Genomic DNA, 56,732 nt, shown 5'->3' with positions numbered 1-56,732 from the left:
GCAGGGCGTTGGCGCTCTGGCGCTCCATGCGCACATCGAGGGTCTTCAGCCCGCGCAATGCCAGGTAGCAGTCGAACGGCCCCTGGATCGCGCCGACCGCCATGCTGATCTTGCGCAAACGGCCCAGCAGCTCGTGATTGGCCGCCACCACCACGCCACCGGTCAGGTCGGAGTGGCCGCCGATGTACTTGCTCGCCGAATGCATCACCAGATCCACGCCCAGGGTGATCGGCTGCTGGTTCCACGGCGAGCAGAAGGTGTTGTCGATGCAGGTCATCACCCCACGGGCACGGGCCAGGTCGCAGACCGCCTTGATGTCCACCAGGTGCAGCAGCGGGTTGGTCGGCGACTCGATCCAGATCAGTTGCGTGTCCGGGCGGATCGCCGCGGCCACGGCCTCGACGTCGTTGAGGTCGACATAGGTGGTGGTCAGGCCCGAGGTGCGCCCACGGTAGTCTTCCAGCAGGCGGAAGGTGCCGCCATAGACACCGTTCATCACCACCACATGGGCGTCCTTGGACAGCAGTTCGAGCACCGTGGCGGTGGCGCTGACGCCCGAAGCGCAGGCGACCGCGCCGACGCCCTCCTCCAGTGCGGCCACGCAGGTCTCGTAGGCATGCCGGGTCGGGTTGCTGACCCGGCTGTAGGCGTATTCGGGGTTGTCGTCCAGGCCGCGCTTGATGAACGAGCTGGAAGTGACGATGGCCGGGAAGATGGCGTTGTCGGCGACGCTGGACTGCTCGCCGGCGTGGATGGTGCGGGTGGCGAAATTGCGCGGTTTGTCGGACATGGTCGGGTCCATTGCCTGAGGGTGGAAAACCGCCACTATCTCATATCCACCGCCCCCGAGCGCCAGCGGAACATTTCTGTCAGCACACGACCAAGAACAGTTTCAACGTTCGCCTTGAGCGGCTAATCTCGGAAAACTTTTCCCGCAATTGGCCAAACGACGTCATGGACAGTTTCGACCAGCACATCCTCACCCTGCTCCAGCGCGACGCGTCGCTGTCCCTCAAGGACCTTGCCGAAGCGGTCAACCTGTCCACCACGCCGTGCTGGAAGCGGGTCAAGCGCCTGGAAGAGGAAGGCTACATTCGCGGCCGCGTCGCCCTGCTCGACCCCGAGCGCCTGGGCCTGGGCCTGACGGTGTTCGTCCAGCTCAAGACCCAGCGCCACGACAGTGCCTGGCTGGCGCAGTTCGCCGCCACGGTGACGGCGTTCGAGGAAGTGATGGAGGTGTATCGCATGTCCGGCGACTGGGACTACATGCTGCGGGTGGTGGTAGGCGACATCGCCGCCTACGACCGCTTCTACAAGAAGCTGATCACCAGCACCGACGGGCTGTCGAACATCACCTCGAGCTTTGCCATGGAGCAGATGAAGTACACCACGGCGTATCCGGTGGGGCGTTGAGAACGGGCGTGGGCAAGCCCGCTCCCACACTGCGCTACTGTCAGTCGGTTGTGAGTGTCGCCTCGATCCGGTTCCCCGCCCTGGCCTTCTCCAGCCTGATCGCCACGAACTTCGAGGTTGGCGTGTAGGTCCCCTCGCCGTAGCTCTCCAGCGGTACCAACGGATTGGTCTCCGGGTAATACGCCGCCGCCTGTCCTTCAGGCACGTCATAGGCCACCAGGCGGAAACCCGACACCCGCCGCTCGCGCCCGTCCTCCCACAACGACACGATATCCACCTGCTCGCCCGGCTCGAAGCCCAGGCGGCGGATATCGGCCTCGTTGACGAACACCACCTCACGCAGCCCGAACACGCCACGGTAACGGTCATCCAGCCCATACAGCGTGGTGTTGTACTGGTCGTGGGAACGCAGGGTCTGCAGGATCAGGTCCGGCTTGTCACCGCGCGCCAGCACCGCCGCGTTGACCAATTGCTCGGGCAACGGGCTTGGGGTAAAACGCGCCTTGCCGGTGGCCGTGCGGAAGTTGCGGTCCGCAGCGTGGTTGCCCAGGTGGAAGCCGCCCGGATGCTGCAGGCGTTCGTTGAATTTGCTGAAGCCCGGGATGACGTCGGCGATCATGCTGCGAATGCGACCGTAGTCGGCAATCGCGTAGTCCCAGTCGATCGGCTTGCTGCCCAAAGTGGCCTTGGCCATGCCGGCGACGATGGCCGGCTCCGAGCGCAGCAGCGGCGAACGCGGTTTCAGCTGGCCATGGGAGATGTGCACCATGCTGAAGGTGTCCTCCACGGTGACGCCCTGCGGCCCTTCGGCCTGGATATCGATCTCGGTGCGGCCCAGGCACGGCAGGATCAACGCATCGCGCCCGGTGACCAGGTGCGAACGGTTGAGCTTGGTGGAGATCTGCACGGTCAGCTCACAGTTGCGCAGCGCCGCGTGGGTACGCGGGGTGTCCGGAGTCGCCTGGGCGAAGTTGCCGCCCAGGGCGACGAACACCTTGGCCCGCCCTTGCTCCATTGCCTGGATCGCCAGCACGGCGTTATGGCCATGCTCGCGGGGCACCTTGAACTGGAAGCGTTTCTCGATGGCGTCGAGCAGCGCCGCCTTGGGTTTCTCGTCGATGCCCATGGTGCGGTCGCCCTGCACGTTGCTGTGGCCGCGCACCGGCGACAGGCCAGCGCCGGGTTTGCCGACGTTGCCGCGCAACAGCTGCAGGTTGACGATTTCCTGCACGGTCGGCACCGAATGGCGGTGCTGGGTGACGCCCATGGCCCAGCACATGATGACCCGCTCGGCCTTGCGGTACATGCGCGCGGCCAGCTCGATCTCGGCCTTGTTCAGGCCCGACTGCTCGACGATATGTTCCCAGGGCGTGGCGTCCACCACGGCCAGGTAGGCCTCAACGCCACTGGTGTGCTCGGCGATGAAGGCATGGTCGAACACCGGCGGCTCGTCGTTCAGCTGCGCCTCGCGCTCCCACTGCAGGAGGAACTTGGCGATGCCGCGCATGGCCGCCATGTCGCCACCCAGCGCCGGGCGGAAGTACGCGGTATTGGTCGGCTCGGAGCCATTGCTGAGCATCTCGAACGGGTGCTGCGGGTGCTGGAAGCGCTCCAGGCCACGTTCTTTCAGCGGATTGAAGCAGACCACCTGGGCGCCGCGCTTGACCGCCTCGCGCAGCGGTTCGAGCATGCGCGGGTGATTGGTGCCAGGGTTCTGGCCAATCACGAAGATCGCATCGGCCAGCTCCAGGTCATGGAACACCACGGTGCCCTTGCCCACGCCGAGGGTTTCGGCCATGCCCACGCCGCTGGCCTCGTGGCACATGTTCGAGCAGTCGGGGAAGTTATTGGTGCCATAGGCCCGCACGAACAACTGGTAGAGGAACGCCGCCTCGTTGCTGGCCCGGCCCGAGGTGTAGAACTCGGCCTGGTCGGGTGAAGCGAGGCCGCTCAGGTGCCGGGCGATCAAGGCGAACGCCTCGTCCCAGCTGGTCTCGACGTAATGGTCAGTGGCCGCGTCATAGCGCATCGGGTGGGTGATGCGGCCCTGATACTCGAGCCAGTAGTCGGTCTGTTCGAGCAAGGCGCTAACGCTATAGCGGGCGAAGAACGCCGGATCCACCGAGCGCCCGGTGGCTTCCCAGTTGACCGCCTTGGCGCCGTTCTCGCAGAACTTGACCATGTCGCTTTCCGGCGACTCGCCCCAGGCGCACCCCGGGCAGTCGAAACCACCGTTCTGGTTGGTCTTGAGCATGGCCCGCAGGTTCTTGAAGGCATTCTCGCTGCCCAGCCAGCTCTTGGTCACGCTCTTGAGCGCGCCCCAGCCGGCGGCCGGCCCCTTGTAGTCCCTGATGTGTTCGTCCTGGCTCATGCTGCGCTTCTCCGCACGGTGTTTTTTCCAGCCTAAGAAGCGCCCCCCTGCTGCGTCCAATCGAAATAAATGACGGCGTGATAAAGCGTTTCGATCACCGGGCCCAGCCCTTGGCCGGCGCGGCCTGCAGCCGTGATAGATGAGACTGATCGAATGGTCGGGCAAAGCAATTTGACGCCAATGGGCGCAGGTTATAGCTTGGACCTTATCCGCGGCCTTTCGCCGCCCCAGCCACTTCAATGTCGAGCGCGAACGTGGAAAAGAACCCCCAGGCCCTGATCGACGGTTTCAACCGCAAAGTCGATTACCTGCGGATGTCGGTCACCGACCGCTGCGACTTTCGCTGCGTCTATTGCATGGCCGAAGACATGCAGTTCCTGCCGCGCCAGCAGATTCTCAGCCTCGAAGAGCTGTATCAGGTCGCCGAGCGCTTCGTCGCCCTGGGCACCCGCAAGATCCGCCTGACCGGCGGCGAGCCGCTGGTACGCCAAGGCATCGTCGGGCTGTGCGCGCGCATCGCCGCCCTGCCCGGCCTGCGCGAACTGTGCCTGACCAGCAATGGCTCGCAGCTCGGCCGCCTGGCCCAGCCGCTGTTCGATGCCGGGGTGTCGCGCCTGAACATCAGCCTCGACAGCCTCGACCCCGAGCGCTTCCGTGCCCTGACCCGCACCGGCGACCTCAAGCAGGTGATCGCCGGCATCGACGCCGCGCACGCCGCGGGCTTTCGCCGTACCAAGCTCAACGCGGTGGTGCTCAAGGGCCGCAACGATCACGAGATCGTCGACCTGGTGCGTTTCGCCATCGACCGCGAGCTGGACATCTCCTTCATCGAAGAAATGCCCCTGGGCGTGATCAGCGAGCACGAGCGCGGCGAGTCGTTCTGCTCCAGCGATGACGTGCGCGCCCGTCTGGCCGAGCATTTCACCCTGGTCGAGTCGGCCGAGTCGTCCCAAGGCCCGGCGCGCTACTGGCGCCTGGCCGAGGCCCCCAACACCCGGGTCGGCTTCATCTCACCCCACAGCCACAATTTCTGCGCCACCTGCAACCGCGTGCGCCTGACCGTCGAGGGCCGTCTGTTGCTATGCCTGGGCAACGAACACTCGGTGGACCTCAAGCAGGTCATGCGCCAGCACCCCGGCGACAGCGCCCGCCTGGAAAAAGCCATTCGCGACGCCATGCAGCTCAAGCCCTACCGTCACCACTTCGAAGTGGGCGGCGAGGTACAGATCCTGCGCTTCATGAACATGACCGGCGGCTGATCGGCCGCCTCTGGAACCGCCTTGATCGTCCACTCACGCCCCGACCTGCTGCGCGTGCTGTTCACCCTCAAAGGCTCGATCGTCCAGCGCATCGCCCTGCGCTGCCTGGCGGTGACCTTGCTCGCGGCGCTGATCGTGCTGGTCGAGCGGCACTATCCGGCGCTGTTCTACCCGGTCAGCGCCACGCCCTTCACCCTGTTGGGGCTGTCGCTGTCGATCTTCATGAGCTTTCGCAACAACGCCTGCTACGACCGCTGGTGGGAGGGCCGCAAGACCTGGGGACGGATGATCATCGAGGTGCGCTCGTTCGTGCGCGAAAGCGTGGTGATCAAGGACGAAGCGCTGCGCAAGGAACTGCTGCGCAGCCTCTGTGCCTTCGCCCATGCCCTCAATGCCCGGCTGCGCAACGAAGACGAACTGGGCGCCGCCCGTCCCTGGCTGGGCGAGCAGGCGCAGATCGTGACGCACAATGTCTGCGACGGCATTCTGCGCGAGGTGGGCGAACATTGTTCACGGCTGGCGGAGCGTGGAGCGATCAGCGAGTTCCGCTACACCCTACTGGCGCAGCGCCTGGCTGGCCTGTCGGATGTGCAGGCCACCTGCGAGCGGATCAAGGGCACGCCGCTACCGTTCCCCTATACCCTGCTGCTGCACCGCACCATCTACATCTTCTGCCTGCTGCTGCCGTTCGCCCTGGCCGAACCGCTGGGCTGGCTGGCGCCGCTGTTCACCACCATCGTCAGCTACACCTTCTTCGGCCTGGATGCGATCGGCAACGAGCTGGAGGACCCCTTCGGGCGCGACGAGAACGACCTGCCGACCGATGCGCTGGTGCGCACCATAGAGCGCGATGTGCTGTCGGCGCTGGGGCAAGAGCCACTGCCACCGGCGTTGGTGCCGGTGGATCATGTGTTGAGCTGAATGGTCGGTACAGGAAAACCCTAGCCGCGGCTTTCGCAGGCCCCGATTGGTTTCAGGTGCGCGACGAAGTTGCACGGCCGGTGCCGCGCATCCAGCTGCTCGACCAAGATCCCCTCCCACGCCGTGCGGCAGGCGCCGGTCGAGCCCGGCAGGCAGCACACCAGGGTGCCGTTGGCCATGCCAGCCAGGGCCCGGCTCTGCACGGTCGAGGTACCGATATCGAGAATCGACAGGGCGCGGAACAACTCGCCGAACCCGTCGATGCGCTTGTCCAGCAGACAGTCCACCGCTTCGGGCGTGCTGTCGCGGCCAGTGAAGCCCGTGCCACCGGTGATCAGCACCACCTGCACCTGTTCGTCGGCGATCCAGGTGGCGACCTGGGCGCGGATCTTGTACAGGTCATCCTTGAGCAGCTCGCGCGCCACTAGGCGGTGGCCCACGCCGACGGCGCGGCTGGCCAGCAGCTCGCCGGACGTGTCGGTCTCGAAGGTGCGGGTGTCGCTGACGGTCAGCACCGCGATGTTCAGCGGTACGAACACCGCGTCCGGTTTCACGCTCATGGCCTTTGCTCCAGGATTGGCTTGGCGGCCACGTTAGAGAGAAGCCCCGGTAGCGTCCAATCGATAGCGCGTACCGGGTGATCGACGGTTTCTATCGCCTGCCCACGACAGGCCAGCGATTTTTTCAGCAATGATTAGCCAGGTGCTTCACGCTTGGTTAAGGTCTACCCACCCCGCAACCCAGGCCGCACCATGGACATCAAACAGCTCAAGTTCCTCATCGCCCTCGACCAGACCCGCCACTTCGGCCAGGCCGCAGCGCTGTGCCACATCACCCAGCCGACGTTGTCCATGCGCCTGCGCAACCTCGAGGACGAACTGGACCTGGTGCTGGTCAAGCGCGGCCAGCGCTTCGAAGGCTTCACCGAAGCCGGCGAACGCATCCTGGCCTGGGCCCGCACCCTGCTCGCCGCCCACGACGGCCTGCAGGCCGAGGCCGCCAGCTGCCGCGGCCAGGTGGTCGGCAGCCTGCGCCTGGGCACCGTGCCGCTGGCCAGCTTCAACCCCATGCAGCTGCTGATGCCCTTGCGCGCGAAGTACCCCGAGCTGCACTTCCAGCTGTCGTCGCTGAGCTCCGAGCAGGTGATCGACGGCCTGAGCCGCAACCAGCTCGACCTGGGCATCTGCTACCTCGACCAGGTCAACACCAGCTTCTTCGAAGTGATCGAACTGAGCATCACCACCATGGGCCTGCTGCACGATACCCGGCACTTCCAGTTCGAGGCCGACAGCCTGCACTGGGAAGACCTGGGCGACCTGCCGCTGGGCCTGCTGAGCAAAGGCATGCACTACCGCCAGTCCCTCGACCTGAGCTTCCGCAGCCGCGGCCTCACGGCCAATGCCGTACTCGAGAGCGACTCGACCTTCCAGCTGATCCAGGCGATCAACACCGGCGTGTGCTGCGCGATCATGCCGCTGGACTGCGGCCTGGAAGATCTCAACCAGCACATGCGCATCATCCCGGTGCAGGAGGCCAGCATCCACAGCCCGGTCGGCCTGCTGCTGCGCCGCAGCGAGCCACGCTCGGCCATCGCCGAGCAGTGTTTCGACGAGGCCCGCGCCCTGTTTCAAACCTCCTGAGCCGTCGCCTGGCGGTACTGGCGCGGGGTAAACCCGGTCAGTTGCCGGAACTGCCGGCTGAACGCGCTGTGGTCGGTGTAGCCGCAGCGCAGCGCCACCTCGATGATCGGCAGGTCGCTGTGCAGCAGGTGGTGCGCATGTTCCAGGCGGGCCTTGTGGATCATCTGCCGGGGCGTGAGGTGGAACACCCGCTTGCAGTAGCGCTCCAGTTGCGCCACCGAGATGCCGGCGATGCGCGTCAGTTCGCCCATGCTGATCGGCTGGTGGAAATGCGTGCGGATATGCGCGTCCACGGCGGCCAGGCGCTGGTAGGCGGGGTGGGTGTCGGCGGCTGACTGCAGGTCGACCGAAATGCCCACCAGGCCGATGATCGCCCCCGCCGCGTCGTACAGCGGGCGCTTGTGGGTCAGGCACCAGCCCGGTTCGCGGCTGCCGTACAGATGCAGCTCGAGCTGGTCCTCCAGCACCTGACCCTGCTCCAGCACCCGCCGGTCCTGCTCGGTGTAGCCGGGGCCCAGGCGCGCCGGGAACACCTCGGCGCTGGTCTTGCCCAGCAGCGGTTGCAGGTGCTTCAAACCGCAGCGCTGGACCAGCGTGCGGTTGGCCAGCACATAACGGGCCTGGTCGTCCTTGATGAAGATCGCCGCATTGGCGATGACGTCGAGCATCGGCAGCAGCCAGACCACGCCAGTGAGCAAGGCCTCTAGGGATTCGGGGCGGTGCTGGTCGAGGTGCTGGTACAGGGCTGTCAGCGGGATCCGGGACATGCGAGCTTCTCTTTTGGGTTTACCCTATCGCGGGGCAAGCCCGCTCCCACGCAGGCGACAGCACACTTGTGGGAGCGGGCTTGCCCCGCGATAGGGCCGGCATCGCCAGCCTAATCATCGCCCTGCCCGCCACGCCAGCACTTCTGCCCGACTATGCCGATTTCGTCACCCACCTTGCAGAAAACCATCAAGAACCGAGCTCCCGATCGGTCCACTCTATGCCCCACGCAAGCCGCCCCATGACCTACAAGAACGCGGCGCATGCCGCCGCATCGTGACATCAGACCTGCCTATCCAAAACCTACAAGAAGGCGCACCCATGTCAGGCAAATTCAAGAAACAGCTGTCACTGCTGGACCTCACCTTCATCGGCCTCGGTGCCATCTTCGGCTCCGGCTGGCTGTTCGCCGCCAGCCACGTCTCGGCCATCGCCGGGCCGGCCGGCATCCTCTCCTGGTTCCTCGGCGGTTTCGCCGTGCTGTTGCTGGGCATCGTCTACTGCGAGCTCGGCGCCGCCCTCCCACGCGCTGGTGGCGTGGTGCGCTACCCGGTGTATTCCCATGGCCCGCTGCTGGGCTACCTGATGGGCTTCATCACCCTGATCGCCTTCTCCAGCCTGATCGCCATCGAGGTGGTCGCCTCGCGCCAGTACGCCGCGGCCTGGTTTCCGAGCTTGACCAAGACCGGCTCCAGCGACCCGACGGTGCTCGGCTGGCTGGTGCAGTTCGCCCTGCTCGGGCTGTTCTTCGTGCTCAACTACCGCAGCGTGAAGACCTTCGCCAAGGCCAACAACTTGGTCAGCGTGTTCAAGTTCATCGTACCGCTGCTGGTGATCGGCGTGCTGTTCACCTTCTTCAAACCGGAGAACTTCGAGGTCCAGGGCTTCGCCCCGTTCGGCCTGTCCGGCGTGGAGATGGCGGTGTCGGCCGGCGGCATCATCTTCGCCTACCTGGGCCTGACCCCGATCATCTCGGTGGCCAGCGAGGTGAAGAACCCCCAGCGCACCATCCCCATCGCGCTGATTCTCTCGGTGCTGCTGTCCACCGCGATCTACGCCTTGCTGCAACTGGCGTTCCTCGGCAGCGTGCCGACCGAGATGATTGCCAATGGCTGGGCCGGGGTGACCAAGGAACTGGCCCTGCCCTACCGTGACATCGCCCTGGCCCTGGGCGTCGGCTGGCTGGCCTACCTGGTGGTGGCCGACGCGGTGATCTCGCCCAGCGGCTGCGGCAACATCTACATGAACGCCACCCCGCGAGTGATCTACGGCTGGGCGCAGACCGGCACCTTCTTCAAGTACTTCACCCGCATCGACGAGCAGTCCGGCATCCCGCGCCCGGCGCTGTGGCTGACCTTCGCCCTGGCGGTGTTCTGGACCCTGCCGTTCCCGTCGTGGGAGGCGCTGATCAACGTGGTCTCCGCCGCCCTGGTGCTGAGCTACGCGGTGGCCCCGGTGTCGGTCGCCGCCCTGCGCCGCAGCGCCCCGGACATGGCGCGGCCGTTCCGGGTCAAGGGCATGGCCGTACTCGGTCCGCTGTCGTTCATCATCGCCGCGCTGATCGTCTACTGGTCGGGCTGGAACACCGTGTCCTGGCTGCTGGCGCTGCAGATCGTGATGTTCGCGCTGTACCTGCTGTGCCGCCGCTTCGTGCCCACCGAACACCTGTCGCTGGGCCAGCAGGTGCGCTCGTCGGCCTGGCTGATCGGCTTCTACGCCGTGACCATTTTCCTCTCCTGGCTGGGCAGTTTCGGTGGCCTGGGCGTGATCGGCCACCCGCTGGATACCGTGGTCGTGGCTGCCAGTGCCCTGGGCATCTACTACTGGGGCGCCGCCACCGGCGTGCCGGCACGGCTGGTGCGCCTCGATGGCGACGATGAAAGCGAAGCGGGTGCCGAAGCGCATCGCGGCCACGAGCCGGCTGCACTGGCCTCCTGAACACTGACGGGAACTCGTGGGAGCGGGCTTGCCCCGCGATTCAGGGCAAGCGGCCTCATCGCGGGGCAAGCCCGCTCCCACGATTCCCCCACACGTTGGAACGAACTGACCTATGAAAGAGATCCACGTCATCGACTCCCACACCGGCGGCGAACCGACCCGCCTGGTGATGAAGGGCTTCCCGCCGCTGCACGGCCGCAGCATGGCCGAGCAGCGCGACGAGCTGCGCGAGCTGCACGACCACTGGCGCCGCGCCTGCCTGCTGGAGCCGCGCGGAAACGATGTGCTGGTGGGCGCGCTGTACTGCCCCCCGGTGTCTGCGGATGCAACCTGCGGGGTGATCTTCTTCAACAATGCCGGCTATCTGAACATGTGCGGCCACGGCACCATAGGCCTGGTCGCTTCGCTGCGCCACCTCGGCCTGATCGAACCTGGCATGCACAAGATCGACACACCGGTCGGCCAGGTCAGCGCCACCCTGCATGACGACGGCTCCGTCACGGTCGGCAACGTGCCGTCCTACCGCTACCGCAGGCAAGTGGCGGTGGAGTTGCCTGGGCATGGCTTGGTGCGCGGCGACATCGCCTGGGGCGGCAACTGGTTCTTCCTGGTCTCCGACCACGGCCAGCGTATCGAGCTGGACAACCGCGAGGCCCTCACCGACTACACCTGGGCCCTGCTCAAGGCCCTGGAAGCACAAGGCATCACCGGCGAGGACGGCGCCCCGATCGACCATGTCGAGCTGTTCGCCGACGACGCCAATGCCGACAGCCGCAACTTCGTCATGTGCCCCGGCAAGGCCTACGACCGCTCGCCCTGCGGCACCGGCACCAGCGCCAAGCTGGCGTGCCTGGCCGCCGACGGCAAGCTCGCCGAAGGCCAGACCTGGGTCCAGGCCAGCATCACCGGCAGCCGCTTCCAGGGCCACTACGAACGCGACGGCGAGCGCATTCGCCCGTTCATCACCGGCCGCGCCCACATGACCGCCGACAGCACCTTGCTGATCGACGAACAGGATCCGTTCGCCTGGGGCATCTGACCCCGTTCATTTCCCACTGAATACCGCCAGGAGTGACAACAATGACCGACAACATCTTCACCGGCACCATGCCCGCCCTGATGACCCCCTGCACCGCCGAGCGCAAGCCGGACTTCGACGCCCTGGTGCGCAAGGGCCGCGAACTGATCGACGCCGGCATGAGCGCGGTGGTGTACTGCGGCTCGATGGGCGACTGGCCGCTGCTGACCGAGGCCGAGCGCCAGGAGGGCGTGGCCCGCCTGGTGGCCGCCGGCATCCCGACCATCGTCGGCACCGGCGCGGTGAACACCCGCGAAGCCGTATCCCATGCCGCCCACGCCGCCAAGGTCGGCGCCGCCGGCCTGATGGTCATCCCCCGCGTGCTGTCCCGCGGCGCCTCGCTGATCGCCCAGAAGCACCACTTCTCGGCGATCCTCGCCGCCGCGCCGAAGCTGCCGGCGGTGATCTACAACAGCCCCTACTACGGCTTCGCCACCCGCGCCGACCTGTTCTTCGAACTGCGTCGCGAATACCCGAACCTGATCGGCTTCAAGGAGTTCGGCGGCGGCGCCGACCTGCGCTACGCCGCCGAGCACATCACCTCCCAGGACGACGACGTGACCCTGATGGTGGGCGTAGACACGCAAGTGGTGCACGGCTTCGTCAACTGCAACGCCACCGGCGCCATCACCGGCATCGGCAATGCGCTGCCCCGCGAAGTGCTGCAACTGGTCAGCCTGAGCAAGCGTGCCGCCAAGGGCGACGCCAAGGCCCGACGCCAGGCCCGGGAGCTGGAGGCGGCGCTGGCGGTGCTGTCGTCGTTCGATGAAGGCTGCGACCTGGTGCTGTACTACAAGCACCTGATGGTGCTCAACGGCGACACCGAGTACCGCCTGCACTTCAACGAAACCGATGCCCTCAGCGACGCCCAGCGCAACTATGCCGAGCAGCAGTACGCGCTGTTCCGCAGCTGGTACGCCAGTTGGTCGGCCGAGCAGAACATCGCCTGATAACGAGGACTCTGGTGGGAGCGGGCTTGCCCCGCGAAGCAGGCGATGCCGTACCTGGCACCGGCTTCGCCGGTGTTCGCGGGGCAAGCCCGCTCCCACGCCCTCAGCTTCCATACTTGATTCCAAAGGACGCCCCATGACCCTGACAGGCAACCTGCTGATCGGCCAGCGTGCCGTGCCCGGCAACCGCGAAGCGATCCGCGCCATCGACCCGAGCAGCAACCAGGCCCTGGAACCCGCCTATGCCGGCGCCAGCGGCGAACAGGTGGCCCAGGCCTGCGCCCTGGCCTGGGCGGCATTCGATGCCTACCGCGAAACGCCCCTCGAACAACGCGCCCGTTTTCTCGAAACCATCGCCGAACAGATCGAAGCCCTGGGCGATGCGCTGATTGACCGCGCCCACGCCGAGACCGGCCTGCCCAAGGCCCGCCTGCTGGGTGAGCGTGGCCGCACCTGCGCCCAGCTGCGCACCTTCGCCCGGGTGGTACGCGCCGGTGAGTGGCTGGATGTGCGCGTGGACAATGCCCTGCCCGAGCGCCAGCCGCTGGCCCGCCCGGACCTGCGCCAACGCCAGGTGGCCCTGGGCCCGGTGGCGGTGTTCGGCGCCAGCAACTTCCCGCTGGCCTTCTCGGTGGCCGGCGGCGACACCGCCTCGGCACTGGCCGCGGGCTGCCCGGTGGTGGTCAAGGCCCACGGCGCCCACCCCGGCACCAGCGAGCTGGTTGGCCAGGCCGTGGCCCGGGCGGTCGCGCAGTGCGAACTGCCCGAGGGCGTGTTTTCCCTGTTATACGGCGCGGGCCGTGAAGTGGGCATCGGCCTGGTCACTGATCCATGCATCAAGGCGGTCGGTTTCACCGGTTCACGCACCGGTGGCCTCGCCCTTTGCCAGGCGGCCCACGCGCGCCCGGAGCCGATACCGGTCTATGCCGAGATGAGCTCGATCAATCCGGTGTTCCTCTTCGATGCCGCCCTGCAGGCCCGAGCGGAACCTCTGGCCCAAGCCTTCGTCGCTTCGCTGACTCAGGGTGCCGGGCAGTTCTGTACCAATCCCGGGTTGGTCATTGCCCGCCAGGGGCCCGCCCTCGAATGCTTCATCAATGCCGCCGCTGAGCATGTCCGGCAAGCCGCATCACAGACCATGCTTACTCCCGGTATTGCCAGCGCCTACGCCAATGGCGTTGCCGCACTGGGCGAGAACCGCAATGCCAGCCAGATCGCCAGCGGTCAGCCCCAGCAAGGCCCGAGCCAGTGCCAGGCGCACCTATTCGTCACCTCGGCCCAAGCATTTCTCGCCGACCCTACGCTGCAAGCCGAAGTGTTCGGCGCCGCCTCGCTGGTGGTGGCATGCGACAACGATGAGCAAATCCGCCAGATGGCCGAGCATCTGGAAGGCCAACTGACCGCCACCCTGCACCTGGACGAAGCCGATCTGGACAGCGCCCGCCGTTTGCTGCCGACCCTCGAACGCAAGGCCGGGCGTATCCTGGTCAATGGCTGGCCGACCGGGGTCGAGGTCTGCGACGCCATGGTCCATGGCGGCCCGTTCCCGGCCACCTCGGACGCCCGCAGTACCTCGGTGGGCACTGCGGCGATCCTGCGCTTCCTGCGCCCGGTGTGCTACCAGGACTTCCCCGACGCCCTGCTGCCCGCCGCATTGCAGCAGGCCAATCCGCTGCACCTGCGGCGGCTGCTCGATGGCCAGCGGGAAGCCTGAACCATGACCGCCACTGACACGGACATCGCCGTGGTCGGCGCCGGCATTGTCGGCGTCGCCTGCGCCCTGCAGCTGGCCCGCCAGGGCCGCCGGGTGCTGCTGATCGATCGCCAGGCGCCGGGCCACGGCGCGTCGTTTGGTAATGCCGGGCACTTGGCCACCGAGCAGGTGTTTCCCATCGCCGACCTGTCGATTCTCAAGCGCCTGCCGGCGATGTTGCTTGACCCCATGGGCCCGCTGCGGCTGGACTGGAAGTACCTGCCACGGGCCCTGCCCTGGTTCACCCGGCTGCTGCTGAACCTGCGACCGGCGCCGTTCCAGCGCAGCGTGGCAGGCATTAGGGCGTTGAATGAAAACAGCCTTGGCGCCTGGCAAAGACTGCTCGCATCCATCGACCGCAGCCACCTGCTCAAGGAGGATGGCTCGCTGCTGGTGTTCGAGCGCCACGAGTCGCGCCAGACGCTCGCGACGTTGCGCAGCCGCATGCAGGCACAGGGCGTACCCGTGGACCTGTGGTCTGCTGAGGCGGTAAGCGAAGCGGTGCCGCAGTTGAACCCGTCGATCCTGGGCGGCCTGTTCTTTCCGCGCACCGGTCACTTCCTCGATCCCTACCAGGTGGTCTGCGAACTGTTCAACGCCGCCAGGGCCAGTGGTGTGCGCTTTCTGCGCGCCGAGGTCAGTGGCGGCCGGGTGCATGGCCAGGGCATCAGCCTTGCCAGCGACCAGGGCAACCTCGAGGCCCGCCAGGTGTTGATCAGCGCTGGCGCACATTCGGCCAGGCTCACGGCCGCCCTGACCGGTCGGCAGGTACCGCTGGATACCGAGCGCGGCTACCACCTGATGCTGCCGGCGGAGCACCAGCGCCTGCCGTTTGCCGTCACCGCGCTGGAGCGCAAGTTCATCATGACGCCCATGGCCGACGGCCTGCGCCTGGCCGGCACGGTGGAGTTCGCCGGGCTCGAGGCGCCGCCGAGCATGCAGCGGGCGTGGCAGCTGCATAAGTTGAGCAAGGGTTTGTTCCGGCGGGAGCTGGATGCCGAGGGGGCGACGCCGTGGATGGGGTTCCGGCCTTCGTTACCGGATTCGCTGCCGGTGATCGACCGGGTGGCCGATGGCAAGGTGTTGCTGGCGTTCGGGCACCAGCATTTGGGGTTGACCCAGGCGGCGGTGACGGCGCAATGGGTGGGGCGGTTGGTAAATGGCGAAGATTGCCCGCAAATCAGCGCCTACCGGTTGAGCCGGTTTTGAAACGGGGGCCGCGTCGCGGCCCCTGCCTCACTCAGCGATAACGCTCAAGCCAGTGCGCATAAGGCGCCGGCAGCGTCCACGCCGCCTTGTCCACGCCCAGTGCCTTGGCAGCGGCATACGGCCAGTGCGGGTCAGCCAGGTGCGCACGCCCCACCGACACCAGATCGAGCTGGTTGGCCTGCAACGCGCCTTCGGCCAGCTCCGGGGTACCGAAGCCCCAGGCCGAGGTCACCGGCAGTTTCGCTTCGCGGCGCACCCGTTCGGCGATCGGGCCCATGAACGCCGGCCCCCACGGGATGTTGGTCTGGGGAATGGTGAAACCGACGCTGACGCTCAGCAGGTCCAGGCCACCAGCCTTGAACCGGCGCGCCAGTTCAATGGATTCCTGCAAGGTCTGCTCGTCACGGCCGTCATACTCCAGCACGCCGAAACGAGCGGTCAGCGGCAGGTTCTCCGGCCACACCTCACGCACGGCGGCCAGGGTTTCCAGGAGGAAGCGCGTGCGGTTGTCGAAGCTACCGCCATAGGCGTCGGTACGCTGGTTGGAGTGCTCGGAGAAGAAGCTCTGGCCGAGGTAGCCGTGGGCGAAGTGCAGCTCGATCCATTCGAAACCGGCATCGCGGGCACGACGCGCGGCATCGACGAAGTCCTGCTTGACCCGGGCGATATCGTCCAGGGTCATGGCCTTCGGCACTTTCGGCAGGTGGGCGCCGAAGGCGATGGCGGACGGGGCGATGGTGTCCCAGCCGCGGGCATCGTCGGCGGCGATGTGGTCGTCACCTTCCCAAGGACGGTTGGCGCTGGCCTTGCGCCCGGCATGGGCGATCTGGATGCCCGGCACGGAACCAGCGGCCTTGATCGCCTTCACAACTGGCACGAAAGCCTGGGCCTGGGCGTCGCTCCAGATACCGGCGCAGCCAGGAGTGATACGGCCTTCCGGCGAAACGGCAGTGGCCTCGACCACCACCAGGCCGGCGCCACCACGGGCCAGGCCCGCGTAATGCACCTGGTGCCAGTCATTGATCAGGCCATCTTCGGCCATGTACTGGCACATCGGCGGAATGGCGATGCGATTGCGCAGGGTGACGTCTTTGAGGGTGTAGGGTTCGAACAAGGCGGCCATGAGGTAACTCCAGGGACAGGGTGGATACGATTGTTCGATCATATTCGAACTATGGCAATTTGTGAAACCCCCGTTATCATGTCGTCCATGCGAGCCTATACCCACCCCAACCCCGAAGACCTGACGCTGGAGCGCCTGCTCTATGCCCTGAGCGACCCTGTGCGCATGGAAATCGTGCGCCGCCTGGCGGGTGTCGCCGAAGCCAGCTGCGGCGAGCTGGACGGCGGCCGGCCCAAGTCGAGCATGTCCCACCATTTCCGGGTATTGCGTGATTCCGGGCTGGTGCACACCCGCAACGTCGGCACCACGCACATGAATTCACTGCGCAGCGACGAACTCGAAAGCCGCTTCCCAGGGTTGCTGGGCAGTATTCTCGAGCAGCGTTGAGCCCCTGAATCCAGGCACAAAAAAACCACGAGGCCGCCAGGGGCGATCCTCGTGGTCGGTGTTGCCGGGCGAGCCCGGCAAGCATGGGCCTTACAGCGCCATGTCGTTCGCAGGCTTGCTCTCGACCGGTGCGCCTGGGGCGGCGGTGGTCTTGACGCTCTGGTCGAGCACTGGCGGCTTCTCCAGCTGCAGCACTTCGGCGGTGTAGTCCCACTCTTTCTGAGTGGCGGCAGCCGAGGCGTTCAGCTTGGTGCCATAGCTCGGCACGATTTCCTTGATCTTGGCCTGCCACTCAGGGGTAGCGACCTTCTCCTTGAACACCGTTTCGAGCACGTTGAGCATGATCGGCGCGGCGGTCGAGGCACCTGGCGAGGCACCCAGCAGGCCGGCGATGGTGCGGTCCTGGGAAGCCACGACTTCGGTGCCCAGTTTCAGCACGCCGCCCTTCTCTTCGTCACGCTTGATGATCTGCACGCGCTGACCGGCCTGCCACAGCTTCCAGTCTTCCTTCTTGGCGTTCGGGAAGTAGGTCTGCAGGGCGGCGAAGCGGTCGTCGTCAGACTGCATCAGCTGGCCGGCGAGGTATTCCACCAGCGGGTACTGGTCGATGCCGACGCGGGCCATCGGCCAGACGTTGTGGGTGGTGGCGCTGCTCAGCAGGTCCAGGTACGAGCCGTTCTTCAGGAACTTGGTCGAGAAGGTGGCGAATGGCCCGAACAGGATCACGCGCTTGCCGTCCAGCACGCGGGTGTCCAGGTGCGGTACCGACATGGGTGGCGCGCCGGTCGAGGCGATGCCGTAGGCCTTGGCCATGTGCTGCATGGCAACGGTCGGGTTCTCGGTCACCAGGAACGAGCCACCTACCGGGAAGCCGGCGTATTCCTTGGCCTCGGGGATGCCCGACTTCTGCAGCAGCTTCAGCGCGCCGCCACCGGCACCGATGAACAGGAACTTGGCGTCGGTGGCCGATTCGGTACCGTCCTTCAGGTTCTTGTACTCGACGTGCCAGGAGCCGTCTTCGTTGCGGGTGATGTCCTGCACTTCGGTGGACAGTTTGAGATCGAAGTTCTCTTTGGTCTGCAGGCTGCCAACGAACTGGCGGGTGATCTCGCCGAAGTTGACGTCGGTGCCGATCGGAGTCCAGGTGACCGCCAGCTTCTGGTTCGGGTCACGGCCTTCCATCATCAGCGGGACCCACTTGGCGATCTGCGCGTGGTCTTCCGAGTACTGCATCGGGCGGAACAGCGGGCTGGCCTGCAGGGCGTCGTAGCGCTTCTTCAGGAACTTGATGTTGTCATCACCCCAGACGAAGCTCATGTGCGGGGTGGTATTGATGAACGAGTGCGGGTTCTTCAGCACGCCCTGGCGTACCTGCCAGGCCCAGAACTGGCGGGAGATCTGGAACGACTCGTTGATCTCGATGGCCTTGGTGATGTTGACGTTGCCGTCTTTGTCTTCCGGGGTGTAGTTCAGCTCGGCCAGCGCGGAGTGGCCGGTACCGGCGTTGTTCCAGCCGTTGGAGCTTTCTTCGGCGACGCCGTCCAGGCGCTCGACCATCTCCATCGACCAGCTTGGCTCCAGCTCGTTGAGCCAGACAGCCAGGGTGGAGCTCATGATGCCGCCGCCAACCAGCAGCACGTCGACTTTCTTGGTGTCGGCAGCGTGCGCTTGCATGAAGCTCGCCGCGACAGCCAGACCCAGCAAGGTCTTGCCAGCTTTCTTGAACATTGATCGATTCCAGTCAGTAGAACGGAGGGTGGGCCTGTGGCTGGCCCAGGTATTCCATGTTCTTCAGCGCAGGCTTGTTGTGATCATTGTTCAGCAGCCAGAGAGACATTGGACGCGCCAGCCTTTGGTCGGATTGACCGACAAGGCTGAAACGATTTACGGATTGTAACCGAATTGCCAGCACAAACAAACGCGGCCCACCCTGTCAATGCGGCACTTCGCATCAGGGGGGGCCGCGCTTCCCGGAGCTACCTCAGACTTCCGGGAACACACCGTCCTCGAACGGTTCCTCGGTGCCGCCCTCGGTTTCCTCGGCGGTGTCGTTGACCTCCTCGGACAGCTCGGTCGCCTCGGCCTGCACCTCCACGGCCTCCTTGACCTGCTCCGCGAGTTCTTCACTCACCGCGTTGCCCATGTCTTCGACGATCTGCGGCAGTTGCTCATTGACCGTGGTGACGTTGGTGTTTGCCGCCGAGATATCGCCGGCCTCGAGCTGCCCCTTGGCCTCGAGCAGATTGTCGTTAGCCTCTTCCAACTGATCAGTCACCTCGATCTGGGCCAGGTCACTCACCTGTTCGGCGGCACTGTCGATCGCCCCGCCGGTATTGTCGCTGGCCACCGACTTGTACGCCGAACTGCCGCTGGCACGCACTTCGGACACCGAGGAGGAGAAGTCCGCCTCGCTCGGCACCTCGGCCTGCACGTCGCCAGAGGCGTTGTCGAGCTGCGCCTGGTTGTCGGCACGGGCCTGGTCGCCGACCTGCTGGCCATCGTTCTGCGCCTCCTGCACCTGCTCGGAGGTCGGGTCCTTGCCATCGTTCTCGTTGGCCTTGTCCTCGGCCAGCTTGTCGTTCTTGGTGGTCAGTTTCTGCTTGAGGAAGTCCAGGGCCATCCACAGCCCCATGGCCTCCATGAAGTACTTGAACACGGTGCCGAAGGTCAGGTTCGACCAGAACTTGTCCCAGCCCGACTCCGGCGCCAGCGGGATAGCGATCACCGACTTGCCCAGCATGGTGCCGGCCAGCAGGGTCAGGGCCGTGGTGTCCGAGTCCTTGCCGGTGAAGGTGCCCTTGTAGCCGAAGGTGCAGTTCAGGGTGATGGCGCCACCGCTGCTGTCGATCAGCTGGCCATTGGAGAACTGCAGCGTCTTGCTGCTGCCCTGGGACGTGAGGGTGATGGTATAGGCGCTCTGGCGGTCGCTGGGGTCGGCCGGCGACGGCGCGTTGGCCTTGCGGGTGAAGGTGATGGTGCCCTCGGAAGTCGCGCCCTTGGCATTCTGCCCGGTGGCCGCCGAGTACACGTAGAAGGTCGCGCCCGGCTTGCCCTGGTCGTTCATTCCCCACAGATAGGCGAAGCCGCGCATCCAGGTGCTGACTGCGACATAGCTGGGGAAGTCCAGGCCGGCGAATGTCGGGTACTGGTTGAAGAACGCCGCCATCTTGGCATTGCCATCGGCAACCGAACCGCTGCTGAAGGCATCCTTCATGGCCGACTGGAAGTTGGCCGACATCTGCGACGAAGGCGAGGTCATGATGTTCTGGCAGAACGTCAGGGCGGTCTGCATGTTCTTCGCCGCCGCTGCGGTGATATTGATATCGGGGTAGGTCTCGGTATTGAAGTCGAGCTGCTCGCCCACGGTCATCACCGGAAACAGCGAGTCGGTTCTCGACACCAGCAGGTTATAGAGATGCGATACGGCGGTCTGGTGCTGGCTGTTGACATAGGTGTCATGCAGCGTGGCCGTGGTACTGGCACCGTTTTTCAGCACGTTGCCGCTGGCCATCGACAGGAACTTGAGGTCCTGCAGGTAGCCCTGTTCGCTGGTGCCGCTGGCGGCATGGGCGTCGAGCACCACGACATCGACACCGGACTGGTTGCTCAGCTTGACGGTCTCGTTGATTTGCGTGGCGGTGGTCAGTTTGGCGGTATTGGCAGTGTTCACGTTGCTCTCCTTGCTGGTTGCGGTGAATGACACATCAATACGCAATGCACGCCGTGGTGCTGCGCACCCCGGCCTGATAATGGGTGGACAGGATGCTGCCGCCGACCGGCAGGCCACGGCTGTCGAACTGCGCCCCGGCATAGTCCACGTCGGTCACGCGGATCACCCGCTGGCCGTCGCGGGCATACAGGGTCACCAGCGTACGGCGAGGCGTTCCGCTGCTGCCCGGCTGGATAAACCAGTCTTCGCGCCGCTGCAACAGGCTGCCGTCCTGGCGCCGCTGCACACTGCAGCGATCAGCGGCGCGGTTGGGCGTCCAGGGGGCGCAGGAGCAGAGCAACGGCGCCGGCTTGATCCGCGTCATGACGCCTTCGAGGTCCAGCCGCTGCCGGCCCACCAGTTGCCCCTGGCGATAGCGCAGGGCCGTGGCGCTGCGGGGTTTGCCGCAGGCGGCGTAGGTGCGCACCACCAGTTCGCCGCCATGGACCTGGCGGCGGGCGTCGAACAGCACGCCGCCGTAGTCGGAGTTGATGTGCTCCAGCACCGCATTGCCGCCTTCGATATAGCGCGTACCGATCACCTGGTAAGGCACGCCAGTGGCCCCCAGGTAGGACTTGGCGCTGTAGGTCCGCGTGCCGCGGCCATCGGTATGGTTTACCGCGAGCATGCCGCCGGTCAGCCGGGTTCCGGCCATCTGCGCCTGCCCATAGGACACGCAGGTGCGCCCCAGCAGCCGGCCATCGGCATCGAACTGGCGGGTGCTGTAGCTGGCATAGCACTCCTCGTCGTAGGCCATCTGCGCCTGATGGACGAGATGCCCCTGGGCATCGTTCGCCGACAGCGTGGCCAGGCCGTGGGACGGCGTGCCGGCGGCAGTGAGGTGCAGGGCGTCGTACTGGCCGAACACCGAGCGCCGCACCTGGCCCTGGTCATCGAGCAGACGAGTGATCGAGGAGCGCGCCCGTCCCTGGGCATCGATAAGCAGATGGCTGTCGGCATGCGGCGCGCCCCCGGCGTCCACCGAGCGGTAGCGCACCTCCAGGCCGCCATCGGTCTGGGCGTGGTACTCGGCCCGGCCCCGGGTGGCGACGTTCACCCCGTCCGGGCCGTAGTGCACCAGCGACACCGCCCTGGGCGGACGGACGGCGTAGCCGGGGTCGACCAGGCCATCGAGCAGGCTCTGCAAGGCTTGGTTGTTCATGTCGGTACTCCTTCACTGACACTGTCAGGCGCGAGGATCCCGGCCAGGTGGTCGAGCAAGGCGACCCCTTCGGCGCGGGTGGTGGCTTTTTTGTAGGAGAAGCGCATGTCCAGGCTGACCCGGGTACGCTCGCTGTCGTTGCGCATCGAGCCATGCCCCAGGTAGCCGCCATCGAAGATCAACACCTGGCCGTAGCGCAGGCTGACCGGGCTGTAGTCGGCACTGCCATAGTCGCTTTCCAGCCACAGGGCGGCGCCCGCCTCGACATCGGTGAACGGCATCCAGAAGTTGACCTGATCGATGCGCTCGGTCACGCAGATATCGTGATGGAACGAACTCACGCTGGGCGTGCCGGCCAGGTGCACGCGCAGCTTCGGGTGGCTGGTATAGGAAATGCCACGCCCCACCAACGGCGCCAGCACCTGGAGCATGAACGCGTGGTAGAGGGTCCAGAAATCGGCCGTGGCAGGCTGACGCTCCATCATGTCGCTGAGCAGCAGGTTGTCCCTGGGGCGCAGCCGCTCCGGGCGGCCACGCTCGAGGTAATGCTGGCGCAGATACAGGTGCAGCCGGTCCAGGCGCTGCACCTTGTACACGTCCCGCGTCAGTGCCGCGGCGAAGGGAAAGCGCCGGGTGTCGTAATCCAGAACCAGACGGTTGCGCCGGGGCCTGGCACCGGCCTCGGCCATCAGCCAGGCCCGATCCACCCCGGCCAGCAACGGCTGCACGCGCATGTTCATCCGGCATCCTCCGTTTCATCCTGGCGCAACCGCGCCAGCGCCTCGCGCAACAGGCGCAGGTTGCCGCGCGCGCGGTCGTAACCATGCCAGAGGAAGATCCCGCCCTTGTCGCTGGCCGCCACCATCACCGTCACCAGGTGCCGCCAGGCCCATTCGGGCAAGCCCAGCCGTGGCTGCTCGAGCAGTTGGCCTATCCACAGCGGCTCGATCAGGGCCATGCCGCGCAGTTGCACCTTGCTGCCCGCGGCGCTGCGGCCCTGGCCATGCAACAGCGGCTTGAGCGTGATCGGATCGAGGGTCACGTCCAACTGGCCGGACTCCACGGCCGGCGGGCCACCCTGCCACTGGATGCGCCCCTCGCGAAACTCGGCGGTTACCGGCTTACCGGCGATCTCCAGCCCGTAGGGCCCCAGGCGCAACGCCAGCAACTCGGCCAGGCGACCATGCACCAGGCGCAGGCGGTAAGCCCCCTGGGCCCACTGCGGCAAATCCTCGAAACGACGTGTCGACAATGCCAGGCGTCGCTCACCGATGCGTGTGTCACGTCCGTTGAACTGCACTTCGCCGGGCAATGCCACGCCCTCGCGCAACACATCGACCCCTTGGCTCGCCGAGGCCGATGGCACGATGCGCAGTGCCTCCCCGGCGACCCGATAATCCCCAACCGCCAGGCACGCCGGACGCGCCAGCGATTGCCCGCGCAGGGCCACCTTGTAGCCGCTCCCGGCCTGTTCCCCTGCGGGCCACACCAGGCCGACCCAGCTGCGCCCGCCCTGCACCGAGAGATCGGATTGCAGGTAACCGGAACTGCCATTGCCGGCCTCGGCGCTCCAGGTCAGCACGCCCGACTGGTAGCGCACGCCCACCAGCGGCTGGCCATCGAGGTCGACGCGCAGGCCGGCGTTCTTCATGCGGCTGAACACCGAGAGGCTCATGCGTCGGCTACTGTCGAGGTAGAAGCCACTCCAGGGCGCCAGGCTCGACTGCAGCAGCGCATTGAGCTCGGCATTCATGCCCGGCCAGTCGATGCTCAGGCCGGCCTTGCGCGCCCAGGCCGCGGCAACAGCACGCAGTTCACCCGGCGCGGCGGCGCTGAGCGCCCGGTGCAAGGCGCTGCTGGCCGAGGTATAGGTCAGCAGGTGCTCGACCCCTTCCCGATTTCCGGGGTGACGCTGGGCATCGGCGCCCTTGGCCGCCAGTTGCACCGCGCCCGGGTCGCGCTGCCCCAGCAGATGCCGTTCACGGGCATCCAGCCCGCCCCAGGCCTGCACCGCGGCCTGGGGGTCGTCGCGGTACTGCCGGCGCAACTCGGCATCGTCGGACAAGGCAAGAATGAAACGCCCGGCGCCAGTGTCGGCCTGCCACTGGTAACTGGCCGGCACATCGAAGCGGGCGAAATCGCTGAAGGCACGACGTTCACGCTTGTCGTAGCGGTCGATCACCCGCAACGGATCACTGGCGGCGCGCACCGGTTGGCCGGGGCGGATCAACCCGAGCCGCTCAAGCATCTGCGGATCCGACTGCCCTGCAGTGCGCGGCGGCAGGTAGAAGGTGGAGATACCGGTCACCCACGATTGCGCCAACGGATCGCGCAGGCTGGCCAGGGTCTGCCGGTCGATCAGCGGATCGATCCCCGGGTAGCGCGAGCCGACATAGTTGATCACCGGGTGCTCCGGGCCGTAGAGCGCCTCCAGGTAGTCGAGCAGCACGGCGAAGTTGCTGTTCAGGTACCCCTGGCGTCGGTAGCCCAGCTCGCCGATCAGGCCGACCTGCCAGAGCACCAGGTGCAGTCCCGGGTCCGGCTGGCGGCGACGGATCAGCATGTCGGTGGCTTCATACATCTGCATGCCGGGTTGACTGGGGTCAACGCCCAGGTCGGCACACAGGGTGTCGAGGGCGCTGACTGCCGCGCGCATGCTGGCGTGGTGCCCTTCACGGCGGGCGATGGTCACGGCGCGATGGGTCGACAGCACGAATACCCCGGGGTGGCCATAGAAGATCGCCACCACATGCTCGCCGTTGCGCACGTGATGCAGCATGGCCTCGGTCATCTGCATGTAGGTCAGGTAACGCGGTTTGCTGTCGTCGTAGAGCACGTAAAGGTCATAGGCATCCGGACGCTGCGAGAGGATCCAGATCTTGGTGGCCGGGTCGGCGACGCAATAGAACACATGGTCGGCGGCGAGGATCCGCGCCTCGTCGCTGCGGCTGAAGTCCGAGGCCTCGATACCCGAGCCGAGGATCTCAAGGGTACCAGGGCGCTGCGGCGCAACCAGCAGCGCCGGGTCGTCGCTGATCTCCGCGGCCCTGGCCGCGATGGCCTGGGCCAGCCGCCGCCAGCGACGGCGGTGGTCCTCGGCGCTCGGGTATTGGGTGGCTTGCGCCTGTTCGCGGTTGTTGCGGGTCGTCATGCTCATGCGGTTCGCTCCTCAGGCGCCTTGCGCGGCCAGGTATTTCATCGCAACACTCGCCCCCACCTTCACCGGCAGTGGCTTGCCCTGGTAGGTGGCGTTGCCGAGTATCACGAAGGCCTTGCAGGCCTGGTCGCCGGTGTAGGGCGCCATGCTGGCCACCACCTGATTCTCGTCGTCACTGGACCAGCGCCAGTTGGCCGCGTCGTTGTCGGCCTTGGTGTTGCCGGTCTGCAGCAGCGTGGAAATCGTCACCCCGACGGTCTTCGCATCGCCCTGCACTTCGGCCACGTACTGGCTGAAGGTCTGCCAGCGAGCCGCCACTGGCTTGTCGTCCTGCAGCATGTAGTTGACCAGCACGCCCACCCCGGTGCTCTGCCGCGGTTGCAGATTCTCGATGTCCTTCTCGTCCTGGTTCTTCCAGGCCTGGAATATCGCGCCCACGCTCTGGAAAGCGACATAGATCACCGCCCCTTCGATCAGGGTCGGCAAGGCCTTGGTCATGATCCAGTTGCCGACGCCATTGACCACCTTCATCAGGGCGCCGGGCTCGACGTTCACATCGGTGTCGATATCCACGTCGACATCGATGTCGATGTCCGTCTCGGTGTCGGTCACCACATCGATGTCCACGTCGATGTCCACATCCACGTCCACATCGACCACGGCGATGAAATCGACGTCGATATCGATGTCGATATCCACGTCGACGTCCACATCGATGTCGATATCGATATCCACGTCCACATCGACGTCTATATCCACGTCGATGTCCACGTCGACGTTGACCGGATCCGCCGCATCGCCCACGCCACTCCCGGCGCCGGCGGTGTCGCCGGTGCTGTTGAGGCTGTCCTGGATGCGGCTGATCAGCTTGCCGGTGTTCTGCGCCAGCCACTGCATGCCGTTGGCCACGGTGCCCAGCAGGTTGATCGCGGCGTCGAGGGTCATCGCCAGCTGCACGGTGAACAGCGCGCCATAGGCCATGTCGTAGGCGACCGCGTACCACGGCAGTTGCGGATTCTGGTAGGACTGGGCGATGAACTGCTGGCCGTCACAGGTGCCGACAAAGGCCCAGGTAATCACATCGGGCTTGCCTTCCCAGGTCAGGTCACGGATGAACCCGGTGGTGTTGAAGCCGTGCTTGTCGTCGGCACCAGGGCTGGTCAGCTGGCCGTACTGGAACTGCAACGCACTGCCGCCGCCCGTGCTGGGGCTGTAGTTGGCCTTGCCGTCGGCGATGGTCAACGTGCCCACCTGGGTGGTGGGCAGGATGAAGCCCATGGAGTTGCCGCTGGGAGGCTCGTAGCAGTAGTAGGTGCCCGGATACGCATACAGTTGGTTGTTGGCCCAGTAACCCAGGGCCGAGAACAGCGCAAAGCTCACCCCGGGGTAGCCATTGGCGGCGAAGAAAGAGGCGGCCTTGTCGTTGAGGGCATTGGCCGGGGTATCGCTGACCAGCTCGGAGAATGCCAGGGCGGTGGGGGTGAAGGGCTGGCTGATGAACGACTGGTAGAACGCCCAACCGGAGTTGGCCGTGGTCACATCCTGGTTGCCGACCCGCACCTGCTCCGAGTCCGGCAACAGGGCGTTGGCCACCTGCACCAGCAAGGGAAACTGGTCGCTCTGGCGCACGATCACCAGCCGCGCCAGGCTCTCGGTGAGTGGCAAGGTGGTGCTCTGGTTGGCGCCCAGCGAGCCTTGCAGGGTGTATACGGCGGTATAGTCCGCCGGATTGGTGGAAGGCGGATCGGTCGCGGGGTTCTTGTTGAGGGTGGTGTAGATGTCCAGCGCCAGGTTGGTGTTGTTGGTGATCTGGACGGGGTAGGTGGCCATCTCGATGCATCTCCCTTGCCTTCGAACAGCGCCAGGGCGCCGGGTTGAGACTCGACGGGCCAAGGAAGAGCAAAGGAGCGCGAGCGCGCAGGCGTGCAGACGGCACACGCAGTGAAATGCGGGCCGTATGCCGTCCATGGTCGGGGATCCAGACTCGTCCTGAGGCTGTCAGTCAGGGTGTCATGCACTATAGCGAGCGACCGGTAACGCCAATGGAACAGTTGGCGATATGCCAGCAGCGTTCAATTGCCAATGCGTGCCCAGGGCGAAACTGCCAGAAAAGGCGGCCCAGACAAACAAAAAACCCCCGGCCACATCCATGGTCGGGGGTCTTGGATCAGGCTGTGAACAACCCGATCAGGGTATTTCCAGGATTACTGCTGCTGAGGCAGTTTATCGATCGGGCCGCAGCCGCCGATGATCTTGGAGATGGAAACCGATGGGTGGAACAGGTAGTCGTACGAGCAGTTCTTAGGCTGGTTGTAGACCTGGCCGGTGCAGCCGGACAGCAGGGCAACGCCCGAAACGACAGCAACAGCGACAGTAGCTTTGATCAGCTTTTTCATAAAAATCCTTTAGTCCATGATCCACCATCAAACGGATGGCGCGCGGATCATACGGGAAATGGCGGTGAGAATGAAAGGCGTTAGTACAGGTGCACTAGTTGACGGGAGTCAACTAACAAGTTGTTGGCACGGCAACTAGCGGGTTGAACTATTTGCTAAAACGTTAAAGGCGGGTAGTTCCTTTCAGCTTCCTACAGGTTCTCATCAGACTTTCCTGATTCCCTGTAGTCCATTTCCCAAGCACACTTTTTCCCCATTCAAGCCGTTGCAGCTGCTCGATCTGCGACCTAGTCTCGACCCGTCGTTGCCAACTCAACGACCGGCTTTGACAGGCCGTAGCTCAGAACGCAATGGCTGCTTCATGGCAGTTGTGCGTGGGGCACATTCGTGTGCGCCGGGAACCTGAGCCTCGGTCTGTCAACCTACGTACAGCTGCCTCCATTGGTTTGACAGCTTGTGGTGGACGCCCCAAATTGCTCAGGTTACTACCATGATAAAAATTGTCCCCGACCCTCCGCTACAAGCATCCAACTCCCCTCATACCCTCGAGGATCTGCTCGTCCAGATCGCCGAGTACCTCGTCTGTGCCCTCACCGCCGCCCAGCACGCCGCCATGATCCACACCAAGCCGCCGGGCCAGGTCATGGCCCTGACCGCCGTGCACGAAATCGACAGCGCACGCAGCTTGGTCGAAATGGCCCTGAGCCGTGTACAGGCAAGGCATTGATCGCGCCCTGAGAACAAGGAGAAACGGCATGACTCAAGACAAGCGCATCACCACCGTCGGCATCGGCAGCTTTGGCGAAAGCGGTGAAGTCGACAACGAAACTCCACTGTTCCAGGTCGTTGCTGGCCACCCCATGGACTATGCCCTGGAACAATCCACCCACTTGATAACCTGCGCCTACACCCTGAGCGATATCGCACTGACTCAAGATCTGAAGAACGCGCCTACTTTGTTAGCCGCCGCCCACTACCTCACCGGCATGGCCAAAGCACTGTCGCAAGATGTCTCTCACGCAGTGACGAACAGCCCCGCTGTTTGATGCAAAAAGCCCCGTGGCGCGAACTACGGGGCTTTCAGCAAAGATATCGGTAAAGACCTTTATCGCATCAACCAACCTGCTCGAATCGCCGCCGCCTCACGAACAGGCCCACGCCCAACCCCGTGGCAAGGATCGACAGCAATCCCAGGTCCAACCCGAACAAACGGGCTTGGCTCACAACGATGCAACCGACGACACCAACCACCACCAGCGCCACCCCCAGCCACTTGCGCAGCGGGTAGGGCCTGAGGAACCGATCCAGCAGGCCATAAAGCGCCAGGGCGATGACCGCATAGGTAATTTCGGACACAGGCGCCTCCCTCAGGTCTTGATGATCAGGGTCGAAGTGGAGTGCTGCGGACCGATGCCGCCATTGACCTGCGCCTCGATGCTGACCAGCACATCGCCAGCATGGTAGGTGGGCAGGACGTCATTGGCATAGGCACGAACCCCCGCGCCCACCGGCACGCCAACGTAAGGAGAGGCTACAGAACTGGCGGCGGCGGCGAACGCCGAAGCGGCGAGGTTGGCGACCTTGGTGCGCTGGGCATTGAGGGTATCGCCCTGCTGGCGGGTCAGCGGCTTGGAGATACCGATCTTCATCACGCACGGTAGCCCTTTGGCCAGCATCCTGTCGTACGTCTCGACGACCTTGCTGTTGACCTCGTAATGGGCGCTTTTCGCTTCGCCGAAATGCAGCTCGCGCAAACGCCCGCGCTCGCTGTCGGTCAGGGTGATCTGCGAGACGTTGAAGACGATCCCGTGGTTGCCCATGTATTGGAAAGTCCCTTCGAACTTCATTGCACGCATCCTTTCGAGGCAAAGGGTGCGATTCTCTACAAGGCGCGACAGGTACGCAAACGGTGGCATTTGGCTATACCAGCCTACTGCCCTGCTGCGAGTAGTCCATTTCCGAATCGGGCATCCAGGCCCGCCGAAGCATTGCCGTTGACCAGGTACCGCTCTAGGCTCTACTGATCGCTGCCTCGTCGACTGCACCATCAAGAACACTGCAAATGCTCCACAAGCCGTATGGGCGATGCCAAACCATGGACGAGCAGAGCGTGGTACTTCAGGTGCCATTCGAAGCGGAGGGTGTGGATGTCTCAAAACGATATGCCAGACAGTCGGCTGCAGGAGCCCTGGGCCCACTATTTTCATCGACTTTATGCAGCAGGCATGAGCCTGGGTAGACATGGCTCGCCATCAGAGAAGATTGGTACGGTAACCATGAATGACGTGCCCCGTGATGAACTCAACGCCAAGCTCGAGACCATCGAAATCAAGATGGACGCCCGGGTAGAAGCCATTGCGTCGAAAATCGACGGTTTTCTCGTTGCCCAGAGTGAGCGCGACAAGCGCTTGGACGAATCGATCGCAGGTGTGCGGCGCGACATCGATCGATTGGGGAGCCTGAAGCTGAACATCTGGGGCGCCATGCTTACCGCTGTTGCGCTGGGTGTAACGGTGGCGGCACTGAGTGTGACGGTCTATCAGACAGGTAAAGGCGACATCGCCATCGCACCCCTGTCGTCACTCGCGATAGAGGTCCCCGGCTCAGCACACATCGCTACTGACGAGTAAAAGCATACCGCTCCATCTGCTCTAAAACTGCCTAATGCGCCCCCTGAAACGACGAAGCCCCCGAAAACTCAACGTTTTCGGGGGCTTCGACTACTTCGCGTATGGCGGAGAGATAGGGACCTTCCACGCGCTGATGAAAACCCCATAAAACCCAGTAACCATTGAACGCCATGCTGAATAGTAGTACAAACGAGTAGTACAATTCACGTTTTGATCTTGGCGGCACGTATGGCGGATTTCATCTTTAGAAAGCAGGGCGAATCGACTTGGTACGCACGTTTGGCCGTACCTGCGGACGTTCAAAAATCCATCGGCAGGAAGGTATTTGTTCAGTCGCTAAAAACAGCTTCTCGCACCGAAGCCGTGCATCGCAGCCATGCGCATCTGGCCGTATGGCGAAATCAAATCAACGCCGCACGCAAGGCAAAGGAAGCCCCAGAAGGTTGGCAGGAAAATATCGTGACAGCCACGACCGAAGCCGAGTCATTCATCCAAAGCAGGAAGCGTGCAATCATCGGCGAAGCTGTGCCACCTCTGAACGTCAGCGACGCAGACGTCCAAGCATTTAAAAAGTCCAATCCAGGCTTGGTCGCTCAGCTTGAAAAATGGGTGGATAGCCAACCAGACGGTGATGTTGCGGGTGATCTACGCATACGGGATGCAATGCTCGTAAGATTCAAAGCCACGCTTGAACGTGCGTTCAATGCAAAGCACAGCCTGACACTGGAGCAGCAACAGGAGCTGATATCCCTGATCGACTCGCCCGCCAGCTATCAAAAAAAATCTCCCTTGACGAAAACTAGGCTGGCGTCCTTCCGGACGTACCGGATCGGACAAAAAATCGCTGAGAAGACTATTGACCAGCAGGAGTCGAAGCTGCGAAAGCTGTCAGACTATCTGACAGCTAATCAAGCCACGCTAGATACGGATACAGTGGCCAAGTGGCTGAACTCGCTCGACTTATCAAGTAAGACACTGACCCAGTATCTATTGGCGGGTAGCGTATTCTGGAAGTGGGCAAATCGCTACGATGAACGTTGGCGCAGCGATTACAAGGATCGCGCAAACCCATTCGAGAACCACGATCTACCGAGAGTACGTGGCAAGGCAAAAGCAGAAGGAAAGCGTAAAGACTTCAGCCTGGAAGACTTATCAATGCTGCATGATGCTGCAATGAAAGATGGCCTGTGCGTTTTGGCTGACCTGATTCTTCTCGGGGTGTACACTGGCGCACGCATAGAAGAACTTTGTCAACTGAAAAAAACTAGCGTCATCACTTTAGAAGACATTCAATGCTTCGATATCGTCGACAGTAAAACGGCGGCAGGCATTCGCTCTGTCCCAATCCATCCAGCACTCAAGCCGGTTGTGAAAAGGCTGGCACAAGAATCGACTGACGAATACTTGATACGCTCCAATAGCCGCAACAAGTATGGCAACAGATCTGATCCTCTGTCCAAGGCATTTGGCCGTCTTAAAACCCTGCATGGCTTTGGCAAACAGCACGTATTCCATAGCATCCGGGCTACTGTTGTCACACAGCTACTCCGAGCGGGTGTTGCTGGGACCTTGATCGCGGAAATCGTTGGGCACGAAACTGGCACTGTAACCTTTGATGTGTACAGCCAAGGTGCCAGTCAACTGCAAAAGTTTAAAGCAATTTCCAAACTGCCTCGACTGAAACCAACGGCGAACACAAGTGGTGAAACGACAGTCGGATGATGAACTGATCAGCCAAGAGATTTAACATGTTTCCCTTCAAGGGAGCCTGGTACATGTACCTACTAGCCGCTACCAGTGGCGTATGGAACCAACTGAATTCTATCCCCCCCCCGGCCCCATGGGGGGGTTAAGCTTCTCGCTTGATTCGATACACCGTTGCGACACCTACCTCAGCGAGCTTGGCAATGTCTTCCGCAGACATTGTTGGATGCTTGGTCATTAGCGTTTTTACTTTCGTCCACTTCTCGACGTTCCTTCCCTTCCCCTTCGGCGTCCAGCTAGGATCTGAACGGCGCTTGTTTTCCAAACCTTGTTTAATTCGCTCAACACGTTTTTCTTGGTCAAGGCGAGCCATCGTCGCCATGAGGTCCAACAGCATGCTATTGATGACTTCCATTATCTGGCCGGTCATCCCCTTGTCTTCGATCAGCATGTGACTGGTAGGTAAATCTGCAATCACCAATCGCAAACCCTTGGCTTTGATCTTGGCCTTAAGCGTTTCCCAGTCCGTCTGGGAAAGACGGCTTAGGCGGTCAACACTTTCACACACGATACATTCACCTGGCTGTGCTTGGTCCAATAACAACATCAGTTTGGGGCGATCTAGCGTTGTGCCACTGATGTTTTCCGAATAAACGCCCGCAACAACCAGACCTTTCTCGGCTGCGAAGGCATCAAGGCTAGCTTTGGCCCTCAATGCGTCTTGGTCCTTGGTGCTGGCTCGGAGGTACAAATGCGCTTTCAACTTTATTATCCTTTATAGTTAGATTCGATAGACCTATGATAAATCGATCACATAGCTATCCTCAATAGATTTTTGATAGAGCGAAATGAAACGGTGTCGGACTACTAAAGAAGTAGACCTAAATGAGAGATGTTGATTTAGCGATGCACCTACGGATTCTGGTCTAAGAGGCAAAGCACCGAAATGTCAACGAGAACCCTTTCTCAGCGCAGACAACGCACGGACGAGAACAGCGGCATCGCTGGTGGAGTAAGCCATGTCACAAATCTGATGCCGAAGCTTTTCAACAGCCAACGCTTCCGTACTGGTGGCGACGAAAAAATCTTGCATGGGTACATCCAGCACCTGTGCAATCGTGGCCAACGTGTCAATACCTGGGGAGTAGGTCCCCCGCTCGAATCGACTAACAGTCAGCGGTTCGTACCCACATTGCTCTGCTAACTCAGCCTGGGTAAGCCCCTTCGCTACACGCAACGCTTTGATCCGACCGCCCAAGGCGGCGAGACTGCTCGATGTCATGCGGATCTTCCGTAAATCTATGCATGCTCACATCAAGGTTAACCATCAAGAAGATCATGAAATGATCACTATTGCGTTGATTGATAGTCATTTTCTGCATAGCATGGGGAAACCCTGGATGAACGCTGAAGGACCAAAATGAAGCGAATCTCCCACCTCTTGCTACTACCGTTGCTGCTGGCCCCCTCCATCGGCAAAGCTGCAATTCATGACACCACTGGTGACATCGATATAGGCATTTCCCGTGATGTAATGCAGGCGACGGTTGTATGCACGAAAACGGATGTGCTGTTCAAGTTGATGGAGTATGTGGCGGACGGCAAACGTGACGTCGGGATCAAGTACCTTGAAGAGCGAACGAAGGCAGGGGCGTGCGTCGCCGTCAGAACACAGAGCGTAACCGTCCTAGCCGTCAAGATGGCAAAAATCTCGGGAGCGCAGCGCACAACACCCTCGATATATGTGTTGGTAAAAGTTCGCGGACCGGACTTTACCGGATATGTGGGTCCATCGAATTTGAATCATCGAGGATTTAATATCATTAAAGACGTACAATTACTGAACAAGCGACTAGGATCACCACTAGTACAATGAATAGCGAACAAGGGGCTGATTCAGCCCCTATCACCATCGTGAAAATTCAAACCGGACAAAAACAAGACCACTACGAAACCAGATAGAATGCAACTAAAAATATGATTACAGTATAACGCACCTAGACATCAAGAGTGGCGGTTTAGCGCAGCCTAGATATCGAGAAATTCTTTGACGTTGATCCTTTCCCGAACTGCTTGTCACGTACTTTCGCCATATAACTCAAGTGGTCGACACAGTCATCAAGCTTTGTAGTGTTGGCACGTTCGATGAAGTGAGCGCCAGCATGTTGCAGATGGCCTCCTACGACGCGTTTCCAGCAATTTTCAATCGCACCATATACCCCGCTAGAGCCGCACCCAGAATATCGCCCTAAACGCAAGTAGCGAGCCTCAAAACCGATAAAAAAGTGATAGTGGGGCCTGCCGGTAGAACCAATCTCGTACACCCATCCGTAAATGATATCCTTATGCGATTTCCACTTGGATGATTTCAATGTCCTCCGCAAGCTTTTGATGAACCGACTAACCAGCATATTTTCTAACTTACGGCTAGTAGTCCATGAAACAGGAAAATGCCCATCAAACCTCAGAACCGTTACTCTCCGATATTTTTCGACGAGCGTCTGTAACTGATCAATTATCGGACGCATTATCTCTGTAACAATGCCGTATCCTTTGACCTTGTCTGCTTTTATCGAAAAACCCCGATACTGTGCAGAGTATGTAACCGTGTAACTCAGAGATACAGATTCAATCTCGAACCCTCCAAACGTATTTTTAAAGTATTTCTATATTGCATCGAGCCTCCATCAGGAGGAAACTACGAGACATCAGCCTATGAATGTTCAGGCACATTCTATTATGCTATTAATAATATAGATCATGGATCGAGCCGCCACCCCAAGCAGATGGCGGCATTCAGCGTGATTACAGGCGTACCAAAACAGGGGCAACCTGATTACGAGAGAGATGATAGCATCGTACTGACGCGATCTAAACATTCGCGTGTTTTTTCGGTGCACAACGCCCAGCATGCTGCCACCGCTGATTAAAGATCTAGAACTACTCGAGTAGCTCAAGAAGCACATGCTGCGCTTCAACAGAAACCGTACTATCAAATTGGGTTACACTGAAACTATACCCACCCTCTTCCACAGGTTCAAACGGGCAAGTATTTATCTCAATCGCAGTATCAGCCAAGCAATTACCAAATTTACCCAAGGCTATACCAACTACATGCTCGGCACCCGCAGCACGCAGAAAACCTGCTGCAACTGCAAAAGATGCTCCATAAGTTGTGCAATCATCAATTACCACTACACGCCGCCCGCGAATCTGCTTTTCATATCGCGGATTCAAATGCAGCGACATGATCTGATCGCCAGGATCTGCACGATTGACCCCAGTAGACGTAGAACGCTTTATAGACGGACGATGCCGAATAAATAGTGGCTCACCTCTCTCGGCGAAGTGCACACTAGAAACAGTAGTTCTAAGTCGATGAGTGAAGTCACTCAACACTTCGTCATCACCATTGGAACTTGAAGATGACGGATAGCAACCCCACATTAGTTGCCCATCAAGCACACCCTCAATCAACAAAGAGCGTGAAATAATCGTTAGCAAAGCAGTAAGTTTTGCACCACCATTCTTGACCGTCTGAGTAAGCATACGAGCAAATGCTGCTTGATCTGCCTGCACGTACTTACTTGATAGGTCTGCCAAAACTCGAAGCTGATACAATCTTCCTTGTCCACGGTACCACCAATGGCCCGTCCAACCGTTACAAATTTCGATAACCTTCTTCAGCTCATCAAGATCGGTAACCTTTATACCTAGGGCCGAAACTCGTCGATCAGAAACCCAATCGGCTGCAATTAAGACAGCTCCGCTGTTTTTTGCCATATGCATATCATCAGCCTTGACCGCAAGAACTAAGATATCATGCGCAGGCGAACCTAAACCTTCTGCGATATGGCATATTACCTTACCATTTTGTCTTGTGTTGGCATGTACAAACTTTAAACCACTAGACGCCAACCCTTCCTTGATCTTGGGCGCTAGGTCATGATTTGAGACAACATACACTGACAGTTGCTTAGCTATTTCACCAAAGACACCAAGCTGGGATCTAGAGTATTTTCCATTTAGACGTAAAGCATCTGGAGAAATAACGAGCGCTAACATCCTTGACCACCCCAATATCAAATTAAAGGCAACTGTGGATCATTCGACACAGTGTCTTCCACCTTGTCTTCTTCAGCGAAATTTCTAACAGTCAATTCAACAGCTTGATCAGCAGCTACGAATCCATACCCACTAGAGCTTTCGATGACCATCATAATGATATCAGCAAACCGCTCCGACTCTTGAGGCAGAACAAAGGCAAGCCCACCGCAGTCTAGGCGAATATATTCAAGTTCAGGAGTGCGAGCATCGGCGTAAGGAAGATTGACAGCTACAATTCTCTTACCATAACTTTTGGCAAACCTAACAGTATGAGCAGTCCCGCTTTTTACCTTCCACTCAATCGGCACTAGAAAGTCAGACAATGCTGCTTGCAGACGATTTCTTCTAACGAAGTTCTCAGCACTGTAAGACTGATAGGGCAGATACTCGGTTATTATGGTTCCACCCGACTCTACAATACCACGCCTTAATGACTCCGACCCTTTTGGATAGTTATCAAATATACCTGTACCAAGAACAGCTACAGTGGGGATATTGCAGCGCAATGACTCAGCATGGGCTAATTGATCAATACCGGATGCCAAGCCACTTACAGTAGCTAGCGGCATATCGCACAGAGCGGACACAACGATACGAGTAAGAAATAAACCCTCATCGCTAGGCTTACGGGTACCAACAACCCCGACAGTAGGCACATAGAGGTTTTCTAGGCTACCTTGTACAAATATCCATTCTGGAGGATTAGAAATCACTCGAAGTCGAGAAGGAAAACCCGGTTCATTCTTGAAAATGACCGTGGCATTCATTGCTGACAACTTCCGCGCCAACCCCAACCCTCTTTGCCACATTGCCGACTGCACCATCTCTAGATCTACGTCGGTAGGGTCAAGCAATCTCTCAATGCCAAATCTGGCTGGGTATCGAAGAATTTCCTTGAAGCTAACGTGCGCAGTCGCCCACTTGTGCAGCGTCGAGAACCCCACCCCCTTTAGGGAGCAGAGGGCGAGGAAAGCAACCTTTTCTGATCTCCAGTATTCCTTGTCATCCATCGTGTAAGCGGCCTTGTGCAGCAGCATTGACATGATATCTACCCACCACCTTAGACCAGAGATCTCGGTGCTCTATGGCAGCTTCACCGCCCCTAAGATCCTATCAAACACAGAGCAGGATGAGGGTTTTGCACCCTTGGCAGAGTAGTACAACAGGGTAGTACAAATCAAAAAGAAAAAGCCCCGTAAACCATTGATTTACGGGGCTTTCTCATGTATGGCGGAGAGATAGGGATTTGAACCCTAGGTACTGTTGCCAGTACAACGGATTTCGAATCCGTCCCGTTCGACCACTCCGGCATCTCTCCAATGGCGCGCATCATACCAGCGATTTCGTTTCTGGCAAACCTTTTTTGAAAAAAATTCGCGTGGTATCAGGCGCTTGCGTGAACGCGCCGCTTACAGCGGCACGCCCAGGCGCTTGGCAACTTCTTCGTAGGCTTCGATCACGTCGCCCAGGCCCTGGCGGAAGCGGTCCTTGTCCATCTTCTTGCGGGTCTCTTTGTCCCACAGGCGGCAGCCGTCCGGGCTGAACTCGTCGCCCAGGACGATCTGGCCGTGGAACACGCCGAACTCCAGCTTGAAGTCGACCAGCAGCAGGCCTGCGTCGTCGAACAGCTTGCTCAGCACTTCGTTGACCTTCAACGACAGCTTCTTCATCTCGACCAGTTGCTCGGCGGTGCCCCAGCCGAAAGCGACAACGTGGGATTCGTTAATGAAGGGGTCGCCCTTCTCGTCGTTCTTCAGGAACAGCTCGAAGGTGGACGGCTCCAGCTTGATGCCCTCCTCCACGCCCAGGCGCTTGACCAGGCTTCCGGCGGCGTAGTTGCGCACCACGCATTCGACCGGGATCATGTCGAGCTTCTTCACCAGGCACTCGTTGTCGCCCAGCAGCTTGTCGAACTGGGTCGGCACGCCGGCTTCTTCGAGCTTCTGCATGATGAAGGCATTGAACTTGTTGTTCACCATGCCCTTGCGGTCGAGTTGTTCGATACGCTTGCCGTCGAACGCCGAGGTGTCGTTACGGAACAGCAGGATCAAGCGGTCGGCGTCGTCGGTCTGGTAAACCGATTTGGCCTTGCCGCGGTAGAGTTCGTCGCGTTTTTCCATGATGGGCTCCGCTTGCTTGAGTAGGTGGGCTAGGCGATTTGGCGCCAGTCGAGCCCTTGATCCTGATTCGCCACCTGTAGCCAGTCCGGGTCGCACCCGAGGGCGTCGACGAAGCACTGGCGGGCCAGATGTGGCAGGTTGTTCTTGCTGCTGAGGTGGGCCAGCACCAGGTGCTGCAGGTTTTGCCAGCCCAACTCGGCCACCAGGCTTGCGGCCTGGTGGTTGTTCAAATGTCCCTGGCTCCCGCCGACCCGCAGCTTGAGAAAGCGCGGGTAATGCCCACGGGCCAACAGGTCGCGGCAGTGGTTGGCTTCGATCAGCAGGGCGTCGAGCCCCTGATAGCGCTCCAACAACTGCGCGTCGTAACTGCCCAGGTCGGTAAGCATGCCGAAGCGGCGGCGACCGTCGCTGATCACGTACTGCAACGGCTCGTAGGCATCATGCTCGACCCGTGCCGCGCTGACCTGCAGATCGCCGATCTGCAACACATCGCCACAACCGAGAAAACCGGCCACCTCCACCGGTTTGCGCATGCCGCGCAAGGTGCCCTGGCTGAGGTAGACCGGTACATTGTAGCGCCGCGACAGCAAGCCCACGCCATGCACGTGGTCGGCATGTTCGTGGGTCACCAGCACCGCGCTCAGCTGCGTGGCCGACACCCCGAGCAGCGCCAGGCGCCGCTCGGTCTCGCGCAGGGAAAAGCCGCAATCAACCAAGATGACCGTGTCACCACTGGCGATGAGCGTGCCGTTTCCCTGGCTACCGCTTCCCAGAACCGCGAAGCGCACTTAGCCCAGGTGGTCCTGGATCGCGCTCAGCACGCGGCGGGCGACATCGGCCGGGGCCACGGTGTTGATGTTTTTCTCGACGGTGACCTGGACGTTGTCGCCGACCTTGCTCAGGCGCACCTGGTAGCGTTCGGCACGGGCTTCACGCTCTTCCTTGCTCGGCTCGCTGCCGAACAGGCGGCTGAAGAAGCCAGGCTCCTTCTGCTTGTCGTCGGGTTTCTCGGACAGGTTGATGTAGTACAGGCCCAGGCTGCGGTTGATGTCCTCGACTCGCCACTCGCCCTGCTCGAGGGCGCGGCCGACGCCGGACCAGGCACGGTCCAGATCGGAACCCAGGAACAGCACCGGGTTGCCGCTGCCGTCCTCGCTCAGGCTGACCTGGCTCGGGGCATCGAAGTCGCGTGCGGCCAGCAGCGAGACCGAACCACCCTTCTCGGCGCTGCGGTTCATGCTGGCGAGCATTTCGTCGACCAACAGGGCGTCGGTACCGGTGTTGCTGGAGGCGGACGGGAATTCAGGCTCGGCAGTGCTGCCGGCTGGACGCTCGACGCTGACCACATACACCTCGGAGGTGTTGCGCTGCACGCCGGGCTCCATGCGTACCCGCACGCGGACTTCGCTGTCCGGGCTGCTGGAGGTGCTGGCCAGGCGCTGGCCGAGGGAGGCCGACAGTTCGTCGAAGCGCTGCCAGGTGGTGTTGAATTCGCCGGTCTGCGGGCGCTCTTCAGCGATGCGGAAACCGTTGTCCTCGAAGAACTGGCGGGTCACCGGCCAGACTTCGGCGGGCGAGCGCTGGGCCAGCACCCAACGGCTGTTGCCGCTGCGCTGCAGGCTGAAATCGCTGATGTCGGCAGTGGCCGACAGCGGCTGTGGACGGGGTACCTCGAACTCGCCAGTGGCGCGATCGTCGGCCACGTTGCGCGGGATCGGCAGCAGCGGATCCAGGCGCTTGACGTTGCTGGCGTCCGGCGGCAGCTGCATTGGCGCGGTCGGCTGCGCCTGCAGGTAGTCGCTGCCACGGTCGCGGAAATAGCCATCCTCGCCCCACAGCCAGCCGCACCCGCTGGTGCTGGAAATGATCAGGGCGAGAGCGGAAAGACCAGCCAGTCGCTTCATGCGGTGTACTTCCTCGTTTAAACCAGTACGCCGGACTGGCGCAAGGCAGTACGGACTTTTTCGTGACAGCCTTCGCTCAGCCAGGTCAGCGGCAGGCGGATACCTTGTTGCATCAGGCCCATTTCAACCAGCGCCCATTTCACCGGGATCGGGTTGGCTTCGCAGAACAGGTCCTTGTGCAGCGGCATGAGTTTTTCGTTGATTGCGCGGGCCTTCTCGGCATTGCCCTCAAGGGCGGCCTCGCACAGGTCGGCCATTTCGCGCGGGGCGACGTTGGCGGTGACCGAGATGTTGCCTTTACCGCCCATCAGGATCAGCTCGACGGCGGTCGGATCGTCGCCGGACAGGACGATGAAGTCCTTGTCGACGCCGTCCAGGATCTGCTTGGCACGAACCAGGTCGCCGGTGGCTTCCTTGATGCCGATGATGTTCTTGACCTTCGACAGGCGGATCACGGTCTCGGCCTGCATGTCGCAGGAGGTGCGGCCGGGCACGTTGTACAGGATCTGCGGAATGTCGACGGCTTCGGCGATGTGCTTGAAGTGCTGGTACAGGCCTTCCTGGGTCGGCTTGTTGTAGTAAGGCACGACGAGCAGGCAGGCGTCGGCGCCGGCATTCTTGGCGTTCTGGGTCAGGTGCACGGCTTCGGCAGTGGAGTTGGCACCGGTACCGGCAATCACCGGCACGCGGTGGTTGCTGCGTTTGACACGCTCGACCACGTGCTTGATGACCAGGATGTGCTCTTCGACATCCAGCGTGGCGGATTCACCGGTGGTGCCGACAGCTACGATCGCGTGAGTGCCATTTTCCAGGTGGAAGTCTACAAGTTTGTCGAGGCTTACCCAGTCCAGACGCCCTTGTGCATCCATGGGTGTGACCAACGCCACCATACTGCCCGCAATCATGTAATTGCTCCTGCCGGAAAAAGAGAGCGGTAATGGTACTGGCGCCATCGGCCTTGCACAAGCGAAGCAGGCGGGCGGAGCATTCCCCTTCGCGCCGCTTTTCGCTACCCTTGATCCTTTGATCGATACAGCGCGGCCCGCCGGGCCGTCGACAGTGCGCCTCGCCTGCGTCCACAGCCGCCCAAACCGGCCGGGGCCCTGCTGGAAAAGGAGGCTTGCCCCCGTCCTGTACCGACCGCTCATCGCTTTAGGAATGCTGCATGTCCACCCCCACCGTTCGCGAACAATTCCTCGTCATCAGCGCCCTGGGCCCCAACCCCATGGAGCTGGCCAACGTCCTCAGCCGCGCGGCCTTCGACAACCGCTGCGCGGTGGTCACCTCGCGCCTGTCGCGCCACGGCGAAACCAGCGCCCTGGTGCTGCAGGTCGGCGGCAGCTGGGATGCCCTGGCCCGTCTCGAAGCCACCCTGCCGGGCCTGGGCAAGAAGCACGGCCTGACGCTGGACGTGGTCCGCAGCGCCGACCAGGAGGTGCGCCCGCAGGCCCTGCCTTACGTGGCCTACGTCAGTGCCGCCTATCGCCCGGACATCATCAACGAACTGTGCCAGTTCTTCCTCGACCACCGCGTCGAACTGGAAGCGATGACCTGCGACACCTACCTCGCCCCGCAGACCGGCAGCAGCATGCTCAACGCCCAGTTCACCGTGATCCTGCCGGCCGGCACCCAGATCAGCTGGCTGCGCGACCAGTTCCTCGACTTCGCCGACGCCCTCAACCTGGATGCGCTGATCGAACCGTGGCGCCCACAGAACCCTGTCTAAGGAAGCTCCCATGGCCGTAGCAATCGACCAACCCGTCGCCGATTTCCAGGTGCAGGCCACCAGCGGCCAGACCGTCAGCCTGGCTGAGCTGAAAGGCCAGCAAGTGGTGCTGTACTTCTACCCCAAGGACAGCACGCCGGGCTGCACCACCGAAGGCCAGGGTTTCCGCGACCAGCACGCGGCATTCCAGGCCGCCAACACCGTGGTGTTCGGCGTATCGCGCGACGGCATCAAGTCGCATGAGAACTTCAAGGCCAAGCAGGCCTTCCCCTTCGAGCTGATCAGCGACAAGGACGAGGCGCTGTGCCAGCTGTTCGACGTGATCAAGCTGAAGAAGCTGTACGGCAAGGAATACATGGGCGTGGACCGCAGCACCTTCCTGATCGCCAAGGACGGTGTGCTGCGCCAGGAATGGCGCGGGGTGAAGGTGCCCGGCCATGTGGATGCGGTACTGGCTGCGGCCGAGGCCTTGAACAAGGCTTGAGCCTGACGCCGGACCACCGACGTGGAGCGGGCTTGCCCCGCGATTGAACTCAATCGCGGGGCAAGCCCGCTCCCACGCCAGCCCGCCTCAGGAGCAAAAAGCTACAGCATCGGCGCCACAGACCTGTCCTGCCGCGGCCACGCATCCAACACCGCCTTGAACAGCGTCGCCAGCGGGATCGCGAAGAAGATACCCCAGAACCCCCACAGCCCGCCGAACAGCAGCACCGCGCAGATGATCGCTACCGGGTGCAGGCTCACCGCCTCGGAGAACAGCAGCGGCACCAGCACGTTGCCATCGAGCGCCTGGATGATCGCGTACACTGCCATCAAGTAGATGAACTGGTCGCCCCAGCCCCACTGGAACAGCGCGATCAGGGTTACCGGCACCGTCACCACCACCGCGCCGACATACGGCACCACCACCGACAGCCCCACCAGCAGCGCCAGCAAGGCGGCATAGTTCAGCCCCAGGGTGATGAAGGCAATATAGGTGGCAATCCCGCAGATCAGGATCTCGATGCCCTTGCCGCGGATATAGTTGGCGATCTGCCGGTTCATCTCGTCGCCCACCCGGTTGAGCAACGTGCGCTCACGCGGCAGGTAGCCACTGACCCAGCGCCCGATCAGCTCGCGATCCTTGAGGAAGAAGAACACCAGGATCGGCACCAGCACCAGGTAGATCATGGCATTGACCAACAACGGCAGGCTCGACAGCGAGAAGGTCAACGCCCACTGGCCAAACTTGCCGATTTCACCGCGGACCGACTCGATGGCGCGCAGCACCTGCTCATCCGACACCAGGTGCGGGTAACGTTCGGGCAACAGCAGCAACAGCGACTGCCATTTGCCGAGCATGCCGGGCAGCTCGTTGAACAAGGTGATCAGCTGATGCCAGAGCAGCGGCACCAGCACCAGCATGAATACCGCCAGCGCGCCCATGAACAGGGCGAACACCAGCCAGACGGCCAGCCGCGTCGGCACCCTCAGGCGCTCCAGGGCATTGACCAGCCCTTGCATGAGAAACGCCAGGACCATGCCCGCCAGCACCGGCGCGAGCATGCCGCCCAGGGTCAGCACCACGGTGAAGGCCAGGAACAGCAGGACCGCCAGCACCACTGCCTCCTCGTCGGAGAAGTAGCGCTGCATCCAGTCGCGAAGCACTTTGAACATTGACGATCCTAGGTTCTGTACGAAACGTCTTGAGACGCAGGTCAGGCAAGGCGAAAACAGCCGAGGAAACGGAGTGTACTAGAGTACATGAGCATTCCGAGGCTGTTTTCAACGCAGCATGAACAAGTATCAAGGCGTTTCGTATAGAGCCTAATGAAGGGAATCAGGCCTTGCGCAGCCAGTAGGTGTAGACCCCGGCCTCGGCCGTTTCATGCAGCAGCGTATGACCGGCCAATTGGGCGAACGTGCGGAAATCGCGCTGGGAACCGGCGTCGGTGGCGAGTACCTTGAGCACCGCGCCGCTGGCCAGGCGATTGAGCTCCATCTTCGCCTTGAGCAGCGGCAATGGACAGTTGAGACCGCTGGCATCGAGCTCGGCGTCACAAGTCGGGGTGTCACTCATCGGGCAGCGCTCCAGGACCGCATGGGGAAGGCGGCTAGGATACCGCCACTGGTCGGCATCGCGCGACCCGGCTACAGTAAGGCTTTTGACCGACGCGAGCTTCTGCATGAATCTACTGCGCCCCACCCTGTTGACGCTGGCCTGCCTGCTGGCCCTGCCCGGCCACGCCGATGACCTGCCGTCACTGGGCGACGCCAGCTCCGCGATCGTCTCGCCACAACAGGAACACCAGCTCGGCCGCGCCTGGCTGAGCCTGTTGCGCGGCCAGGTGAACCAGCTCAACGACCCGCAGCTCAAGGACTTCGTCGAGACCAGCGTGTACAAGCTGGCCGAGACCAGCCAACTGCAGGACCGGCGCCTGGAGTTCATCCTCATCGACAGCAAGGAGCTCAACGCCTTTGCCGCGCCCGGTGGCATCGTCGGGGTCAACGGTGGCCTGTTCCTCAATGCACAGACCGAAGGCGAGTACGCCTCGGTGCTGGCCCACGAACTGGCGCACTTGTCGCAACGCCACTTCGCCCGCGGCGTCGAGGCCCAGCAACGCATGCAGCTGCCGATGATGGCGGCTTTGCTGGCCGGTATCGTGCTGGCGGCGGGCGGCGGCGGTGATGCCGGCATTGGCGTGATCGCCGGCACCCAGGCTGCGGCAATCCAGGAGCAGCGGCGCTTTTCCCGGCAGAACGAACAGGAAGCCGACCGTTTCGGCATCCTCAACCTGGAAAAGGCCGGTTACGATCCGCGCAACATGCCCAGCATGTTCGAGCGCCTGGCCCGCCAGTACCGCTACGATGCCAAGCCGCCGGAATTCCTGCTGACCCACCCGGTTACCGAATCGCGTATCGCCGACACCCGCAACCGCGCCGAACAGGCGCCCAAGGGCGGCGTGGAAGACAGCCTGCGTTACCAGCTGATCCGCGCCCGTGTCGCCCTCACGTACGAAGGCACCCCTGGCCTGGCCGCAAAGCGTTTCCGCGCCCAGCTCGACGAGAATCCACAGATGGACGCCGCCCGCTACGGCCTGGCCCTGGCGCAGATCAAGGGTGGCCAGCTCAACGAAGCGCGGGAGAACCTCAAGCCACTGCTGGCCAAGGCGCCCAACGATATCACTTACAACCTCGCGCAGATCGACCTGGACATCACCAACAACCGCCTGGCCGACGCCCAGCAGCGCGCCCAGCGCATGCAGGCGCTGTACCCGGCCAACTACCCGTTGAAACAGGTGCGCGCCGACCTGCTGGTCAAGCAGAACAAGCCGGCCGAGGCGGAAAAGGTGCTGGATGACCTGGTCAAGAACCGCCCGGACGATCCGGACGTGTGGTACGACGTGGCCGAGGTGCGCGGGCTGTCAGGCAACACCATCGGCCTGCACCGCGCCCGCGCCGAATACTTCACCCTGGTCGGCGACTTCGACCAGGCGATCCAGCAGCTCGACTACGCCAAGCGCCGCTCGGGCAGCAACTTCCCGCTGGCCTCGCAGATCGACCAGCGCCAGCGCGAGATCATGGAGCAGCAGCGCATGGTCAAGGACATGATGGGGCGCTGATACACAGCCTGAAAACATCGCGGGGCAAGCCCGCTCTCACGCCACGGTGATACCTGGCGTGGGAGCGGGCTTGCCCCGCGATTGCTTCAGGCGTCGCTCAGGCGTTGCCCGACAACTTCAACCGCGCCGCCTGGGTGAAGTCGAGCATGCGGTTCAAAGGCTTGATCGCCTTGGGGATCAGCGCCGGCTCGACGAAAATCTCGTTGCTGCCATTGCGCAGACAGTCCAGCACCCGCTCCAGGGTGTTCATGGCCATCCACGGGCAGTGCGCGCAGCTGCGGCAGGCCGCGCCATTGCCTGCAGTCGGCGCCTCGACGAATTCCTTGTCCGGGCACAGCTGCTGCATCTTGTAGAAGATGCCGCGGTCGGTGGCAACGATGAAGGTCTTGTTCGGCAGGGTCTGCGCCGCCTTGATTAGCTGGCTGGTGGAACCTACCGCGTCGGCCAGCTCGATCACCGCTTCCGGCGACTCCGGGTGCACCAGGATCGCGGCGTCCGGGTAGAGCGCCTTCATGTCGGCCAGCTGGCGCGACTTGAACTCTTCATGAACGATGCAGGCACCATCCCACAGCAGCATGTCGGCACCGGTCTGCTTCTGGATGTAGCGGCCCAGATGCTGGTCCGGGCCCCAGATGATGGTCTCGCCGTTGTCCATCAGGCTTTCGACGATCTCCAGCGCGCAGCTGGAGGTCACCACCCAGTCGGCTCGGGCCTTCACCGCTGCGGAAGTGTTGGCGTAGACCACCACGGTACGCTCGGGATGCTGGTCGCAGAAGTCCGAGAACTCCTTGACCGGGCAACCCAGGTCGAGGGAACAGGTCGCTTCCAGGGTCGGCATCAGCACGCGCTTTTCCGGAGTGAGGATCTTCGCCGTCTCGCCCATGAAACGCACCCCCGCCACCACCACGGTATCAGCTGGGTGATTCTTGCCGAAGCGCGCCATTTCCAGCGAGTCGGACACACAGCCGCCGGTTTCCTCGGCCAGGGCCTGGATCACCGGATCGCAATAGTAGTGAGCCACCAGCACGGCGTTCTGCTTCTTCAGCTCGGCAGCGATGGCCGCACGGTAATCGGCCTCCTGCGCGGGCGTCAGCGGGTTGGGCTGCTTGGCATCGAGGTGCGCCTGGACCAACAGGCGTTCGGAAATCTGGGTCATGATCGCTGGACCTGCAGGGCGCTTGCGCGCGTCAGTCGAGTGTATCACCCGGCCCTGGCAGATCGGCTAGCGGTGCCGGACGGCCAGCGTCTCGGCCCCTCTGCGGGCGCGGATTATTATCGGACGCGAAGGCTACAGGCAATCGGAAGGATGCAAAAGGGGTTTTTGCAGCCCTCCGTCGCGGGGCAAGTCGGGTCGCCGCATCTCCGCTCCCACGATGATGAGAGCGGGCCTGCCCGAGGGGTCAGCCCTGCGGCTGCAGCGCCGCCAGGTGGCCGCTGATCAGCATGGCGAACTCTTCGACGGTCATCTTCTTGCCGTTGAAGTCGACCATGCCATCGGCGTACTGCAGGCTCGACACCACATCGGTGCCCTCTACCGTAGCCATGCCGCTCTGCAGCGCCATCATGCCGAGCATCTCGCCGGCCTGGCTGGACTGCTGGGCAATGGCCTGGGCGTCGGTCTCGCCGTCGAGCAGCGCCTGCAACGTGGCCAGGTCACCGACCATCGGTTTGGAGACACTGAGCTTGGCCTTCAGCTGGGTCAGCAGCTGCTTGCCCAGCTGGTCAGGCGGCAGGTCGAACGAGCTGGGGCTGGCGAAGTCCATCGCCAGGTTGAAGTGGCTCTCGCCATTGGCGGTCTTGAACGCCAGCTTCTCCACCGCCACCTGTGGCTTGGCCACCAGCAGCTTCTGCAGGTCGCCCTGGACCTTGGCCTGCTCCTCGGGGGTCATTTCCAGCGACGGCGCCTCGCCCTCAGCCGCCGCCTGCTGCATCTGCGGCAGCTGGGTCTGGTACCACTCCATCAGCGCCTGCATGGCCGCAATGTCGATGGACTTCATGGTCAGGACCATTTCCGCGCTACCGGCCTTGCGCCCGGCGTAGCTGATGTCGGCGACCTTGTATTCCAGGCGCCCGGCCAGCTTGTCCTTGGCCTCGCCCTCGGCGTTGTACAGGTTGTTCTGCTGCAGGCCCTTGAGCACCAGCACTTCCTGCTTCGGCCCGAAGGTCACCTGAGTGTCGGCCAGGGCCAGGTCGAAGTTGCCGACATAGACCATGTCGTGGGCAGTTTCGTGGAGCTTGCCGCCGGCCTTGAAGCCGTTGAGCAGGATCTTCACCGGCGCTTGTTGCTCATCGACGAAGTTCAACTCCAGGTGCTCGGCATTGCCGTGGATCTCCACTGCCTTGCCGTCGCGGTCACCGCGCAGTTGCAGCTGCAGGCCGGAGAAGTCCAGGACGTTGCCGCCGTCTTCCTTGAGCGTCACCGGCGCCAGGCGGATGTCGCTGTCGACGCTGCCGTTGTAGCCGAGGCTGACCTGGGCGGTGACCGGTGCTTTGTCGCCGGCGGCGGTGAACCAGCCCGCGGTGAAGTCATCCTTGTCCAAAGCGCTGTTGCTGGTGGCCATGACCGGCATCAGCTTGAACGCCTTGACCCGCGACCAGGGGAACGGGCCGTGCTCGATCTGGTCAGTCACGCCAACCTGGAAGTTCAGCGCCTCGGCCTCGCCAAGCGGCACGTTCTCGGCCTTCAGGCGGTAGTGCGCGGTGCTGGTGAAGAAGTGCTGGTCCAGCGAGACCAGCTCGATGGTCATGCTGCCGCCGTTGCCGACCAGGGCTTTCTTCAGCTCTTCGTTGCCGCGGGCAACGGAGCGTTCCAGCTCGGTGGGCAGTTGCTTGCCGGTGTACCAGGCGCCAGCGGTGGTTGCGACGGCGATGGCGACGGCCAGACCGGAAAGGATGCCTACTGATTTCTTCATGAATAGAACCGATTGCTGTCCATAGGGAGGGCGATTGGGCGGACCACGGAAACGAGGGCACGCAGGGTGGCAAGAATACCATCGGCACTCGCCTGGCGCGGTAACGCTTGATGTATTTCGTGCATAGGCGCCCCAAGGAAAGCGCGCTTTTGCCAAAATTCATGTCAATTTTTACGAACATCAAAATCGACTTACGATCCGCTCAATCGGCCAATAACAGAGCATAACGGCCAAAAAAACCGATTCGCCTTCCATCCAACTGACTACCTGTCATGTTTAACTTGACACTCAAACGACCATCGTTGTTTATTTCGCGCACCCTGCAGCTCCAACATAAAAGGTGAACAACATGGAGCCCATCCGCCCGACCTTGTCGTGCCCGTCATCCGCCGTGCCCGTTGTTTCGACACAGGAGCAGCGCCCGCATGCAGCCTGACCACAGCGCCCCCGGCGATGCCCAGTTCCGCAAGTCCCTGCGCCTCTGGCACGTTGTGATCATCGGCCTGGCCTACCTCACCCCGATGACCGTGTTCGACACCTTCGGCATCGTCTCCGGGATCACTGCCGGGCACGTGCCCAGCGCCTACCTCCTGGCCCTGGCCGGCATCCTGTTCACCGCCGTAAGCTATGGCACCTTGGTGCGACGCTTCCCGCAGTCGGGCTCGGCGTACACCTACACCCAGCGCGCCATCAACCCGCACGTGGGTTTCCTGGTCGGCTGGTCGTCGCTGCTGGACTACCTGCTGCTGCCCATGGTCAATGCGCTGCTGGCCAAGCTCTACCTCTCAGCCATGTTTCCCGAAGTACCTGCCTGGGTGTGGGTGGCCGGTTTCGTCACCTTGATCAGCCTGATCAACATGCGCAGCATCAACCTGGTGGCGCACTTCAACCTGCTGTTCGTCGCTGTGCAGGTGGCGATCATCTCGGTGTTCATCTACCTCTGCTGGCGCGGCCTGGGCCATGGCGAAGGCCTGGGCACGGCCTGGAGCCTGGTACCATTCGCCGACGACCAGACCCAGTTCGCCGCCCTGGCTGCCGGTGCGACCATCCTGTGCTTCTCGTTCCTGGGCTTCGATGCAGTGACCTGCCTGTCGGAAGAGACCCGCGACCCGGGCAAGACCATCCCCCGGGCGATCTTCCTCACCGCGTTGATCGGCGGCGTGGTGTTCATCGGCGTGTCCTACTTCATCCAGGCCTACTTCCCGACCATGGCACGCTTCCACGACCAGGAAGCAGCCCTGCCGGAAATCGCCCTGTACGTCGGCGGCAAACTGTTCCAGTCGGTGTTCATCGCCTGCACGGTGATCAACACCATCGCCTCGGGCCTGGCCTCGCAGACCAGTGTGTCGCGTCTTTTGTACGTGATGGGCCGCGACAACGTGATCCCGGCCGGGGTGTTTGCCCGCCTGCACCCACGCTACAAGACCCCGGTGCTGAACATCGCCGTGGTCGGCCTGATCTCGCTGTCGGCGATCTTCTTCGACCTGGTCACCGCCACCTCGATCATCAACTTCGGCGCGCTGGTGGCGTTCAGCTTCGTCAACCTTTCGGTGATCAACCACTGCTATATCCGTGAGAGACAGAACAAGGGCCTGACGAACAACCTCAAGTATCTGGTGGCGCCGACGATAGGCTTCTGCATCATCGTCTCGCTGTGGCTGGACCTGAACGAACACTCCTTGCTGTTCGGCGGTATCTGGGCCCTGCTTGGCGTGCTCTACCTGGCCTGGCTGACCAAGGCCTTCAGGGTTGCGCCACCGAACTACATCGCCGAATGATCCCATCGACGCCCGCCTGACCGCGGGCGTTGTGTTTGCCCGAGAAGGAAAAGCCCATGTCGCAGCAAAGTCTCTCCATCCAGTGGAAGATCACCCTGCTCGCCGGCCTGTGCCTGCTGGCCATCGTCGCCCTGCTGGTGGCCACCTCGCTCACCCAAGCCCGGCGCAGCGCCGAGCAGGTGTTCCAGGCCAACACCGAACTGCTCGACCACAGCGCCCGCCTGCGCCTGCAGGCCCACGGCGAAACCCAGGCCTTGCGCATCCAGCGCTACTTCATGGACGCCTACCAATACGGCAACGGTTTCGCCCGCCTGGTGCAGGCGCTCAAGGCCCGTGGCGGCGCCGACCTGCGCAGTGAACTCAGCCGCGAGGCCCGCACCGCACTGGCCGGCAATGCCGACCTGATCGGCCTGTACCTGGTGTTCCAGCCCAACGCCCTGGACCAGCAGGACGCCCGTTTCGCCGGCCAGGCCGACAACGGCAGCAACGACAGCGGGCGTTTCTCGCTGTACTGGTCGCAGCCCGGCACTGGCGACCTCGAAGTGGAGGCCATGCCCGAGTTGATGCTTGCCGACACCAGCATCGGCGCCAACGGCTCGCCCTACAACCGCTGGCTGACCTGCCCACTGGAAACCGCCAAGGCCTGCGTGCTCGACCCGTACTTCGATGAAGTCAACGGCCACCAGGTGCTGATGACCAGCATCGCCCTGCCGCTGCTGGAGAACGGCAAGGTGGTGGGCGTGGTCGGCCTGGACATCGGCCTGGACAACCTGCAGCAACTGAGCCTGGCCGGCCGCCAGGAACTGTTCGACGGCCAGGGCCAGGTCAGCATCGTCAGCCCTGCGGGCCTGCTCGCCGGCCACAGCCAGGATGTTGGCCAGCTGAGCAAGACCGTGCAGCAGGCCTTCGGCGCCAGCGCGGCGGCCCTGGCCGCGCCACTGCGTGCCGGCCAGGCCGTCGAGCGCCTGGACCAAGGCACCATGCGTATTTCCCGACCCTTTGCGCCGATTCCCGGCGCGGCACCCTGGCAGGTGCTGCTTGAACTGCCCGAGCAGGTACTGCAAGCGCCCGCCGTTACCCTCAACCAGCGCCTGGACAGCCAGAACCAGCAGGCCAACCTCGTCAGCCTGCTGATAGGCCTGGGCGCCGCTGTGCTGGGGCTGCTGCTGGTGTGGCTGACCGCCCGCGGCGTGACCCGGCCGATCCTGGCCGTGGCCGCGCGCCTGAAGGACATCGCCAGCGGTGAAGGCGACCTGACCCGGCGTCTGGACTACGCCCGTGACGACGAACTGGGCCAGTTGACGGGCTGGTTCAACCGTTTCCTCGACAAGCTGCAGCCGGTGATCGCGCAGCTCAAGGGCTCACTGCAGGAAGCCCGCGGCACTGCCGACCAGTCGGCGCTGATTGCCCGCCAGACCAGCGACGGCATGCAGCAGCAGCACCGCGAAATCGAACAGGTCGCCACCGCGGCAAATGAGATGAGCGCCACGGCCCATGACGTTGCCCACAACGCCGCCCAGGCCGCCCAGGCCGCACGCGGTGCCGACCAGGCAACCCGCGATGGCCTGGCGCGGGTGGGTGCCACCCGGGAAGCGATCGCCCAGCTTGCCGGCGGCATGGATGCGGCCATGGATGAAGCCCGCGCCCTGGAAAGCCGTGGCGAACAGATCGGCTCGGTACTCGAAGTGATCCGCGCCATCGCCGAGCAGACCAACCTGCTGGCCCTCAACGCCGCCATCGAAGCGGCCCGCGCCGGCGAAGCCGGGCGGGGCTTTGCGGTGGTCGCCGACGAAGTACGCAACCTGGCGCAGCGCACCCAGGTGTCGGTCGAGGAAATCCGCCAGGTAATCGAAGGCTTGCAGCAAGGCACCCAGGACGTGGTCGAGGCGATGCAGGCCGGCCAGCGCCAGGCCCAGGACAGTGCCGCGCAGATGGAACAGACCTTGCCGGCGCTGCAACGTATCGGCGAGGCGGTGACGGTGATCACCGACATGAATCTGCAGATCGCCTCGGCCGCCGAGGAACAGAGCGCCGTGGCCGAAGAGGTGAACCGCAACGTGGCGGGTATCCGCGACGTTACCGAATCGCTGTCGGGGCAGGCCGACGAGTCGGCGCACATCAGCCAGGCACTCAACCGGCTGGCCAACCAGCAGCAGGCACTGATGGCGCAGTTCCGGGTTTGAATCCGCCCCCGGATGAAACAGCGACAGCGGACTGCCAGCAGCACGTTTCGCCCTGACGAAGGCTGACAGCCTCACGACAAGGCAGCCCCTCACAGCAATCCCTCCGCTTGAAGGGAACGACACACCTAAAACCGATATCTGGCCAACCCAGGTATCGGTTTTTTGCTGTTCAATGATGAATAAATTTCCGCCATATTGTTTCGTACATTTCATGACCACTACAAAACGACCATTTCCAACTTCACAATGACGTCGAAGCATCTCAGCAAACATGGGCAATTCGGATGAATGCTTGCAATTATCAACTTTTGCGCATGATCAAAACGACGAAATCAAACATTCCGGAATGGAATGATGTAGCAACTAATTGTCGTTTGTTGCGAACGCCTTTCAACGCCAATACTGATTTCAATCAAAGCAATCGCGACCGCCGCGGCACTGGAGAGGCCGCCGGCCGACCGGCGCCCAACCCGCGCCCGTCACCTGCAACTGGAAGTGGTCAGATCACAACAAAAACAACAACTCACCCGAATGCAGATTCAATAGGTTGCCCATGACCCATTCGAACAACAATGCAAGTTTGACTGCCGCAGCCCCGCCTTCCGGACACCTCAAACGCACCCTTACCAGCCGCCACCTGAACATGATCGCCATCGGCGGCTCCATCGGCACCGGCCTGTTCGTCTCCTCCGGCGCCACCATCGCCCAGTCCGGCCCCGGCGGCGCGCTACTGGCCTTCGCGGTGATCGGCCTGATGGTCTACTTCCTGATGACCAGCCTCGGCGAAATGGCCGCGTGCATGCCGGTCAGCGGCTCGTTCTCCACCTATGCCTCGCGCTACGTCGAAGAAAGCTTTGGCTTCGCCCTGGGCTGGAACTACTGGTACTCCTGGGCCGTGACCATCGCCGTGGACCTGGTGGCCGTGCAGATCATCATGCTCTACTGGTTCCCCGACACCCCCGGGGTGATCTGGAGCGCGGCCTTCCTGGTGCTGCTGTTCGCCCTGAACGTCGCCTCGGTACGCTTCTTCGGCGAGGCGGAGTTCTGGTTCGCCCTGATCAAGGTCATCACCATCATCATCTTCATCGCCGTGGGCGTGCTGATGCTGCTGGGCATCCTCGAAGGCGGCCAGGACGGCGGCGCCCACCTCTGGCAGATCGGCGACGCGCCAATTGCCGGCGGCCTGCCGGCGCTGATCGGCGTGGCGATGATCGTCGGTTTCTCGTTCCAGGGCACCGAGTTCGTCGGCATCGCCGCCGGCGAAACGGAAAACCCGGGGCGCAACATTCCCAAGGCCGTACGCCAGATCTTCTGGCGCATCCTGCTGTTCTACGTACTCACCATCGTCGTGATCGGCCTGCTGATCCCCTACACCGACCCACGGTTGCTCAAGGACGGCCTGTCGGACGTCACCATCAGCCCGTTCACCCTGATCTTCACCAAGGCCGACATGCTCGCCGCCGCCGCCGTGATGAACGCGGTGATCCTGACCTCGGTGCTGTCCGCCGGCAACTCGGGCATGTATGCCTCGTCGCGCATGCTCTACAGCCTGGCGCTGGAGCGCAAGGCGCCGGCCATCTTCGCCAGGGTGACCCGTAGCGGCACGCCGGTCTGGGCGCTGCTGGCCACCGCCGCGGTCGCCGGCCTGTGCCTGCTGAGCTTCCTGTTCAGCCCCGGCAAGCTCTACCTGTGGCTGCTCAACACCTCCGGCATGCTCGGCTTCATCGCCTGGCTGGGCATCGCGATCAGCCATTACCGCTTCCGCCGCGGCTACGTGCTGGGTGGCAATGACCTGGCGAAACTGCCGTATGTGTCGAAGTACTTCCCGTTCGGCCCGCTGTTCGCTTTCGGCCTGTGCATGGTGGTGATGCTCGGGCAGAACTACCAGGCATTCATCGGCGGGCAGATCGACTGGATCGGCGCCTTCGCCACCTACGTCGGCCTGGTGCTGTTCGTGGCGGTCTGGTCCGGGCACAAGCTGGTCACAGGCTCCAGGGTGGTGCGCTACAGGGAAATGGACTTTTCCAGTATCGAGATTCGCAAGGCCGAACGCAGCAAGGCAGAGCCTTCCGGCGACGCGGTCACGGCCGGCCAGCAGCCCGCCTGAAAACCCCACTGGCGGACCCGCCCCGGTCCGCCCATCACTGCTTCGGGACCCTGATGAACAGCACCTTCGACTCCTACTACGAAGCCACCGCCAGCAGAACCTTCTACCCCGCCCAGAGTGGGCGCACCGATACCCGTGTGTGCATCCTCGGGGGCGGCCTGGCCGGCCTGTCGACCGCGATAGGGCTTGCCGAGCGCGGAATGAGCGATGTGACGCTGCTCGAGTCGCAACGTGTCGGCCATGGCGCCTCGGGACGCAACGGCGGCTTCGTCTTCGGCGGCTACAGCCTCGGCAACGCCGACCTGCTATCGGCGTTGGGTGCCAACGAGGCACGCAAGCTGTATCGACTGACACTCGACGCCGTCGAGCTGATCCGCGAGCGCACCCGCCGCTACACCATCGATTGCGACCTGGTCGATCAGGGCGTGATCCTCGCCAACTGGTTCAACGACCCGTCGCGCCTGGAGAAACCGCGCCAGTTGATGAAGCAGGCCTATAGCGTCGACTGGGAATACATCGCCCCCGGCGAACTGAAGGAACAGCTCAGGACCGAGCGCTATTACGGCGGGTTGCTGGAGCGCAACGCCTTCCACTTCCACCCGCTCAAGTACGTCTGCGGTATTGCCCAGGCTGCAGCCCAGGCCGGGGTGACGATCTACGAGCAGTCGCCGGTGACCGGCATCGAGAAGAAGGCAGGCGGCTATATCGTGCGTACCGAGCAGGGCGAAGTTCATGCCGAGGAGGTGGTATTCAGCGCAGGGGGCTATGCCCGCGGCGTCTACGCCCCGATCGAACGCGCCGTGCTGCCGATCGCCACCTACGTGGTAACCACCCCGCCATTGGGCGCGCGCCTACAGGACGCCATCGACTGCCAATCGGCCATCTACGACACACGCTTCGCCTTCGATTACTACCGCCCACTGAAAGACACCCGGATTCTCTGGGGTGGGCGTATCTCCATTCTCGATCGCGGGCCACAAGCCATCGCCAAGCTACTCAAGGCCGACCTGGCGAGCGTCTACCCGCAACTCGAGGACGTAGAGCTGGAATTTTCCTGGGGCGGCCTGATGAGCTACGGGCGCCACCAGATGGCGCAGATCGGCCAGGACGACAACGGCATCTGGCACGCCGTCGGCTTTGGCGGCCATGGCATGGCACCGACCACGGTCGCCGGCGAAGTCCTGGCGGACGCCATCGCCCGACGCCTGCCGATCCCGAGCGGTTTCAACCGGTTCGGCCTCGACCGCACCTTCGGCCTGGCCGGCCTGGTGGCTGCACAGGCCACCTACACCGCCTACCAGGCGCGGGACGCCTTTGATGCGCGGCGACTGAACCGCTGACAGTGGGCCAGGCCACTTTTCGACAGGCATGAAAAAGCCCGCCATGAAGGCGGGCTCTTTCGTACTGCATATGGTGGGTCGTGTAGGATTCGAACCTACGACCAATTGGTTAAAAGCCAACTGCTCTACCAACTGAGCTAACGACCCGTTGGATGGCGCGTATATTACTGATTTCTCAGAAGAATTCAACACCCCATCGCAAATTTTTTTCAAAAATACCGAGTGGGATCCTCTACACCGGCAGCCTTGAAGCCATCAGCGCGCAGGCGGCAGCTGTCGCACTTGCCGCAGGCCCGCCCGTCATCATCGGCCTGGTAGCAGGAAACGGTCAGGCTGTAGTCCACGCCACGGGCAATGCCCGCCTGGACGATCTGCGCCTTGCTCAGGTTCTGCAATGGCGCCTGGATGCGGAAGCCCTGCCCTTCCACGCCGGCCTTGGTGGCCAGGTTGGCCATGCGCTCGAAGGCCTCGACGAACTCCGGGCGGCAATCCGGATAACCGGAGTAGTCCACGGCGTTGACGCCAATGAAGATGTCCCGCGCCTCGAGCACTTCCGCCCAGCCAAGGGCCAGCGACAGGAATACCGTATTGCGAGCCGGCACGTAGGTGACCGGAATCCCTTCGCTCGGCGCCTCGGGCACATCGATGCTGCTGTCGGTCAGGGCCGAGCCACCGATGCCGTCGAGGTTCAGGCCGATCACCTTGTGCTCGACCACGCCCAGGTCACGGGCCACCCGCGCCGCGGCATCGAGCTCGGCGCGATGGCGCTGGCCGTAGTCGAAGCTCATGGTGTAGCACTGGTAGCCGTCGGCCTTGGCCATGGCCACCACGGTAGCCGAGTCCAGGCCACCGGAAAGCAGGATTACCGCGCGTTTGTCAGTCATGTCTTGCTCCTCAACGTCCGGGTTCGTCGTTCCACAGCAGCTTGTGCAACTGCAGCTGGAAACGCACGGGCAGGTTGTCGGCGACGATCCAGTCGGCCAGGTCGCTGGCGCTCACCTGATGGTGGCTGGGCGAGAACAGCACTTCACCGGCGCGCTCGGCCAGGTTGTACTGGATCAGTTTGGAGACGGCCCAATCGTAGTCCTCACGGGAACAGATGACGAACTTGACCTGATCGTTGCCGGTCAACAGCTCGATGTTCTCGTAGCGATTGCGGTGAGACTCCTCGGAGCCCGGGGTCTTAAGGTCGACCACGCGGCTGACCCGGGTGTCGACACCACTGATGTCGAGGGCGCCGCTGGTCTCCAGTGACACCTCATAACCAGCGTCGCACAGGCGCTGCAGCAACGGCAGCGCGTTGGGCTGGGCCAGTGGCTCGCCACCGGTCACGCAGACATAGCGCGGCTTGAAGCCGGCCACCTGCTCGAGGATCGAATCGAGGGGGC

General features: G+C 62.6%; 51 protein-coding genes, 2 tRNA genes and 1 pseudogene (2 of these 54 only partly in view). 23 read left to right on the top strand and 31 right to left on the bottom strand.

What is annotated here, in order from left to right; genetic code table 11:
• Positions 1-802 carry the 5' portion of a trans-sulfuration enzyme family protein gene (locus ABZO33_RS11860; protein WP_414536346.1) on the bottom strand. It extends 374 nt beyond the left edge of the window, so 802 of the gene's 1,176 nt are visible here — the first part of the coding sequence; it begins with the start codon at positions 800-802; its stop codon lies off the left edge, out of view.
• A gap of 152 nt (positions 803-954) precedes the next feature.
• Between ABZO33_RS11860 and ABZO33_RS11855 the strand changes: the two genes are divergently transcribed.
• On the top strand, positions 955-1,413 hold the full coding sequence (locus ABZO33_RS11855) for an Lrp/AsnC family transcriptional regulator (RefSeq protein ID WP_046856697.1): 459 nt from the start codon (positions 955-957) through the stop codon (positions 1,411-1,413).
• A gap of 40 nt (positions 1,414-1,453) precedes the next feature.
• On the opposite strand, the gene ABZO33_RS11850 is transcribed toward ABZO33_RS11855, so the two are convergent.
• Entirely contained in the window at positions 1,454-3,784 is a 2,331-nt protein-coding gene (locus tag ABZO33_RS11850) for an FdhF/YdeP family oxidoreductase (protein ID WP_414536168.1), read from the bottom strand.
• A 254-nt stretch (positions 3,785-4,038) separates the two neighbouring features.
• Here ABZO33_RS11850 and moaA point away from each other — a divergent pair, with 254 nt between their 5' ends.
• On the top strand, positions 4,039-5,043 hold the full coding sequence (gene moaA, locus ABZO33_RS11845; RefSeq protein WP_414536167.1) for a GTP 3',8-cyclase MoaA: 1,005 nt from the start codon (positions 4,039-4,041) through the stop codon (positions 5,041-5,043).
• A gap of 21 nt (positions 5,044-5,064) precedes the next feature.
• Complete coding sequence (locus tag ABZO33_RS11840; RefSeq protein ID WP_414536166.1) at positions 5,065-5,964, top strand: bestrophin family protein; 900 nt, start codon at positions 5,065-5,067, stop codon at positions 5,962-5,964.
• 20 nt (positions 5,965-5,984) lie between these two features.
• Here the strand turns inward: ABZO33_RS11840 and moaB are convergent, their stop codons facing one another.
• Positions 5,985-6,524 carry a molybdenum cofactor biosynthesis protein B gene (gene moaB / locus ABZO33_RS11835; RefSeq protein WP_414536165.1) on the bottom strand — a complete coding sequence of 180 codons (540 nt, stop codon included), beginning with the start codon at positions 6,522-6,524 and terminating at the stop codon, positions 5,985-5,987.
• Positions 6,525-6,716: 192 nt separating this feature from the next.
• On the opposite strand from moaB, the gene ABZO33_RS11830 reads away from it, so the two are divergent.
• The gene (locus ABZO33_RS11830) at positions 6,717-7,604 is read left to right on the top strand and encodes a LysR family transcriptional regulator (protein WP_414536164.1); all 888 of its coding nucleotides are present in this window, start codon (positions 6,717-6,719) and stop codon (positions 7,602-7,604) included.
• Here the strand turns inward: ABZO33_RS11830 and ABZO33_RS11825 are convergent.
• On the bottom strand, positions 7,592-8,371 hold the full coding sequence (locus ABZO33_RS11825; protein ID WP_414536163.1) for a helix-turn-helix domain-containing protein: 780 nt from the start codon (positions 8,369-8,371) through the stop codon (positions 7,592-7,594). The two genes, ABZO33_RS11830 and ABZO33_RS11825, sit on opposite strands and share 13 nt — an antisense overlap.
• A 319-nt stretch (positions 8,372-8,690) precedes the next feature.
• On the opposite strand from ABZO33_RS11825, the gene ABZO33_RS11820 reads away from it, so the two are divergent.
• From ABZO33_RS11820 to ABZO33_RS11800, 5 genes are all read left to right on the top strand, one after another.
• A complete protein-coding gene (locus ABZO33_RS11820) occupies positions 8,691-10,307 on the top strand; it encodes an APC family permease (RefSeq protein ID WP_414536162.1) in 1,617 nt (538 codons plus the stop codon).
• A 112-nt stretch (positions 10,308-10,419) separates the two neighbouring features.
• The gene (locus ABZO33_RS11815; protein ID WP_414536161.1) at positions 10,420-11,346 is read left to right on the top strand and encodes a 4-hydroxyproline epimerase; all 927 of its coding nucleotides are present in this window, start codon (positions 10,420-10,422) and stop codon (positions 11,344-11,346) included.
• Between the two features lie 41 nt (positions 11,347-11,387).
• Positions 11,388-12,335, top strand: coding sequence for a dihydrodipicolinate synthase family protein (locus ABZO33_RS11810; RefSeq protein WP_414536160.1), 948 nt, complete (start codon positions 11,388-11,390; stop codon positions 12,333-12,335).
• A 136-nt stretch (positions 12,336-12,471) separates the two neighbouring features.
• On the top strand, positions 12,472-14,049 hold the full coding sequence (locus ABZO33_RS11805; RefSeq protein WP_414536159.1) for an aldehyde dehydrogenase (NADP(+)): 1,578 nt from the start codon (positions 12,472-12,474) through the stop codon (positions 14,047-14,049).
• Between the two features lie 3 nt (positions 14,050-14,052).
• A complete protein-coding gene (locus ABZO33_RS11800) occupies positions 14,053-15,297 on the top strand; it encodes an NAD(P)/FAD-dependent oxidoreductase (RefSeq protein WP_414536158.1) in 1,245 nt (414 codons plus the stop codon).
• 31 nt (positions 15,298-15,328) lie between these two features.
• Here ABZO33_RS11800 and ABZO33_RS11795 read toward each other — a convergent pair whose 3' ends face one another.
• Positions 15,329-16,420 (bottom strand): NADH:flavin oxidoreductase/NADH oxidase, encoded by a 1,092-nt coding sequence (locus ABZO33_RS11795; protein WP_414536157.1) that lies wholly within the window; start codon positions 16,418-16,420, stop codon positions 15,329-15,331.
• Positions 16,421-16,471: 51 nt separating this feature from the next.
• Here ABZO33_RS11795 and ABZO33_RS11790 point away from each other — a divergent pair, with 51 nt between their 5' ends.
• Complete coding sequence (locus tag ABZO33_RS11790) at positions 16,472-16,807, top strand: ArsR/SmtB family transcription factor (RefSeq protein ID WP_414536156.1); 336 nt, start codon at positions 16,472-16,474, stop codon at positions 16,805-16,807.
• A 90-nt stretch (positions 16,808-16,897) separates the two neighbouring features.
• On the opposite strand, the gene mqo is transcribed toward ABZO33_RS11790, so the two are convergent.
• The 7 genes from mqo to ABZO33_RS11755 form a co-directional block, all read right to left on the bottom strand.
• On the bottom strand, positions 16,898-18,535 hold the full coding sequence (gene mqo / locus ABZO33_RS11785) for a malate dehydrogenase (quinone) (RefSeq protein ID WP_046856710.1): 1,638 nt from the start codon (positions 18,533-18,535) through the stop codon (positions 16,898-16,900).
• A gap of 253 nt (positions 18,536-18,788) precedes the next feature.
• On the bottom strand, positions 18,789-20,477 hold the full coding sequence (locus ABZO33_RS11780) for a hypothetical protein (protein WP_414536155.1): 1,689 nt from the start codon (positions 20,475-20,477) through the stop codon (positions 18,789-18,791).
• Between the two features lie 34 nt (positions 20,478-20,511).
• The gene (locus ABZO33_RS11775) at positions 20,512-21,678 is read right to left on the bottom strand and encodes a hypothetical protein (protein ID WP_414536154.1); all 1,167 of its coding nucleotides are present in this window, start codon (positions 21,676-21,678) and stop codon (positions 20,512-20,514) included.
• Positions 21,675-22,418, bottom strand: coding sequence for a hypothetical protein (locus ABZO33_RS11770; protein ID WP_414536153.1), 744 nt, complete (start codon positions 22,416-22,418; stop codon positions 21,675-21,677). The genes ABZO33_RS11775 and ABZO33_RS11770 overlap by 4 nt, the downstream gene beginning before the upstream one ends.
• Positions 22,415-24,835: a hypothetical protein gene (locus ABZO33_RS11765; RefSeq protein ID WP_414536152.1), complete on the bottom strand. Its 2,421-nt coding sequence runs from the start codon at positions 24,833-24,835 to the stop codon at positions 22,415-22,417. Before ABZO33_RS11765 ends, ABZO33_RS11770 begins: the two co-directional genes overlap by 4 nt.
• 12 nt (positions 24,836-24,847) lie before the next feature.
• Positions 24,848-26,665 carry a hypothetical protein gene (locus ABZO33_RS11760; RefSeq protein WP_414536151.1) on the bottom strand — a complete coding sequence of 606 codons (1,818 nt, stop codon included), beginning with the start codon at positions 26,663-26,665 and terminating at the stop codon, positions 24,848-24,850.
• Positions 26,666-27,039: 374 nt separating this feature from the next.
• Positions 27,040-27,231: a DUF4223 family protein gene (locus ABZO33_RS11755; RefSeq protein ID WP_023630554.1), complete on the bottom strand. Its 192-nt coding sequence runs from the start codon at positions 27,229-27,231 to the stop codon at positions 27,040-27,042.
• Positions 27,232-27,721: 490 nt separating this feature from the next.
• On the opposite strand from ABZO33_RS11755, the gene ABZO33_RS11750 reads away from it, so the two are divergent.
• Positions 27,722-27,958, top strand: a complete 237-nt coding sequence (locus ABZO33_RS11750; RefSeq protein WP_414536150.1) for a hypothetical protein — start codon at positions 27,722-27,724, stop codon at positions 27,956-27,958.
• A 28-nt stretch (positions 27,959-27,986) separates the two neighbouring features.
• The gene (locus ABZO33_RS11745) at positions 27,987-28,277 is read left to right on the top strand and encodes a DUF3077 domain-containing protein (RefSeq protein WP_414536149.1); all 291 of its coding nucleotides are present in this window, start codon (positions 27,987-27,989) and stop codon (positions 28,275-28,277) included.
• 67 nt (positions 28,278-28,344) lie between these two features.
• On the opposite strand, the gene ABZO33_RS11740 is transcribed toward ABZO33_RS11745, so the two are convergent.
• Positions 28,345-28,587, bottom strand: a complete 243-nt coding sequence (locus ABZO33_RS11740) for a hypothetical protein (protein WP_414536148.1) — start codon at positions 28,585-28,587, stop codon at positions 28,345-28,347.
• A gap of 11 nt (positions 28,588-28,598) precedes the next feature.
• Positions 28,599-29,078 carry a hypothetical protein gene (locus ABZO33_RS11735; RefSeq protein WP_028692998.1) on the bottom strand — a complete coding sequence of 160 codons (480 nt, stop codon included), beginning with the start codon at positions 29,076-29,078 and terminating at the stop codon, positions 28,599-28,601.
• Between the two features lie 300 nt (positions 29,079-29,378).
• Here ABZO33_RS11735 and ABZO33_RS11730 point away from each other — a divergent pair, with 300 nt between their 5' ends.
• Positions 29,379-29,861 carry a hypothetical protein gene (locus tag ABZO33_RS11730; RefSeq protein WP_414536147.1) on the top strand — a complete coding sequence of 161 codons (483 nt, stop codon included), beginning with the start codon at positions 29,379-29,381 and terminating at the stop codon, positions 29,859-29,861.
• 228 nt (positions 29,862-30,089) lie between these two features.
• Positions 30,090-31,583: a tyrosine-type recombinase/integrase gene (locus ABZO33_RS11725; RefSeq protein ID WP_414536146.1), complete on the top strand. Its 1,494-nt coding sequence runs from the start codon at positions 30,090-30,092 to the stop codon at positions 31,581-31,583.
• 127 nt (positions 31,584-31,710) lie between these two features.
• Here ABZO33_RS11725 and ABZO33_RS11720 read toward each other — a convergent pair whose 3' ends face one another.
• Together ABZO33_RS11720 and ABZO33_RS11715 are read right to left on the bottom strand one after the other, a co-directional pair.
• Positions 31,711-32,328, bottom strand: coding sequence for a recombinase family protein (locus ABZO33_RS11720; protein WP_414536145.1), 618 nt, complete (start codon positions 32,326-32,328; stop codon positions 31,711-31,713).
• A 186-nt stretch (positions 32,329-32,514) separates the two neighbouring features.
• Positions 32,515-32,847: a helix-turn-helix domain-containing protein gene (locus ABZO33_RS11715; RefSeq protein ID WP_414536144.1), complete on the bottom strand. Its 333-nt coding sequence runs from the start codon at positions 32,845-32,847 to the stop codon at positions 32,515-32,517.
• A gap of 138 nt (positions 32,848-32,985) precedes the next feature.
• Between ABZO33_RS11715 and ABZO33_RS11710 the strand changes: the two genes are divergently transcribed.
• Positions 32,986-33,441, top strand: a complete 456-nt coding sequence (locus tag ABZO33_RS11710) for a hypothetical protein (protein WP_414536143.1) — start codon at positions 32,986-32,988, stop codon at positions 33,439-33,441.
• A gap of 142 nt (positions 33,442-33,583) precedes the next feature.
• On the opposite strand, the gene ABZO33_RS11705 is transcribed toward ABZO33_RS11710, so the two are convergent.
• The 8 genes from ABZO33_RS11705 to dapA form a co-directional block, all read right to left on the bottom strand.
• The gene (locus ABZO33_RS11705) at positions 33,584-34,093 is read right to left on the bottom strand and encodes an inovirus-type Gp2 protein (protein WP_414536142.1); all 510 of its coding nucleotides are present in this window, start codon (positions 34,091-34,093) and stop codon (positions 33,584-33,586) included.
• Between the two features lie 412 nt (positions 34,094-34,505).
• A complete protein-coding gene (locus ABZO33_RS11700; RefSeq protein ID WP_414536141.1) occupies positions 34,506-35,630 on the bottom strand; it encodes a hypothetical protein in 1,125 nt (374 codons plus the stop codon).
• A gap of 17 nt (positions 35,631-35,647) precedes the next feature.
• Positions 35,648-36,715 carry a DNA-processing protein DprA gene (locus ABZO33_RS11695; RefSeq protein ID WP_414536140.1) on the bottom strand — a complete coding sequence of 356 codons (1,068 nt, stop codon included), beginning with the start codon at positions 36,713-36,715 and terminating at the stop codon, positions 35,648-35,650.
• 185 nt (positions 36,716-36,900) lie between these two features.
• Positions 36,901-36,990 (bottom strand) — tRNA-Ser (locus ABZO33_RS11690).
• Positions 36,991-37,081: 91 nt separating this feature from the next.
• Entirely contained in the window at positions 37,082-37,792 is a 711-nt protein-coding gene (gene purC, locus ABZO33_RS11685; protein WP_016392503.1) for a phosphoribosylaminoimidazolesuccinocarboxamide synthase, read from the bottom strand.
• Positions 37,793-37,821: 29 nt separating this feature from the next.
• Positions 37,822-38,580: an MBL fold metallo-hydrolase gene (locus tag ABZO33_RS11680; RefSeq protein ID WP_414536139.1), complete on the bottom strand. Its 759-nt coding sequence runs from the start codon at positions 38,578-38,580 to the stop codon at positions 37,822-37,824.
• Entirely contained in the window at positions 38,581-39,696 is a 1,116-nt protein-coding gene (gene bamC / locus ABZO33_RS11675) for an outer membrane protein assembly factor BamC (RefSeq protein ID WP_414536138.1), read from the bottom strand. It abuts the gene before it with no gap.
• A 17-nt stretch (positions 39,697-39,713) separates the two neighbouring features.
• Positions 39,714-40,601, bottom strand: coding sequence for a 4-hydroxy-tetrahydrodipicolinate synthase (gene dapA, locus ABZO33_RS11670; RefSeq protein ID WP_414536137.1), 888 nt, complete (start codon positions 40,599-40,601; stop codon positions 39,714-39,716).
• 260 nt (positions 40,602-40,861) lie between these two features.
• On the opposite strand from dapA, the gene ABZO33_RS11665 reads away from it, so the two are divergent.
• Positions 40,862-41,422: a glycine cleavage system protein R gene (locus tag ABZO33_RS11665; protein ID WP_038705592.1), complete on the top strand. Its 561-nt coding sequence runs from the start codon at positions 40,862-40,864 to the stop codon at positions 41,420-41,422.
• A gap of 10 nt (positions 41,423-41,432) precedes the next feature.
• A complete protein-coding gene (locus ABZO33_RS11660; protein ID WP_414536136.1) occupies positions 41,433-41,906 on the top strand; it encodes a peroxiredoxin in 474 nt (157 codons plus the stop codon).
• Positions 41,907-42,007: 101 nt separating this feature from the next.
• On the opposite strand, the gene ABZO33_RS11655 is transcribed toward ABZO33_RS11660, so the two are convergent.
• Together ABZO33_RS11655 and ABZO33_RS11650 are read right to left on the bottom strand one after the other, a co-directional pair.
• Entirely contained in the window at positions 42,008-43,078 is a 1,071-nt protein-coding gene (locus ABZO33_RS11655) for an AI-2E family transporter (RefSeq protein ID WP_414536135.1), read from the bottom strand.
• Positions 43,079-43,241: 163 nt separating this feature from the next.
• A complete protein-coding gene (locus tag ABZO33_RS11650) occupies positions 43,242-43,481 on the bottom strand; it encodes a sulfurtransferase TusA family protein (protein WP_023630920.1) in 240 nt (79 codons plus the stop codon).
• A gap of 106 nt (positions 43,482-43,587) precedes the next feature.
• On the opposite strand from ABZO33_RS11650, the gene ABZO33_RS11645 reads away from it, so the two are divergent.
• Positions 43,588-45,024: a M48 family metalloprotease gene (locus ABZO33_RS11645; RefSeq protein ID WP_414536134.1), complete on the top strand. Its 1,437-nt coding sequence runs from the start codon at positions 43,588-43,590 to the stop codon at positions 45,022-45,024.
• A 97-nt stretch (positions 45,025-45,121) separates the two neighbouring features.
• On the opposite strand, the gene nadA is transcribed toward ABZO33_RS11645, so the two are convergent.
• Both nadA and ABZO33_RS11635 read right to left on the bottom strand, forming a co-directional pair.
• A complete protein-coding gene (gene nadA, locus ABZO33_RS11640; protein WP_414536133.1) occupies positions 45,122-46,180 on the bottom strand; it encodes a quinolinate synthase NadA in 1,059 nt (352 codons plus the stop codon).
• Positions 46,181-46,424: 244 nt separating this feature from the next.
• Positions 46,425-47,936, bottom strand: coding sequence for a YdgA family protein (locus tag ABZO33_RS11635; protein WP_414536132.1), 1,512 nt, complete (start codon positions 47,934-47,936; stop codon positions 46,425-46,427).
• 425 nt (positions 47,937-48,361) lie between these two features.
• Between ABZO33_RS11635 and ABZO33_RS11630 the strand changes: the two genes are divergently transcribed.
• The 5 genes and pseudogenes from ABZO33_RS11630 to ABZO33_RS11610 all read left to right on the top strand — a co-directional run bounded on the left by ABZO33_RS11630 (position 48,362) and on the right by ABZO33_RS11610 (position 55,344).
• A complete protein-coding gene (locus tag ABZO33_RS11630) occupies positions 48,362-49,714 on the top strand; it encodes an APC family permease (protein WP_414536131.1) in 1,353 nt (450 codons plus the stop codon).
• Positions 49,715-49,770: 56 nt separating this feature from the next.
• Positions 49,771-51,039, top strand: a pseudogene (locus tag ABZO33_RS11625) (HAMP domain-containing protein); the annotation flags it as partial.
• A gap of 102 nt (positions 51,040-51,141) precedes the next feature.
• Positions 51,142-51,897 (top strand): methyl-accepting chemotaxis protein, encoded by a 756-nt coding sequence (locus tag ABZO33_RS11620; RefSeq protein WP_371926761.1) that lies wholly within the window; start codon positions 51,142-51,144, stop codon positions 51,895-51,897.
• A 553-nt stretch (positions 51,898-52,450) separates the two neighbouring features.
• A complete protein-coding gene (locus tag ABZO33_RS11615) occupies positions 52,451-54,004 on the top strand; it encodes an amino acid permease (protein WP_414536130.1) in 1,554 nt (517 codons plus the stop codon).
• A 53-nt stretch (positions 54,005-54,057) separates the two neighbouring features.
• Positions 54,058-55,344: an NAD(P)/FAD-dependent oxidoreductase gene (locus tag ABZO33_RS11610; RefSeq protein WP_414536129.1), complete on the top strand. Its 1,287-nt coding sequence runs from the start codon at positions 54,058-54,060 to the stop codon at positions 55,342-55,344.
• A gap of 71 nt (positions 55,345-55,415) precedes the next feature.
• Here the strand turns inward: ABZO33_RS11610 and ABZO33_RS11605 are convergent.
• From ABZO33_RS11605 to queE, 3 genes are all read right to left on the bottom strand, one after another.
• Positions 55,416-55,491 (bottom strand) — tRNA-Lys (locus tag ABZO33_RS11605).
• Between the two features lie 62 nt (positions 55,492-55,553).
• Positions 55,554-56,228 (bottom strand): 7-cyano-7-deazaguanine synthase QueC, encoded by a 675-nt coding sequence (gene queC, locus ABZO33_RS11600; RefSeq protein WP_414536128.1) that lies wholly within the window; start codon positions 56,226-56,228, stop codon positions 55,554-55,556.
• Between the two features lie 10 nt (positions 56,229-56,238).
• On the bottom strand, positions 56,239-56,732 hold the 3' portion of the coding sequence (gene queE, locus ABZO33_RS11595) for a 7-carboxy-7-deazaguanine synthase QueE (RefSeq protein WP_414536127.1). It continues 154 nt past the right edge of the window; 494 of the gene's 648 nt are visible here — the last part of the coding sequence; its start codon lies off the right edge, out of view; it ends in the stop codon at positions 56,239-56,241.

Source organism: Pseudomonas sp. CAM1A, from assembly GCF_047501685.1.
Classification (GTDB): Bacteria; Pseudomonadota; Gammaproteobacteria; order Pseudomonadales; family Pseudomonadaceae; genus Aquipseudomonas.
This window is presented reverse-complemented; position numbering and strand designations above follow the sequence as displayed.

Coding starts and splice junctions, on each gene's coding strand:
- ABZO33_RS11855 (WP_046856697.1), top strand. CDS start 955: ATGGACAGTTTCGACCAGCACATCCTCACCCTGCTCCAGCGCGACGCG.
- ABZO33_RS11850 (WP_414536168.1), bottom strand. CDS start 3,784: ATGAGCCAGGACGAACACATCAGGGACTACAAGGGGCCGGCCGCCGGC.
- moaB (WP_414536165.1), bottom strand. CDS start 6,524: ATGAGCGTGAAACCGGACGCGGTGTTCGTACCGCTGAACATCGCGGTG.
- ABZO33_RS11830 (WP_414536164.1), top strand. CDS start 6,717: ATGGACATCAAACAGCTCAAGTTCCTCATCGCCCTCGACCAGACCCGC.
- ABZO33_RS11825 (WP_414536163.1), bottom strand. CDS start 8,371: ATGTCCCGGATCCCGCTGACAGCCCTGTACCAGCACCTCGACCAGCAC.
- ABZO33_RS11820 (WP_414536162.1), top strand. CDS start 8,691: ATGTCAGGCAAATTCAAGAAACAGCTGTCACTGCTGGACCTCACCTTC.
- ABZO33_RS11815 (WP_414536161.1), top strand. CDS start 10,420: ATGAAAGAGATCCACGTCATCGACTCCCACACCGGCGGCGAACCGACC.
- ABZO33_RS11810 (WP_414536160.1), top strand. CDS start 11,388: ATGACCGACAACATCTTCACCGGCACCATGCCCGCCCTGATGACCCCC.
- ABZO33_RS11805 (WP_414536159.1), top strand. CDS start 12,472: ATGACCCTGACAGGCAACCTGCTGATCGGCCAGCGTGCCGTGCCCGGC.
- ABZO33_RS11800 (WP_414536158.1), top strand. CDS start 14,053: ATGACCGCCACTGACACGGACATCGCCGTGGTCGGCGCCGGCATTGTC.
- ABZO33_RS11795 (WP_414536157.1), bottom strand. CDS start 16,420: ATGGCCGCCTTGTTCGAACCCTACACCCTCAAAGACGTCACCCTGCGC.
- ABZO33_RS11790 (WP_414536156.1), top strand. CDS start 16,472: ATGGCAATTTGTGAAACCCCCGTTATCATGTCGTCCATGCGAGCCTAT.
- mqo (WP_046856710.1), bottom strand. CDS start 18,535: ATGTTCAAGAAAGCTGGCAAGACCTTGCTGGGTCTGGCTGTCGCGGCG.
- ABZO33_RS11775 (WP_414536154.1), bottom strand. CDS start 21,678: ATGAACAACCAAGCCTTGCAGAGCCTGCTCGATGGCCTGGTCGACCCC.
- ABZO33_RS11770 (WP_414536153.1), bottom strand. CDS start 22,418: ATGAACATGCGCGTGCAGCCGTTGCTGGCCGGGGTGGATCGGGCCTGG.
- ABZO33_RS11765 (WP_414536152.1), bottom strand. CDS start 24,835: ATGAGCATGACGACCCGCAACAACCGCGAACAGGCGCAAGCCACCCAA.
- ABZO33_RS11760 (WP_414536151.1), bottom strand. CDS start 26,665: ATGGCCACCTACCCCGTCCAGATCACCAACAACACCAACCTGGCGCTG.
- ABZO33_RS11755 (WP_023630554.1), bottom strand. CDS start 27,231: ATGAAAAAGCTGATCAAAGCTACTGTCGCTGTTGCTGTCGTTTCGGGC.
- ABZO33_RS11750 (WP_414536150.1), top strand. CDS start 27,722: ATGATAAAAATTGTCCCCGACCCTCCGCTACAAGCATCCAACTCCCCT.
- ABZO33_RS11745 (WP_414536149.1), top strand. CDS start 27,987: ATGACTCAAGACAAGCGCATCACCACCGTCGGCATCGGCAGCTTTGGC.
- ABZO33_RS11735 (WP_028692998.1), bottom strand. CDS start 29,078: ATGAAGTTCGAAGGGACTTTCCAATACATGGGCAACCACGGGATCGTC.
- ABZO33_RS11730 (WP_414536147.1), top strand. CDS start 29,379: ATGTCTCAAAACGATATGCCAGACAGTCGGCTGCAGGAGCCCTGGGCC.
- ABZO33_RS11725 (WP_414536146.1), top strand. CDS start 30,090: ATGGCGGATTTCATCTTTAGAAAGCAGGGCGAATCGACTTGGTACGCA.
- ABZO33_RS11715 (WP_414536144.1), bottom strand. CDS start 32,847: ATGACATCGAGCAGTCTCGCCGCCTTGGGCGGTCGGATCAAAGCGTTG.
- ABZO33_RS11710 (WP_414536143.1), top strand. CDS start 32,986: ATGAAGCGAATCTCCCACCTCTTGCTACTACCGTTGCTGCTGGCCCCC.
- ABZO33_RS11705 (WP_414536142.1), bottom strand. CDS start 34,093: ATGCGTCCGATAATTGATCAGTTACAGACGCTCGTCGAAAAATATCGG.
- ABZO33_RS11700 (WP_414536141.1), bottom strand. CDS start 35,630: ATGTTAGCGCTCGTTATTTCTCCAGATGCTTTACGTCTAAATGGAAAA.
- ABZO33_RS11695 (WP_414536140.1), bottom strand. CDS start 36,715: ATGTCAATGCTGCTGCACAAGGCCGCTTACACGATGGATGACAAGGAA.
- purC (WP_016392503.1), bottom strand. CDS start 37,792: ATGGAAAAACGCGACGAACTCTACCGCGGCAAGGCCAAATCGGTTTAC.
- bamC (WP_414536138.1), bottom strand. CDS start 39,696: ATGAAGCGACTGGCTGGTCTTTCCGCTCTCGCCCTGATCATTTCCAGC.
- dapA (WP_414536137.1), bottom strand. CDS start 40,601: ATGATTGCGGGCAGTATGGTGGCGTTGGTCACACCCATGGATGCACAA.
- ABZO33_RS11665 (WP_038705592.1), top strand. CDS start 40,862: ATGTCCACCCCCACCGTTCGCGAACAATTCCTCGTCATCAGCGCCCTG.
- ABZO33_RS11660 (WP_414536136.1), top strand. CDS start 41,433: ATGGCCGTAGCAATCGACCAACCCGTCGCCGATTTCCAGGTGCAGGCC.
- ABZO33_RS11655 (WP_414536135.1), bottom strand. CDS start 43,078: ATGTTCAAAGTGCTTCGCGACTGGATGCAGCGCTACTTCTCCGACGAG.
- ABZO33_RS11650 (WP_023630920.1), bottom strand. CDS start 43,481: ATGAGTGACACCCCGACTTGTGACGCCGAGCTCGATGCCAGCGGTCTC.
- ABZO33_RS11645 (WP_414536134.1), top strand. CDS start 43,588: ATGAATCTACTGCGCCCCACCCTGTTGACGCTGGCCTGCCTGCTGGCC.
- nadA (WP_414536133.1), bottom strand. CDS start 46,180: ATGACCCAGATTTCCGAACGCCTGTTGGTCCAGGCGCACCTCGATGCC.
- ABZO33_RS11635 (WP_414536132.1), bottom strand. CDS start 47,936: ATGAAGAAATCAGTAGGCATCCTTTCCGGTCTGGCCGTCGCCATCGCC.
- ABZO33_RS11630 (WP_414536131.1), top strand. CDS start 48,362: ATGCAGCCTGACCACAGCGCCCCCGGCGATGCCCAGTTCCGCAAGTCC.
- ABZO33_RS11620 (WP_371926761.1), top strand. CDS start 51,142: ATGCAGCAGCAGCACCGCGAAATCGAACAGGTCGCCACCGCGGCAAAT.
- ABZO33_RS11615 (WP_414536130.1), top strand. CDS start 52,451: ATGACCCATTCGAACAACAATGCAAGTTTGACTGCCGCAGCCCCGCCT.
- ABZO33_RS11610 (WP_414536129.1), top strand. CDS start 54,058: ATGAACAGCACCTTCGACTCCTACTACGAAGCCACCGCCAGCAGAACC.
- queC (WP_414536128.1), bottom strand. CDS start 56,228: ATGACTGACAAACGCGCGGTAATCCTGCTTTCCGGTGGCCTGGACTCG.